Origin of the sequence: Flavobacterium sp. (genome assembly GCF_035299245.1) — a bacterium.
In the GTDB taxonomy this organism is placed as follows: domain Bacteria; phylum Bacteroidota; class Bacteroidia; order Flavobacteriales; family Flavobacteriaceae; genus Flavobacterium.
In genome coordinates, this window is the sequence record NZ_DATGWY010000004.1 from 461,374 (window position 1) to 506,427 (window position 45,054).

Consider the following 45,054-nt stretch of genomic DNA (forward strand, 5'->3'; position numbering starts at 1 on the left):
ATTTTCGGCACCCGTCATTGTTTTGTCTTGCATGCGTAGGATGCTTTCTTCGTCGAGCAATTCTGGACTTTCTTTTTGCAATTGTAAAAAGAATACCAAATTGGCTACAGGTCCGCGTAAATCGTGATTCAAAATACTAAAAAATCGGGTTTTGGCTTTGTTGGCTTCGTCGAGTTCTGAATTTAATAATTGTAATTTTTGATTGGTTTGTTTTCGTTTTCTACTCTGATAAAAAAGCAATCCTCCGATGATTCCCAAGAAAGCCAGACCTGCAATCAGGAACCATTTTTGCTTTTCCTTATTTTCTAATTTGATTTTGTTTAACTGAATTTCTTTGTTTCGTAAATCGATGGTTCTTTTGTCTTCAATGTTTTTGATGGTTTCCCGATTGTCCGAATTAAAAACAGAATCTTTAAACTTCACTGAAGTCTTATAATGATCCAATGCTTGTTTGTGATTTCCGAGTAATTCTTCGGTCTGAGAAAGGAGGTCATAGTCAAAATGCAATTCGCGTAAGCTTTCCATTTCACTGTGAATAGCAATGGCGGTTTTGAAATTCGATGCTGCTTTGTTGAGTAAAACAGCATCATTATTTTTCGATTTTGCAATTTGTAGGTAAATATCACCCGATAAACTTGCATTAAAAGCAATGATTTGTTTATCGCCGCAGTCATTACTCAAAAGAGCAGATTGATTACTATAGTAAATGGCTTTTTCGTAATCTTTTTTCTTGAAATAGGCATTAGAAATTGCTCCAACAAACAAAGCGACACTCGATTTATTTCCTATTTCTTCATTGTATTTTACGGCATTTTTATAATTCTCAATTGCTTTTTCGTAGTTGTTCATCTCATTGTAAACATGACCGATATTGCCCAAATTAACAGCCATATTTCCCTTATTGTTGATTTTTTGGTTGATGGCCAATGCTTTTTTGTAATACTCAATCGCTTTGGAGTTGTTTTTTAAATCGAAATACACTATTCCAATGTTCGATAGAACAGCAGCAACACCTTTATTATCGTCCAACGATTCGTATAGTTTTAATGATTTAAAATCGTAATCTAAGGCTTTAGTATAGTCATTTTGATACGTATACAAAACACCCATTTCTTTATAAATTTTACATAAGAGTTTTTTGTCCGAAGTGCTATTCAATGCCTTGTTGTAAAATTGTAATGCCTTCTCAAAATCAGAATTAGAGCTGTAATTGGCGCCAATGGTATAGTAACCCAAGGTGATTCCTTTTTTCCATTCGACTTTTTTAGAAAGTGTTAATAGATCTTGACCATATTGTAATCCTTTTTTCGGATTGATGATGGTGTAGTTGATGGAAATATCATATAAAAGAGAAGCTTTTACGGTATCTTTTTTAGTTTTTCCCAATTCAGTTAGTAAGGAATCAATCAAAGGTTGTCCGTCTTTTTGGGAAAACGAATGGTGCCCAAAAATCAATCCCAATACTAAAAGTAATTTTCTCATAATAGATCGTTTAATTAGTATGCTAGAAGAGCAACAGTTCCTTTTTTTTAGCAAAAGATAATCATTAATTACAACTTCAAAGTAATCGTCGTTCCTTCATTTAGTTTAGAATCGACTTTTATTTGACAATCAATAGCCTTAGCCAAATCGCGAATCAAGTGTAAACCCAAACCCGATTTGATTCCGCTTACTTCTTTCTCATCGTACAAGGCTTTGAATTCTTCATCTGTAGCACCTTTTCCATTATCGGTAATCGACAAAAAGGTGTTTCCATTCTCATGAAATGCTTTCCAAATAATCATCGGATGTGGAACATCGACCAATGCTTTGATTGCATTTCCAGTCAAATTACGAACGATGGTTTTGAGGTAATTTTCGTCGGTTACTAATGTTAAATTGCTCGGGTTTTCAAACTGAAATTGAATGTTTTCCACACTCGAAAAGTGTTTTTTAGTGTCGTCAAAAAGAGTAGCGATTTGAAATTGTTGTGGTTGTGGTTTGAAGTTTTCCATCTGACTTTTACTCCATTGTAAAATGTCTTCCATCGATGCCAAAAGGTTTTCTGCTCCCGACATGGTTTTGTCTTGCATGCGTTGGATGCTTTCTTCATCGAGCAGTTCTGGACTTTCTTTCTGCAATTGTAAAAAGAATACCAAGTTGGCTACTGGTCCGCGTAAATCGTGATTCAAAATACTAAAAAATCGGGTTTTGGTTTTGTTGGCTTCGTCCAATTCTGAATTTAATAATTGCAATTTTTGGTTGGTCTGTTTGCGTTTTCTACTCTGATAAAAAAGCAATCCTCCAATAATGGTCAACAGAAAAAGGCCACCAACAAAATAGTATTTTTGTTTATTGGCTGCGTCAATTTGAAGGTTTTTGTTTAGAATTTCTTGCTTTTTTGCATTGTTTTGATACTTGGCCTCCATTTCAGCAAGGTTTTTTTTTGCTTTTTCAGCCAATAGTTTTTCTTGTAGTTCGTTGTAAATTTTTAAATGATGATAAGCAAGATTTTTATTACCAAGACCATCATAAGTATCGGCAAGTAGTTTTTGTAATGCACTGTTCGCTTCTGGAGAATCTTCTTTAATAATGGGTTCGGCTAATTGTAAAAAAGGCAACGCTTTGGAGTAGTCTTTTTGTTGCAAGTAAATTTTCCCAAACATCTGGTTTACCTGAGCTTTTGAAAAATTACTCGCATATTTTGGCACTAAAGAATTGGCATAATTAGCGTATTCTAGGGCTTTTGCGTTTTGGTTTTTTTCTAAATAGTAATCAGAAAAAAGAAGGTTACTTTCTATGAAATATTCAAAGCAATCACCCAAGTCAACCGTTTTTAAAAAAGCTTTGAATTTAGCGTACCGTTCTTCCGCTTTTGGAAGATCAGGTTGCTTTAAGTAGATGGAAATAAAGTCTTTGTGAACTGCAGCCACACCTTCTTTGTATTTTGCTAAAAAGGGTTCGCTCTCCGTTAAATACTCTAAACCTTTTTGAGGATTTCCCATGGTTACATAGAGTTCGGAAATGTTTACCAATTGAACTCCATAGTTGATAGTATCGTTATAATTGCCTTCTGACAAGTGTTTTTTTCTTCCTTTTAAACCATCGATTTTTAATTGTAACCCTTTTTCATATTGGCCAATATTAATGTAATAATCGGAAATTTCACCTATGATTTTACTTTTCTCAAACTCGTTTCTTGAAGTATCAATTACTTTTTGCAACTCCCTTAAAACACGTTCTCTTTTAAAAGTTGATCCATAATTTTTATAGCTCACCAACATAATTTTTAAAGCTTCAATAGTCCTCTTAGTGTTTTTGGCTTTTCTACCCAACTGTTCAGATTTTTCCATGTAATAGGAAAGACTATCGGTTTCACTTCCAAAATCAAAGGAAACTCCCACGTAGAAGTTAAAGAGCGATAAATTTTTATAATCGTTTTTTGCCGTTAATTGTATGCCTTTTTTGCCTACAATTCTCAACTGTTTATAGTTTTCTACTGCGAGAAATTCATCGCAATATTCAGCCCAAGCTTGTAGTTTCTCTTTTTGGGTTTTAAAGGCAGAAAGATTGGGTTCTTTTTGACTGAAACAAAAAGAGCTCATAAAAAATAGGAAGACAACAAACCGGTTTCTCATACTATAAAATTCAAGTTTTCTTTGAAACTTCTACCAACGGGCAATGTAATTTGATTGTGTAATTCAACTTCTTGAGTGGCTATTTTTTGAATGAATTGTTTTTGAACAGCATACGTTCGATGTATACGAATGAATGAACCAAACTTTTCATCTTGTAAAATTTCACCCAAATTAGAAAGAACGCAGTGGCGCTTGTTTTCGGTCACCAAAATAGTGTAGTTTTTCAACGCTTCGAGGTACAAAATCTCGTGCAGTTTTACTTTGATTTGATCGTGACCTGTTTTCACATAAACCACATCTCCACCGATGCTTGCCTCAAATAAGTTGGCTTTGGTACGAACTTCCATAAACTCTTCAATACGGTTTACGGTTTGTTCAAATCGAGGAAATTTGAAGGGTTTGACAATAAAATCTAAGGTTTGCAATTCAAATGATTCGACTGCATTTTCAGAATGGGACGTGATGAATACACAAACGGGAATGGATAGCGCTTTTTTTCGTAATTCCAAACCAGACGCATTTTTAAGTTCGATATCCAGAAAGGCTACATCAACCGAATTTTCTTCTAGAAACGCCAAGGCTTTTTCAGCTGAATCAAAAACGCCAACAATGCTTAGAGTAGAAAATCGCTTTGCATACGACACCACGACCAATCGGTCCATCTCATCATCATCCACTATAATACAATCGAAAGGCTTCATAAAAGAGTATTGATGTTCAAATATAGCGATTTTTCTCACCAAAATGCCATTCGTGTATTTAAAATGTCGTTCGTCCTTTTATGGTTTTTTAAAGCCTGATAATGAATCAATTTTGTTGAGCTTAAATGATTGTAACTACTTAAACTTATACAAATGAAAAAGTTAGCACTTATGGTACTGCTTGTATTGATTGCCCAATTTGGGTATTCGCAAGTCGGAATCAACACCACAACTCCCAATGCACAATTGGACATTCGGTCGAGTAATCAGGTTACTCCAAACAATACCGACGGAATCTTAATTCCGAAAATCGATGCCTTTCCATTAACTAATCCCACCGCAGCGCAACAAGGCATGATGGTGTTTTTAACCACAACTTCTGCGGGAAAGTCACCTGGATTTTATTATTGGGATAATGTAACAGTAAGTTGGATTGGAATTGATGGTGATAAAGGTTGGTCAATTACAGGAAACACAACTATTAATCCTGCTATAAATTTTATCGGAACCACCAATAATTATGAAGTTTTTTTCAGGATGGACAATCAACGTTCTGGAGTACTTAGTAATTCAGATACTTCATTTGGTAAAAATTCATTGGGAGTGTATTCATTAGGTAATGAAAATACGGCTTTCGGAACTCTAGCTATGGGAAGCAATCTTCTTTCCGGAAGTCAGAACACATCGGTTGGGAATAAATCGATGACTGGCAATACATCCGGTAGTTTTGGTACAGCAATAGGATATCAGTCGCTTCATTTCAACACAACTGGAAGTATGAATACGGCCAACGGATATCAATCTCTTTATACCAATGTAACTGGTGGCAATAACACAGCAACGGGAGGATATTCACTTCGTGCCAATACAACCGGAAATAATAACACTGCAAATGGATATTCTGCGCTGTATTCGAATACAACGGGTAGTTTTAATGTTGCCACTGGTTTTTCTTCACTGTATAGCAATACAACAGGAACACTCAATACAGCAAATGGTGCAGCGGCACTGTATTCAAACACTACTGGTTATGAGAATACAGCTACTGGTGCAGGTTCACTGTATACCAACACAACGGGTTATCAGAATGTGGCTAATGGCCTCGATGCGATGTATTTTAATACGACTGGTTTTTCAAATACCGCAACAGGATACCGTTCACTGTATAATAATACAACAGGAAATTCCAACACAGCTTTTGGAGCTACAGCACTTCGTTTTAACACTAACGGAGTTAACAATACTGCTACTGGGTTTGCAGCGCTTCATTCCAATACAACTGGGTCAGTGAATACTGCAAATGGATTTAATTCTCTTTATTCCAACACAAATGGATCTCAGAATACAGCAATCGGATCCAATACCCTATACGCCAATACAACTGGGAGTAGAAACATTGCCACCGGATCGGCCTCGCTTTATGATAACACTACAGGGAATGAAAATGTTGGATACGGGTTTTACACGCTTACCAGCAACACAACCGGAAACCAAAATGCAGCAGTTGGTGATTGGGCGCTGAGCAATAATAATACAGGAAGCGACAATGTAGCGCTTGGAACCAATGCACTGCTTGGCAATAGAGCCGGTTCAAAAGCGGTTGCCATCGGAAAAAACGCGATGGCATATTCAAACGTTACAGCAACCTCATTTGATAATCATAATATAGCGGTTGGATATGAAGCTTTACGTGGGCCATCATCATCAGTATCCAGTACTGGGAATTTCAATACGGCTGTAGGGTTTCAATCCATGACGATTATTTCAACAGGAAGTGGAAATTCTGCCGTGGGTGATCGTTCTTTAAACGCCAATACGACCGGAAGCTTCAACAATGCATTTGGTTTTTTTTCATTATTGAATAATACCACAGGTTCACAAAACAACGCACACGGCTCAGAATCATTATTGAATACTACTACAGGAAATAACAACTCAGGTTTTGGTTATCGTGCACTCAACGGAAATACTTTAGGTAATGAGAATACCGCTGTTGGGAATGCTTCAATGCTTCTTGGTAGTGTGGCAAATAAAAACACTGCAATCGGCGCAAGGACACTTGCCTCGCAAGCATTTAATAATGGTGGAACACCATACGACACCAACAATGTGGCAGTAGGTTATGAGGCATTATACAGTAACAATCCAACAAGCAATCAAGACGGTATCAACAATGTGGCTGTAGGAAGTTATGCCCTGCAGCAAAACACCTCAGGATTTGCCAATGTGGCAGTCGGAACCAATGCTTTACAAGGTAATACAACGGGTTTTATCAATACCGCTTTGGGTCATTCAGCCTTAAGCGCAAATTCTACTGGAAGTTACAATACAGGTGTCGGCAAACAGTCGTTGTACAACAACATTTCCGGCGTCCAAAACACAGCTACTGGTGACCAGACGATGTACCTGAATACTACAGGAAATTATAATACCGCTACCGGACGTAGTGCGCTGTATAGCAATGTTTCGGGAAACTTCAATACGGGCAACGGATTTGGCGCTCTTTCAAGCACTTTGGGCAATAACAATACCGCTTTGGGAGCGTTCTCCATGTTCACTAATAGTGTTGGAACGGGCAATGTTGCTTTAGGTTATCAAGCAGGTTATAATGAATTGGGTTCAAACAAACTATACATTGAAAACAGCCTTTCATCATCTCCTTTAATTTACGGCGAATTTGACACCGATTTAGCTCGAATAAACGGGAACTTCAGAGTGAAATCGACAACCATTGCAAGTGCAGAAATGCAGGTAAAAAATAGTAATCTTTACAATCACCCAGCAGACAATAACTTAAATTTTGGAACGGGTGGCGGTTACTTTATGGTCTCAACACAAGATGCAAGCGCAAGTTCTGAAACTGTAGGAATCAGGGGCGATGGTGATAATGTTTCCATTTGGTCTCCAGGTGATGGCGGACGTCAATTGCGGATTTTAGATGAAGATGCATGGACAGACAACAACGGAAACCCATACGACAATGCAGCCGAAGTTGCCTACATAGCACCCAACGGTCAGTATTTTCAAGTATCCGATAAAAACAAAAAAGAAAACATCGCTAAAATTGAAGATGCTTCCACGAAAATTTCAAAAATTTCAGGATACACTTATCAGTATAAATTGAAGCCACAAGAAATAGAAAAAGGGCAAAAACAAGTTGTAGCAAGTGGCGTTTTAGCACAAGAAATAGAGCAAGTTTTACCCGAAGCAATTCAGAAAAACGAAAGCGGTGAATACTTTGTCGATTATTCAGCCATAACACCTTTACTAATCGAAGCGATAAAAGAACAAAACGCCAAAATCAAATCGCTGGAAACCACCAATGCCGAAATCCTAAAACGATTGGAACTATTAGAAAACAAATAAATTGAAATTATGAAATCAATATCACAAAAATTAGTGAAACAACTACTTTCTTGTTCTATTTTCTTTGCACTATTTTCTGCTTCTGCCCAACAAGCATCAGTTGCTACGGGTGGAGATGCAACAGGAAGTAATGGTTCATCAAGTTATTCCATCGGACAAGTAGCGTATATTAACGCAACAGGAACTAACGGTTCCATCAACCAAGGAGTACAACAACCTTTTGAGATTTTTACTTTGGGAGCCGATGAATTTCCTGAAATACAATTGATGATGAGCGTGTATCCCAATCCGACAGCATCATTCGTTATATTAAACATTCAAAACCATTTATTAGAGAAGGTTCATTTTGAATTGTTTGATTTGAACGGTCGACTCATTCAATCGCAATCCATTACTACTTCTGAAACCCAAATTGCTATGGAGCATCTCGCATCAGCAGTGTATTTGCTCAATGTGATGGAACAAAATAAAGTTTTAAAAACCTTTAAAATTATTAAGACTCAATGAGACAGTGTTTTTTATAAAAAAACATGCAGTCGAATTAGTCCCGAAAGCGAAGCGCATCGGGAACAACATACTAGAAATACAATCAAATTTAATTCAATATACCATGAAAAAATCATTACTATTCATAACCCAATCAGTTTTGTTGCTTTCTGCCTTGTTCGTTCTGCAGTCTGCATCCGCGCAAGCACCACAAAAAATGAGCTACCAAGCGGTCATTCGTAATGCAAGCAATGCATTGGTTTCTAATGCTAATGTTGGAATACGAATAAGTATTCTTCAAACTTCTGCAACAGGTACAGCAGTCTACACCGAAACCCATCAACCTTTAACCAACACTAATGGTTTAGCTACTTTTGAAATTGGCGGAGGAACGGTTGTGTCGGGAAATTTTGCAACCATTAACTGGGCAAACGGACCGTATTTTGTCAAAACGGAAACCGATCCAACAGGCGGAACCAATTACACTATTTCGGGAACATCGCAATTGTTAAGTGTGCCTTTTGCGTTGTATGCCGCCAGCGGAAATCCTGGCCCACAAGGTCCACAAGGAGTACAAGGCGCAACGGGTTCGCAAGGTCCAATTGGATTAACTGGAGCAACGGGTCCGCAAGGTCCACAAGGAATCCAAGGTCTAACAGGAGCAACGGGTCCGCAAGGACCAATTGGTTTAACGGGTGCGACAGGTCCACAAGGATTACCTGGAGCAACAGGACCGCAAGGTATTCCTGGAAGCGCAAACATGACGGGAACAGCTAATAGAATTGTAAAATTTACAAACGCTACAACAGGAGGCGATTCACAAATCATTGACAATGGAACGATTGTAAAAATACAACCTTCCAATTATACAGGTTTTAATCCCGAATTAAGTAAAGTAGAAATTTCGGGCAGTGATAATTCGTTGCGTTTAGTTGGTAGCGGTGAATCGTTTGGAGAATTTGGAAAGCTAAATTTTGGAGATGCCGATTTAGTTTACATTAGTGAAGATGAAGATGATAATTTATTGATTAATTCTTCTGGAAGGACTGCTATTATGGGTACTAGTGTTGGAATTGGAACACTAAACCCAAGTGCAAAATTAGAAGTTAATGGAAATACTAAAACTTCAAATATTCAAATCACTAATGGAGCTGGTGTGGGTAAGATATTAACTTCGGATGCTAATGGATATGCAACTTGGGAAACTCCTGCATCAATAGTGCCACCAGCAACCGTAAATCAAAGTTATGTTCAATATGCTGGAGATTTGACGACAACTATTCAAGGTGAAGAAGTAGATTTTCCAACCACAAATATAATTGTGCCCGAAAATGGAACTTATTTAATAACCTATTATTTAGATGCTTACAATACTTTTAGTTTAAATTGTAATTCCCCTTGTACAAGTACTCGATTAGTTCAAACCAGTGCTTATATAGATAATAAAAGCAATAATAACAGATTGCAAACGCAACGAATTGATTTTTTAGATGTAGATTCTTTTCCAAATGGAGCCAATTTTACTCAAGTTTATACTATGCCTGCACATCAAATTTCAGGAAGTATTGTGACTTTTTTAAATGCCAACAACCAAATTGGAATTAAAATGAGAAGTTTTATAGGCGCAAATACTGGCGGACCTGCTGGCGGAGAAATAAAAATTAGAGAATCGAAAATTACATTAATTCGATTGTATTAATCCCAATCTTGAATACAAATAATCTACAAAAAAAAGTTAAGTAAGTAGTTTTAAGCAGAAATTGGCCCGACGAAAGTTGGGCCTTTTTTAGAATTTCAAAGTAATCGTCGTTCCTTCATTTACTTTAGTATCGACTTTGATTTCACAATCGATCGCTTTAGCCAAATCGCGAATCAAATGCAAGCCCAAACCGGTTTTGATTCCCACTACTTCTTTGTCGTCGTACAAGGCTTTGAATTTGTCTAAAGTCGTTCCCGGACCATTATCTGAAATGGATAAAAAAGGGGTTCCGTTTTCTTGAAATGATTTCCAAGTGATGGTTGGTGTCATTCCGAGCGCAGCGTGGGAATCTTTTTCATTGTTAGGGACAAAGTGTTCTAAAGCTTTCACTGCATTTCCGGTTAAATTTCGAATGATGGTTTTGAGGTAATTTTCATCGGTTACTAATGATAAATTACTCGGGTTTTCAAATTGAAATTGAATGTGTTCTTCACTCGAAAAATGCGCTTTTGTATCGTCAAAAATACTTGAAATAGAGATGGTTTTCGGTTGAGGTTTAAAGTTCTCCATCTGACCTTTACTCCACAACAGTATGTCTTCCATCGAAGTCAGTAAATTTTCGGCACCTAAAATTGTTTTGTTTTCTAAACGTTGTTTGCTTTCTTTATCCAACAATTCGGGATTGTCTTTTTGTAGGTGTAAAAAATGAATCAAATTGGTCACCGGACTTCTCAAATCGTGATTCAAAATACTAAAGAAACGCGTTTTGGTTTTGTTGGCTTCGTCCAATTCGGCGTTTAATAGCTGTAGTTTTTCGTTGGTTCGTTTTCGATTTTGATTTTGTCGGTACAATAATCCAGCAATAATTCCGAAAAGAATAAAACCAAGAGCCAAGTATATTTTTTGCTTACGTGAACTTTCAATTTGCAGATTTTTCAGTTTATTTTCAGTTGAAAGAGCATTGATTTTTTCTTGTTTATTTTGATTCTGAAATTTAGCTTCAGCATTGGCGATACTTTGTTTTCCAGATTCCAACAACATCGCCTTGTTGCTGTTGCTGTAATCAATGTGATACTGATACGCTTTTTTCCAATCGCCTAAACCTGCATAACATTCCGCAATTTTTTCATTAATGATGATGTACGATTCTTTGTCAAATTCATACGCATATTGCAAGGCGCTTTGGAGTGTTTTTATCGCTTCGGAATAGTTTTTTTTCTCAAAAAGCACTTTTCCTTTGGATATATTGGCCTCCATTACAATTACCTCGTCATTTGATTTTAACGCATAATTTACCGCTTTTTCTGCGTAATAAGTTGCCTTTGGAATGTCTTTTTTAATGATGAAATATTCCGACATATACCGATTGGCCGAGCTAATATTCAAATGCAACGAATCGTTTTTACTGACTAATTTATAGGTGTTATCATAATATTTTTTGATGCTGTCGTATTTCCGGAGTTCTACAAAACACTTAATGTAATCATTGTATAAGTAAGCCAATGCATTGGGCGATGTTTTCAAATACGGATAGGCATAATTAGAATACTCAATACTCTTTTTGAACTGCTTCATTTTAAGGTAAGCACTGGCGATCTGAGAGTAGGAAACACCTATGTTTACGATGTTCTTTTTGTCGTCTTTCGGAAATTTTTTGCGGTAGTCAATGGCTTTTAATTTGTATCCAATGAACTTCTCATACGCCGATTGATCGAGATGGTATTCGCCCAGGCTACCGTTTAAGATTCCTTGTGTATAGACACTTTTTGTGGTGTCCAAAACCTTTTCTATGTAACGGATTAAACTATCGCGTTTGGCAAATTGCTTGGTCGAAAAATAGAGGTAATTCAACCGCATCAAAGCCAGCGTTTCTTCTTTTAAATTCTTTCCTTTTTGCGAATGATACAATGATTTTTCGTAGTACGGAACTGCTTTTTCGTAGAGATTATTATTGTACTCGTAACCGTAGGCTTTAAAATAATTGAATCGTGCTTGGAAATACGTATTGTTTTTGGATTTGTTTATGCCTACTGTGGCAAGGTCGATTAATTTTTGGAATTCCCGACGTTGTAAAAGAGTGTCGCATTGAATAGTTAATTTCATCAATTCTGAGGCCGATGGTTTCTTATTTTGTTGTCCGAATAACAAAATAGGAAGGCACAACAACATCAGTAATTGTCTTCTCATGCAATCAAATTTAAGTTGTCTTTGTAACTTCTTCCAATCGGAATGACAATATTGTTTTCCAATTCAATTTCGTACGAATTTATTTTTTTAACAAATTGTTTTTGTACAGCAAAACTTCGGTGAATTCGTACAAAAGACTGAAAATGAGCTTCTTTCAACAATGTCCCGATGCTCGAAAGTACACAATGTCTTTTTTGAGAAGTAACCACCAAAGTGTAATCTTTTAAGGCTTCCAAATACAAAATATCATGCAATTTTACTTTGGTTTGTTCGTGACCTTCTTTGATGTAAATTGCATCGCCACCTAAGCTCGAATCGAATAATTGCGCCTTGAACTTGATTTCCATAAATGCCTCAATACGCTGAATAGTTTGCTCAAAACGATCCATTTTTAGCGGTTTTACTATAAAATCTAAAGCTTCTAACTCGAAACTTTCAACAGCATGTTCCGGATGCGCAGTAATGTAGATGCAAACTGGAACCGTCATCGCTTTTTTCCGGAACTCAAATCCACTTAAAGTAGGCATGTCGATGTCTAAAAAAAGCACATCAATATCTTGGTTTTCCAACAAAGGTAAAGCATCTTCTCCATCCTCAAAAACACCCAAAATGTTCAGTTGTGGAAACCGCTTTGCATACGAAAGCACCGTTAATCGGTCTATTTCATCATCATCTATTATTATGCAATTGAGTACTTTCATCTTTTTTCTGTGTAACCAAATTTATAAAAAAAAATAATGTTTCATTCAGTTGTCTGTCTATTTAAATTGTCGTTCGTCTATTAGCACTTTCAATAATAGGAATTAAATACCAATTTTGATAGTCTTAAAAGAAAAGAAAATGAAAAAGATTACTTTGATTGTTAGTTGTTTGGCTTTTTTTGAATTGGGTTTTTCGCAAGTCGGAATCAACACTACTTTACCCGATGCACAATTGGATGTTCGTTCGAGCAACCAAGCAACACCCAACAACACCGACGGATTACTCATTCCGAAAATGGATGCCTTTCCCGCCACCAATCCAACGGTTGCTCAACAAGGAATAATGGTGTATTTGACCACAGACACCACATTTTCAGGCAACCCGAAAACCATCGGATTTTACTATTGGGACAATGTCAGCTCCGATTGGATTTCGGTAGGAAATAATCAAACTTCGGGTTGGTCAATCAATGGAAATTCAGGAATTAATGCGGCGACTCATTTTATGGGAACCATCAATAATGCCAATGTAGTTTTTAAACGAAACAATGTCTTTTCAGGATTATTAAGTGTAAGTAATTCTTCGTTTGGTGTGAATGCTTTTAATGCTTCCTCATCGGGAATTCAAATAGCTGCTTTTGGAAGCGGATCACTTACAGCCAATACTACTGGAAGTTTTAACTCAGCGTACGGATATAATTCGTTAGCCTTTAATACAACAGGAAGTAATAATGTTGCTTTTGGGAATTCAGCACTTTTGTTCAATACAACTGGAGCTGGGAATTCTGCTTTTGGGTCACAGTCAATGTCTTCCAATTCAACAGGCTTCTTCAATTCTGCTTTTGGGCGAAATGCTCTACTTTCAAATACCACAGGCGGTAATAATTCGGCATTTGGAGTTTTTGCGTTAGAATTGAATACAACAGGAGGTTTAAACAGTGCATTTGGGAATATCGCTTTAGGAAATAATTCAACAGGTTTAGCAAATGCCGCTTTTGGTAATGCCGCTTTGTATTCTAACACAACGGGTCAGTATAATTCTGCTTTTGGAATTTTCTCGTTGAATGCTACAACAACAAATAGTGGTTTGTCTGCTTTTGGCTACAGTGCATTAGAAGACAACACAAGTGGAGGTCAAAATGCAGCGTTCGGTTATTCAGCATTACAGAGTAATACAACAGGGAGTAACAACTCGTCTTTTGGATATAATTCACTAAACGACAATACCGTTGGTGGATTCAATTCGGCTTTCGGAACCAACGCTTTGGCCTCTAATATTTCGGCAAACAGTAACTCGGCTTTTGGTTATTTGGCGCTTTTTTCAAATACGACAGGAGCTCAAAATACGGCTTCAGGTGCTTTCTCCATGCAGAATAATTCTACAGGAAGTTTTAACAGTTCGTATGGCGCAGCTTCTTTGAATTCAAATACAGGAGGAAGTAATAATTCTGCTTTTGGTTACGCTTCATTGAGTGCCAATACAACGGGTACTTTTAATTCGGCCTTCGGATTGTCGTCATTATTCTCTAATACGACAGGAATTAATAATTCTGCCTTTGGTGCGAATTCAATGCGATTGAATACTACAGGAAATAATAATACGGCTTTCGGACATGAATCAATGTATACCAACAGCACCGGAATCAGTAATTCGGCGTTTGGAAAATCAGCTTTGTATTTGAACACCACGGGAAATAATAATACCGCTTTCGGTTTAAATACTTTATTTACCAACTCAACTGGGTTCAATAATACCGCTATTGGTTCATTAGCTTTAGAGAATAATACAATAGGAAATCAGAACATTGCCATAGGTGTTTCTAGTATGCGTTCTAATACTACTGGCGTAAATAATTCATCTTTAGGAATAGGATCGCTGTACACAAACAGTACAGGTTCTAGTAATATAGCGATTGGAAGTTTCGCTTTATATAGCAACACAGCAAGTAGTAATATAGCTATTGGATCTAACGCAATGTATAACACTACCACGGGCACTGTTAATGTTGCTGTTGGAAATTCGAGTATGTTTTCTAACACAACAGGAACAGGCAATTCGGCTTTTGGATCTTCTGCTTTGTCCTCAAGTTCTATTGGCAATCAAAACGCTGCTTTTGGGAGTAATTCGTTACAATTCAGTACCGCTGATGGTAATTCAGCTTTTGGGTATGATTCATTGAGGGCGAATACAACCGGAATAAATAATGCTGCATTTGGTCATACAGCTCTGGGTTCCAACACAACAGGAAATAGTAATTCAGCATTTGGAAATTTAGCATTATCATCTTCAACTACTGCCAATGGTTCGTCTGCCTTTGGCTATTCGGCACTTTTAAATAATACAACAGGAGTTGGCAACTCGGCAATGGGTTTTCATTCGTTAGAAACCAATACAACCGGAACGTTGAATAGTGCTTTTGGAATTTACTCACTGTATTTTAATACGACAGGTGACAATAATTCATCTTTCGGAGTGTATTCCATGCAAAATAATGTTACCGGAAACAACAACTCATCCTATGGAACCAATTCGTTATTTTCCAACACAACAGGAAATAACAATTCAGCATTTGGAGTCTTAGCATTGTCTTCTGCAACTACTGTTAGCGGATTATCGGCTTTTGGTTATAGTGCATTAGCCAACAACACTACCGGAATATTTAACTCTGCTTTTGGTAATAATGTATTGGCTGTAAATACTACTGGAAATGACAACTCTGCTTTTGGTAACAATGCATTAACTTCCAATACAACTGGATCTGACAATTCGGCATTTGGACTTGATTCTCTGAATTCAAATACTACTGGAATATGGAATAGTGCCTTTGGAACATTTACTTTAAGCTTTAATACAACAGGTTTTGGTAATTCAGGTTTTGGTTATCTTTCTTTAAATGCTAATACAATAGGCACAAGTAATTCTGCTTTCGGAGGATTTGCATTGTCAGGAAACACTACTGGTTCTTCAAATACAGGTTTTGGAAATAGTACGTTGGTGAGTAACACTACAGGAACGTTTAATTCTGCATTGGGTCAAGCTGCAAATGTGGCATCAGGAAATTTAACCAACGCCACAGCAATTGGTGCTCGAGCTCAAGTAGCCACAAGCAACTCCATGGTGTTAGGCAGTATCAACGGAATAAACGGCGCAACAGCAAGTGTCAATGTAGGCATCGGAACCTCTTCTCCGCAAACACGTTTGGATATTATGGACGAAAATGCGGTCACTTCTTTTGCTACCGATGGGAATTTATTAGTACGAACCAACAATCCGCAAGCAATTGATTTGGGTGGTTCAATTACGTTGGGCGGAATGATTGATGATGGAGCACTTTTACCACGAAATTTCGCTTCCATTGAAGGTAGAAAAACCTCTAGTGTCAACAACAGTAACTCGGGCTATTTGATGTTTAAAACCAATAACGCGGGTACTTTTGGAGAACGCATGCGCATCACTAATGTTGGCGACGTCGGTATCGGAACCGCAACGCCGGGCGGACAATTCGAATTGTCGTTAAACGAAGGCAGAAAACCAGGTTCTAATACTTGGACAATTGTTTCCGATAGCCGCTTAAAAACAGTGGATGGTACTTATACTAAAGGCTTAAACGAAATCATTCAACTGCAACCCATTCGCTATCATTATAAAAATAACGGCGACCGAAAATTTGAGCAAGAAGTGTTGGATACTGAATTTGCTGGCTTCATCGCACAAGAAGTGCAACCGCTTTTTCCCGATGCCGTTCAAGTCGATGAAGACGGTTTTCTGAATTTCAACATGCATTCTATTTTGGTGGCATCCATTAATGCCATTAAAGAGTTGAACGCCAAAATGGAAACGCTGGAAAACAACCAAAACGAAGTCGAACAATTGAAAAAACAAGTCGAATTACAGCAACAAATCAACACCGATTTGCAAGCAAGACTAAAAAAAATAGAAGAAAATTTGAGTAAGTAGTTTTTAGAGTAGTGAAGAAGACCTGATTCCGAAGTTTCGGAATTGGGTCTTTTTTTTTTGAGAAGCACACAATTAGTAATTCTTTGAACCCTTGTCCCGCTTTCCGCTCTATTTTTAACCTTTCAGGTTAAAAGATGCCGCTCCAATCGGGGCTAAAATAGAAATATAGTGCTTTTTTAGACTCTTTTAACTTTTTAATCCATCATTCTTTTACTACATTTGACTCGAGCCAGTAGCGCCGTAATTATGAAGATAGAAGAACAAAAAGAACTCATTTCCGGATTCAAGCATTTAGAATTGTTGGCCAATCAAGTGGTAGAAGGCTTTATTTCGGGTATGCACAAATCGCCTTTTCATGGGTTTTCTGCCGAATTTGCCGAGCATAAAGTGTACAATTCGGGCGAAAGCACCAAACACATCGATTGGAAATTATTCGCCAAAACCGATCGTTTGTACACCAAGCGCTTTGAAGAAGAAACCAATCTGCGTTGCCACTTAATCATCGATAATTCGTCGTCCATGTACTATCCAAAATTGGAGAGTAATCAACCGTTTTACGAAAGTAAAATTGGGTTTTCTATTTTGGCTTCAGCAGTTTTGATGAACTTATTAAAAAAACAACGTGATGCGGTTGGGCTTAGTGTTTTCTCTGACAAATACGAATATTATGCGCCTGAAAAAGGTTCTGATCGTCACCATAGAATGTTGTTGAATATATTAGAAGGCTTGTTGGAAAATCCGAAAGTAGCCAAGCAAACCGACACCATTACGTATTTGCATCAAATTGCCGAAAAAATGCACCGTCGCACGATGATCATCTTGTTTACCGATATGTTTCAAAACGAAGACAACGAAAAATTATTCAACGCTTTACAACATCTAAAACACAACAAACACCGTGTTGTTTTATTCCACGTCATCGATGAAAAACGAGAGCTTTCCTTCGATTTTGATAGCGCACCACGCAAGTTTATTGATGTAGAATCGGGTGAAATTATCAATTTATTTGCCGAAAATGTAAAAGAAGAATATGAAAAGAACATCAAAAAATACTTCAAAAACTTATCGATGACTTGCGCTCAGAACAAAATAAAATACGTTCCTGTCAATGTGGGCGCCGATTTCGAAAAGATTTTAACTACATATCTGGTTGAAAAACAAATGTTTGGTTAGTTGAATTTAATTGCATCAGAAAAAAATCAAAAAAACGTTTGCAAGTATCAAAAATGGATGTATATTTGCAACCGCAATAAAGCAAAGGTTTGGTAGTTCAGTTGGTTAGAATACATGCCTGTCACGCATGGGGTCGCGGGTTCGAGTCCCGTCCAGACCGCTAAATTGGGAAAATAAAAAAAAGCGCTCCACACTAGGAGCGCTTTTTTGCCCAAAAAAGCATTTAAAATTAGTTGTGTTGTTTCGTCCGCCTAGGCGGACAAAGGTTTAGTAGTTAGACCAATGAAAAGCTTTCCACTTTATTGTGGATGGCTTTTTTGCTTTTATGAAAATACCAAAGCGGTGTTGTTTCGTTCTTGAATCAGATCAAATATCTTTTCTTTACACACCTCCAAAAAAATAATTTTGGTAATCTTATAAGGTGTTTTTTGACTTCAATTAATAAATTTAGAGTTTCTAATTTCTTCTTGTATTCTGCTCTTTTTTGGATGAAGTGTTTGTAATTTATTGAAAATTTGTATATTGCATAGCATTTTTGACAAGTGACTTTTTTTCGAATAAAAATTCTGACCCATTTTAATCAGTATACAATCATTGAAAATTAATTCAATTGCCAATGTTTTTTGTAGTTTATGCGAGACATTAGTTAACTGTCAAAAAAATCAAACAAAAACAAAACCAAAAAAAAACGCTATGAAAAAATTATTACTCTTACTATTTTATCTGTCTACTATTCTGACAGCTTCAGCTCAGCTGAATCAACCTTCTCAATTTAATTATATTTGTGATGATAACAATGATGGTATCGCCACGTTTTACATGCAAGAAATTTCATTTGAAATTATCGGCAATGCTCAGGGTTTATCGGTTACTCACCATTTGACTCAAGCAGACGCAGTAAATGGAACAAACGCTTTACCAGTTGCTTTCACCAACACTTCAAATCCACAATTGATTTTTGCTCGAGTAACCAATACTACCACCAATGAGTTTCAAATCATTACCTACAATTTAAACGTAGTTGCTCGTCCTATAGCGATAACACAAACGTTAACAGCTTGTTCCAATAATTTCCAATGTTGGGATTTGACTACAGTTGTACCAAATATTGCTGCTGGATCCAACGCGATTGTACAATTTTACACTACACAATCGGATGCCAATTTCCAGATGAATCCGATAGGAAATCCAAATTGTTACTTTTCTGCTGTGGTACCTCCTACACAACCACCTGTTTTTTATACGGTTGCAAATCCAGATTTCCCAGGTTGTTACTCGGTGGGAGTTGTTGAATTACTATTAGTTGATTGTACAGCAAGTGGTCAACCACAAAGTTTAACAGCTTGTGCAGAAGGAACCGATAATGTTTGTTACGATTTAAGTCAAAACGATGACGACGTAATCGGAACATTAGATCCATCGAATCATACTGTAACTTACCATATATCCGAAGCAGATGCATTAGCTGGAACCAACCCAATAACGGCCAATCCGTATTGTATTGCTCAAGGTTATCAAATGTTGTATTCGAGAATTCAAAGCAACGATGGACAATTTTCAGAAATCAGTTCGTTTGCCTTAAACGGATTTAACTTTGAACACGACTTAACACCATTACAAACTTTGACAGTATGTGATGACAACTTAGACCAAATGGTGATTTTTGATTTGACAACCGCCCAAGCTCAAATCAACACAACCAATGCATTAACGTATTATGCTACATCTACTGATGCTCAAGCGGAACAAAACCCAATTACTAACCCAGCGGCTTATCAATTGAGTGCTTTCCAACCAATGGTTGCTATTTTTATCAGAGAAACGATTGTTGGAGCTTGTGATGTGATTTATTCATTGCCATTACAACCAGTGAGCAATTGTAACTTAGCATCAATTTGTTCTCAAGCCAACTCACTTTGTAATGCTTTGGGTGTTCCTTTTTCCAATACGGTAGGAACTCCTAGCTCAGGACCGACAGGTTGTTTAGGAACTACTCCCAACCCAACTTGGTTTTATTTACCAGTAAGTTCACCTGGTTTAATTAGTTTACAAATAGTGCAAACCACTGCTAGCGGAAGCGGCTTAGATGTAGATTATATTGTTTACGGACCATTTACTGATCCCGTAACTCCATGTAACAGTCCAACGCAACTTTCTTCAAATATTGCTTCATGCAGCTATTCTGCTGCTTTTATAGAAAATCCAGTTATTCAGAATGCACAACCGGGTCAGTATTATCTTTTGATGGTGACTAATTTTAGTAATCAACCCGGACTAATAACCATTTCTGAGTTAAGTAATACGCAAGGAACTATTGCGTGCTCCGGAATTAAATTGAATGCCTTTTTGGATGCAAATAATAACGGTTCTCAAGAAGTTGGTGAACAAAATTTCCCTCTGGGTCAGTTTCAATATGAAATGAACGACAATGGAGTTGTTCACAACATTACTTCTCCCACTGGAGTTTATAATATTTATGATATTGTAGCATCAAATACATATGATGTTAGTTTCTCGGTAAATAGCACTTATGCATCAATGTACAATGTGAGTCCTTCATCATATAGTAATATTAGTGTGGTGATTGGAGCTGGAATGATTACCTATAATTTTCCTGTTACTGTAGTTCAGCCTTATAATGATTTAGGAGTTTCAATTGTAGGATTGAGTGCTCCACGACCAGGATTTGTTTACATGAATAGAATTGTATACACTAACTTAGGTAACCAAAACATAGCCTCTGGAACATTAACCTATACTAAAGACAATAATGTTACAATTACTTCCATTTCACAAGCTGGAACAACTCCAGCAACAGATGGTTTTACCTATAATTTTACCAACTTAAATGCTTTTGAAACCAGAACAATTGATGTTAGTATGTTAGTTCCGCCTGTTCCAACTGTAAACGCTGGAGATTATTTAACAAGTACTGCTTCAATCGAACCTTTAACAGATGATGTAAACACAGGTAATAATTTCAATAGCAATTCACAATTGGTTATCAATGCTTACGATCCAAATGATAAAATGGAAGCTCATGGTGATCGAATTGTTCATTCTTCATTTACACCAAGTGATTATTTGTTTTATACTATTCGTTTTGAGAATACGGGTAACGCAAGTGCTATAAACATTAGAGTGAATGATGTATTAGATGCTAAATTAGATGAAAATAGCCTTCAAATGATAAGTACAAGTCATCCTTATGTTTTAGATCGAGTGGACAACAATGTAACTTGGAAATTTGACAATATTCAATTACCAGTATCCATTGCTAATACGAATGTTGGAAAAGGTTACATCGCATTTAAAATTAAACCAAAAGCAGGTTATGCTATAGGTGATATTATTCCTAACGCAGCTTCAATTTATTTTGATTTTAACCCGCCAATCATTACTAACACCTTTACAACTGAATTCTACGAACCATTAGCCAATCCTGGTTTTGATGCTACTTCATTTACAGTGCATCCAAATCCTTCCAGTGAAATTGTTTTTGTGAGTTTGAATACTTCCTCCGAAGCAATTTCAAAAATTCAGATAATCGATGTATTGGGTAAAATTGTAATGACAACATCTGAAATAAACTCCAATCAAGCTTCAATAGATGTTGATAGCGTTTCTCCTGGAATCTATTTCGTAGAAGTAACTACCGAAAATGGATTAAAAGCAGTGAAAAAATTAATTGTAAAATAAACAAGAAAATTATAGAAAGGCTGAGTAACTAACTCGGCCTTTTTTTCTAAAAAACTCATTAACTATGACTAGAAAATTACTCTTCACCATTTTAGGTGTGTTTTTGACGTCGCTTTTCTCTGGCTATTCTCAAGCTGTAAATTGCGGAGATACATTCACTGATCCAGCTGGACCTAACGCAAATTATGCTGATAATACCGATTATACAGTAACCATTTGCCCAACCAATCCGGGTGAACTTGTAACGGTTACTTTTAGTGAATTTAACACTGAAGCGAATTGGGATGGATTATATGTTTTTAATGGTGATTCAATTGATGATCCTCAAATTGCTAGTACTTATCCTGCAGGGAATGTTCCCGGTGGTTTAGCGGGTTCGTTTTGGGGTACAGTCATTCCTGGCCCATTTACTTCTTCAAGTCCTGATGGATGTCTGACTTTTCGATTCAGAAGTGATAACTCTGTAACACGACCAGGTTGGGTTGCCAGTGTAACTTGTGCTCCGCCACCCACTTGTTCACAACCATTGAGTTTACAAACGTCAAATGTAACCACAACATCAACTACTTTATCTTGGACAAATACAAGTTCGGCGACTCAATGGGAAGTATTGGCGCTTCCTTGTGGTTCGCCAGCACCAACTGCAACCACTACTGGAGTGATTTCAACTACAAATCCGCATGTTTTTACGAATTTGAATTCGTTAACTTGTTATACGTTTTATGTTCGTCACGTTTGTTCGTCAGCTGATTCAAGTCTATGGTCGCAATCATTAAATAGTACAACATTATATGCTCCGCCCAGCTGTGGTGAAACTTTTACAGATATGGGAGGTTTAAATGCCAATTACCCCAATAACAGCGATTCAACCACTACTATTTGTCCTGATAATCCGGGCGATTTAGTCACAGTAACCTTCACCCAATTCAATACAGAAACCAACTGGGATGGTTTGTATGTGTATGATGGGAATTCAATAACTTCACCGCAAATTTCCAGTGGTAATTTACCGGAAAGTGTACCAGGCGGTTTACCTGGTGCCTTTTGGGGAACAACATTACCTGGGCCATTTACTTCTTCTAGTCCTGATGGATGTTTAACCTTCAGATTCAGAAGCGATTCTTCTGTTGTGTTTTCGGGTTGGGAAGCAAATGTAACTTGTGCTCCACCACCAACATGTCCTAGACCGAATGCTTTAGTTTCAACTGCAACAACTACTAATTCAACTACTTTATCGTGGAACAGTAATAGTACCGCTACAACTTGGAATATTTTGGCTTTGCCTTGTGGTTCGCTAGCTCCAACGGCTAGTGCAATGGGTTGGCAAGTGGCCACTACTAATCCTTTTGTTTATAATGGGCTAAATCCGGATACTTGTTATACTTTTTATGTGAGAGGAATCTGCTCTGAAACAGACAGTAGTGCTTGGTCATTTGGGATGAATGTAATTACACTTCAAGTTCCGCCTGCATGTGGAGGACTATTTACAGACAATGGTGGAGCCAATGCCAATTACACCAATAATGCTGATTCAACTGTAACTATTTGTCCTGAAAACTCTAACGGTATAGTTACTGTATCGTTTACTCAATTTGATGTTAATCAGGGTAGTGATGGATTGTATGTTTTTGATGGAAATTCTACTTCTGCACCTCAAATCGCCAGCTCAAATAGTTCAGGAACTGTTCCTGGTGGTTTGTCAGGTCCATTTTGGGGAACGACTATTCCTGGGCCATTTACTTCAACCAGTGTAGACGGCTGTCTAACTTTTCGATTCAGAAGTAACACCAATAATACTGCAACGGGTTGGACGGCTAATGTAACTTGCGGAATCGCACCTGATCGTCTTTTGCTAATTGCTTATTTGGATTCAAATAACAATGGTATTAAAGAAAATACCGAAAGCTATTTCCCTCACGGCAGTTATATCACTCAAATGAACAACTCAGGAATTGATAACTTTATCAATGCATCTACAGGTTATCATTCGCTATTAGACGCAAATCCATCCAACACTTACGATCTTAGTTTTCAGATTAGTTCAGCATACAGCGACTTTTTTTCGACACCAGCGGTAATCAATGAAGACATGAGTATACCATTGGGTAGCGGAACACAGGTTTTTTATTTTCCAGTAACCAGTATTCAACTGTATACGGATGTGTCGGTTTCTATTTTTTCACAAAATCCACCGCGGCCTGCAAATAGTTATGTGAATACTGTTGTTTATACTAATACAGGAATTAGTCATGCATCGGGAACTGTAACATTCACAAAAGATTCTAATGTTACTATTACCGGAATTTCCCAGCCTGGTGCTGTTCCAACTGCCACAGGTTTTACTTATGATTATTCCAATTTGGCTCCTTTTGAAACCCGAAGTATTAATGTAACGATGAGTGTTCCGAGTTTGCCAACGGTTTCTATTGGCGATATTTTGACTAATAGTGCTTCTATTTCTTCTACAGTAGCCGATTTTAATTCGTTCAACAACTTGTTTTCAAATTCTCGAGCTATAGTAGCTGCTTACGATCCGAATGATAAAATGGAGTCACACGGCGGAACTATTTTACATTCAACTTTCACATCAAACGATTATTTGTATTATACCATTCGCTTTGAAAATATTGGAACTGCTGAAGCCAGAACGATTTACATCAACGACATCCTCGATGATCAATTAGATGAAACTACTTTTACTATGCTCAGCTCAAGTCATCCGTATGTGGTCAGTAGAGTTGGAAATCAGTTGAATTGGACGTTTGAAAACATCAATCTTCCCGTTTCCATTCCGAATACAACGGTCGGTAAGGGACAAGTGTTTTTCAAAATCAAACCCGTTGCTGGTTATGAAGTGGGCGATATTATCCCGAATTTTGCAACCATCTTTTTTGAGTCCAATCCAGCAATTGTAACCAATACATTTACTACTGAATTTGTAGAAACCTTGGGTAATCCGGAGTTTGAAACCGACAATTTCATCGTCCATCCAAATCCAGCCAATGATCAATTGAATATTGTTTTAAGTCAAAATTTAGGGAGTATTTCTTCTATCAAGATCATCGATGCATTGGGTAAAACAATACTTACTCAAAAAGGGAATTATTCGAATACACAAACCGTTGATGTCAATTCCATTCAATCGGGAATTTATTTTGTTGAAGTTACAACGGATGCTAATTCAAAAGTCATTAAGAAACTCATCATTAAATAAAGACAAGTTTACTATAAAAGTTTTTTTGCCACGAATTATCGAATTCGATATATTTAAACATTAGATTCAATTCGAATATTCATCGTAGATGAACAAATTTTAGTTTCTTATTTGATATTAATTAGTGAATTCGTGGCGAAAAATATTTAAAAAGGCGTTCTCAATCGGAACACCTTTTTTTATTTTATAAAGCCATCAAAAGCCAAATAGACAAACAAAATCAGAAACGACAAACACACTATAAACTTCATAAATGTCGAAACTAAAAAACCTATAAACGACCCAAACGCGGCTTTCAATGCTCCGTTTTTATCTTGCGAGTTATTAATCAATTCTCCTATAAAAGCGCCCACAAACGGACCTATTATAAATCCAAATGGCGGAATAAACAATCCGACTATTAATCCAATATTCGTTCCCCAAATTCCGTACTTTGTGCCTCCAAAACGCTTGGTTCCTTTAGCCGGAATCACATAATCCAAAATGCTAATCACAATTGTAATTACCAATGTAAAACCCAAAACCCAATAGTTGTTTTCTACTTTGCTCGTGAGGTAAATCAATAGTAATCCAACCCAACTCAAAGCCGGACCAGGAAGCACAGGCAAAAAACTGCCCAAAAGTCCAACCAAACAACAAATCAATCCTATAATTGCCAATACAATATCCATATCTAAAAAAATTACTACTTTTGAAACGAATATGAGAAAAATACTTCACATAACCGTAATTACTCTTTTACTTCTGTGCTCAACATTAGCGATGAGTCAGGAAAAAACAGTTGATCCTGATGCCGAAATCAAGGAAATGCTCTACAATAAGTATAAAAAAGAGGTGAGAAGTTACGATAAAAAAGATTTTGACGACTTATTCATGTCATTTTTCGAAAGTCAAAACGGCGAAAAAGTGCTGACCAAAGAAGAATTTTACTCTTATACCATCAAAATTGCCATCTATTCGGAAAAACTCGGACTCTTGTACAAAAGCCAAAAAGCCGAATCCGATCAGGCCAAAAAAGAATGGTACGATAAAAGCTATCAAGACTATCTCAACTCCAAAAAAAACTAAAGTGAAAAAAGTACTAACCTTGTTTTTAGTGGTGTTTTTTGGGTCGTGTCAGTATTTCGAAAAACAAGTTCCCAACGAAAAAGAATTGCTCGAACAAGAGCTCAAAAAAGTCGATTGGAACAAAGTCGACGAATATCCATCGATAAGCACGTGCGACAGCTTAACCGATCCTGAAATGCGCAAACAGTGCTTTTTCGAATACCTAACGGCTACTATCCAGCAAAAACTCAACGTCGATACGCCGTTCAATAAGTTGTATCCCGAAATTGACACCATCGAAGTAAAAGTGACCGTTTTACCCGATGCTACAATGCAATTCGAACCTCAATTTCCACAGGATTCAGTGACGTACGACAAGGTAAAAATCGACAGTATTCTCCACGCTCGATTAGTCGATTTGCCCAAAGTAAATCCAGCCAGCAAACGCGGAATACCAGTAAAAACGCAGTTTATCTTGCCTGTTATTTTAAAAGTAGAGTAAGTCATTGCGAGTAAGCGATGCAATCTGAAGCTATTTCCAGCTGTACATTCCAAGTTTTTGCGCGAAAATTGTGTTTTTCTAAGGCCAAAAAAGAGCTTCTTTGGTCGCTTTTTTTAGCCAAGAAAAAACTACAATTTTTGGACAAAAAGCTTTCCATTTCCATCTGGGCTAGAGCAACCCATTTCAATAGAAGATCAGATTTTTTATTCAATTTAAAAACTACTTAATTATCCAATTTGTATAGAAGTTGTATTCGAATAATTCGAACTTTCATCGCAGATGAAAATTTTAGATTTATAATTTATTTCATTCGCGAATTCGTGGCAAAGAAAAAGATAATTTAATGAAATTATTTGCTAAAAGTTCGCCCTTTCCAAGTAAAAGAACCAAAAAGCGAATACACACCAACCACACTCGAAAACACAGGATACACAATGCTACTCGCCAACGGAAGTAAAAATTTCCCTTTTCGCAAATAACCATTCGCCTGCGATAATAAAGTATAATCCACCAAATATTTTACCAAAAATACACCTAGAAAACAGTTCCAATTCAATCTGTCAACAATCATCAACCCACAACCTATAACTAAAGAAAGATTCATTAATAACACGCCAACCGCTAAAATTTTAGCATAACTACTGCTGTAACTGGTTGCCTTACTTGCCCAGCGAACGCGTTGCATGAACAATTTAAACAAATCGTTTTCGGGTTTGGTCTTTACAATACTGTCATCGTGCTTCAAATAGTGAATGGCTTCCGGTTTTTTTAAAACCGCTTTTTGCAACAACATCACATCATCTCCGCTTGCTTGTTGGTTGATTCCGCCAAAACCGCCCAATTCATGGAAGAATTTCTTGGTGTACGCAAAATTGGCTCCGTTGCACATAAACGGTTTCCCAATACCAAAACTACCAATAGTTGTACCTTGTAAACTCAACAAATCCAATTGCTGAAAATGATGAAACCAGTTGTTTTTTGTTTTATATACTACAGCACCAACTACCATTTCGGCTTTGGTTTGCTGTATGAATTGATCCAAAGTCAATAACCAATTTTCATTCACCACACAATCGGCATCAGTTGTAATTACCCAATCCTTTTTAATAATCGGAATCGCACGTGATAACGCATCTTTTTTGGGTGAATTGGATAAGCGCAAATTTTCCAAAAGTGTCGTTTCAATTTTACCATTTTCCATGCGCCAATTGATGTACACACGTTCCGATTGATCTTTCGAGAAATCGTCCACCATAATGAGTTCAAACAACTCTTTTGGGTAATTCAAATCCGAAATCGAACGCAATAACTTCCGTAAATTTTTTTCCTCATTCCGAAACGGAACAATAATCGAAAAAGAAGTTTTGGGAGAACTATTGGTTTTCTCAAACGTTTTGACTTTCCCAAAACCCAAAATCAGTTGCGCAATCAACACAACGTAGATTATCAAAATAATGCTCAATACTACTATCATAAACTATATTTTAATTCTTTGCGAACCTTATGTAAAGCCTTTGCGTCCTTTGCTGTTAAGAAATTTCAGGATTGGTGTTCAACTTAAATCGCAGTACAAAATAACTCCCAATTACCACAGGCAATACCACATTCAAAAACCACATCAGTGTGCTGATAAAAACCACAATCCATTCATTAACACCCAATTTTCCGAAGAAGAACATGGCTACACTTCCTTTTACGGCAAAATCTAAAAACTGAAAACTGGGCAACGACGACGCTAAAAAATACACTACAGCAATAGTTGCCATCAAGGTTCCATAGGGTAAATCTACGCCAAAAGCCAGAAATAAAAAATAATATTGGTGGGAAAAAACCAAATAGCGACAAATGGCTAAAAGGATGTTTTTTCGGTGAATTCTCATCGGAATCTCATTCAATTTCTCCAAGAGTTTCTGAATGGAATACTCTTTTACTTTGATTTTTTTGGAGAGAAAAGAGATAAGAAGTAAGACGCAAGATAGTACAACAATTGTCAATGCCCATTTCCAATAACCAATAATTAATAGTCCAATGGTGCCGAAAATAACCGTTAAAATCATCTGAATTCCATTGCAAATCAAATTCAGAAAAATAATTGTCTTGGTTTTGGATTTATCAAAATACAAGGCTTTTCCAGCGTATTCACCCAAACCATTCGGAGTAAAAATTCCAGCTGTCAACGCACCTAAAACTTGTTTTGTGCTTTCACCTACTGATATCGGGCGCAAAAAAGAAACCAAATTCTGCCATTTCAAAATCTCCAAATACCGATTGGCAACACTAAACGAAAGCAAAAAAACAATTCCCAAAAAAGTTGCTTTTCGATTCACCAATTCGCGAAATTTTTCCCAATCGAGTTGGTCATTGGTTGCCAATTGATGGTAAATAAAATAAAAGGCTGCAATAACAATCAAAAGTTTGATTATAAAAACGCCGAATTGTTTAGCTTTGTCAGAAATTGTAATCATTGGTGCAAAGTAAAGGAAAACCCTTTTCGTATCCTAACAGGTTTTCAAAACCTGTTAGGTATAAATTTCTGAAATGAATTTACTTTGTGACTTACTGTCTTTGTGGTAAAACTATGGCAAACGAACGCATCATATTAGGCATCGATCCCGGAACTACCATCATGGGTTTTGGTTTGATTAAAGTGGTCAACAAAAAAATGGAATTCATTCAACTTAACGAATTGATTCTAAGTAAATACGATGACCATTATACCAAACTAAAAGTCATTTTTGAGCGTACCATCGAGCTCATCGAAACGCATCATCCCGACGAAATTGCCATTGAAGCACCTTTTTTTGGTAAAAACGTACAATCAATGCTTAAACTCGGAAGAGCGCAAGGCGTTGCAATGGCAGCAGGTTTGTCGCGTCAAATTCCGATTACCGAATACGAGCCTAAAAAAATTAAAATGGCTATCACCGGAAACGGAAACGCCAGTAAAGAGCAAGTGGCCAAAATGCTACAACAACTTTTAGGGTTAAAAGAATTACCCAAAAACCTCGATTCTACCGATGGTTTAGCCGCGGCCGTGTGTCATTTTTTCAACTCAGGAAAAGTAGTTGGAGCAAAAAGCTATTCAGGTTGGGATGCTTTTGTCAAACAAAATGAAGGCAGAATTAGATGATTTGAAAATGTGCCAATTTGAAAATTATTTTCTTTGCGGCTAATCATTTTCAAATTATCAAATCAATTAATTTTCAAATATACATGTCAGGAATTTACATTCACATACCATTCTGCAAACAAGCGTGCCACTATTGCGACTTTCATTTTTCAACTTCATTAAAGAAGAAAGACGAAATGGTCATGGCATTAGACAAAGAAATTCAAATGCGAAAAAGTGAATTCCAAGATGAGATTGTAGAAACCATTTATTTTGGCGGTGGAACTCCCAGCAGATTACAGATTGCAGATTTAAGATTGCAGATTGATTCGATTTATAATAATTACAAAGTAGTTCATAACCCAGAAATTACTCTTGAAGCTAATCCAGATGACTTATCTGAAGACTATTTAATTGAGCTCATCAAAATTGGTGTCAATCGTCTTTCCATCGGAATTCAATCTTTTTTTGAAGATGATTTGAAGATGATGAATCGAGCGCATAATTCAGCTGAAGCCAAAAAATGTCTAGAAGAAGCTACTCAATATTTCGATAATATCTCCATTGATTTGATCTACGGAATTCCGAATATGAGTAATGAAAAATGGAAACAAAACATTGAAACGGCATTATCGTTTGGTGTTCCACATATTTCGAGTTATGCTTTGACGGTTGAACCAAAAACCGCTTTGCATTCGTTCGTTCAAAAAGGAATTGTTCCGCAACCCGACGATGAAGTGGCTCAAGAACACTTCCAAATTTTAGTTGATACGTTGACAGAAAATGATTTCATTCACTACGAATTGTCCAATTTTGGTAAAGAGAATTACTTTTCTAAAAACAATTCGGCGTATTGGTTGGGTAAAAAATACCTCGGAATTGGTCCTTCTGCGCACAGTTATGATGGTGAAAAACGCGGTTGGAATGTGTCAAACAACACGTTGTACATTAAATCCATTCAAGAAAATAAATTGCCTATTGAAACCGAAGTTCTATCCAAAACGGATCGTTACAACGAATACGTCATGACGGGTTTGCGTACTATTTGGGGAATTTCGTTAGACCGAATTGAAATCGAGTTTGGAGCGACTTATTTGAATTATTTAAACCAACAATCTCAAAAATACATCGAAGATCATTTGCTTTTTGTGGATGAAAACATACTGCGAACGACCAAAAAGGGAAAGTTTTTGAGTGACGGAATTGCTTCCGACTTATTTTTATTAAATTTGGAATGAATTAACCACAAAGGACACAAAGAAGGCACAAAGAACACAAAACTTTGTGTGCATCGTGTAAATCTTCGTGGTCTTCGTGGTTAAAATATGAAAGCTATAATCCAAAATTTCCAAATCGACTTATCAAAACCCATTGATATTTCCATTCCTTTATCCAATTCTGATCAAAACCCGATTGCGTGGTACATCGAAAAACCTCAAATTGAACCTGTAGTTTTTGGTGAATGGATCGGAAAAGTATCAGAAGGAAGTTCGACCAATTTCAACAACATTTTCTTCAATCCGCATGGTCACGGAACGCATACAGAATGCCTCGGACATATAACGCGAGAATTCTACTCAATCAATCAATGTTTGAAACAATTCTTTTTTACGGCTCAATTGATTTCGATTGAACCCGAGAAAATCAATGGAGATGAAGTGATTACCAAAAGTCAGATTCAAAAAGTAATGGATAGCCGCGCTTCGCTCGCAATGACAGAAGCCATAATTATCCGAACGTTACCTAATCAAGAATCCAAAAAATCAACCAATTACTCACATACCAATCCGCCGTACTTGTCTGAAGATGCCGCTGTGTTCCTTCGCGAAAGCGGAATTCAACATTTGCTAATTGATTTACCAAGCGTAGATCGAGAAGAAGACGAAGGAAAATTACTGGCTCACAAGGCGTTTTGGAATGTGAAAGACGTCAATAATCTGAATGATGATGCACGATTAAATTGCACCATCACTGAAATGATTTATGTGGAAGATGAAATTCAAGATGGAAATTATATACTCAACCTACAAATCGCTTCGTTTGAAAATGATGCATCGCCATCCAAACCAATTTTGTATAAGATAATTGATAATTGATAATTGATAATTGATATGATTACAGTATCAACTGATAAATCCCAACTCGACGTTCCGTTCATACAAAATTTCCTCAAAGATATTTATTGGGCGGCTGGACGAACTATTGAGGAAGTGCAAACGACTATTGACGCCTCGTTGTGTTTCGGAATTTATCTTGACGGAAAACAAATTGGCTTTGCACGAGTAGTAACTGATTATGTAGTTTTTGCTTATTTGATGGATGTTTTTATTGACGAAAACCACCGCGGAAAAGGCTATTCGTCCATTTTGATTGATGCCATGATGAACGAACCACAGTTGCAAGAAGTCAAAATTTGGCGTTTGGCAACCACTGATGCCCATTTTTTATATGAAAAATTCGGTTTCAAAGCGTTAGCGCATCCTGAAAAAATGATGGAAAAAATAATACTAAGTAAATAGTGATTAGTGAATAGCACAAAGCTAATCACTAATTACTAGTCACTAATCACTTAAAAAATGAACATACAACAACTTTACGAATTCTGCTTATCCAAAAAAGGTGTCACCGAACACTTTCCGTTTGACGAAGATACTTTGGTGTTTAAAGTAGGCGGAAAAATGTTTTGCTTAACATCGTTAAAAGAATGGGAAAAAGGAACGCCTTCGCTCAATTTGAAATGCGATCCCGAACAAGCCGAAGAACTTCGGGCGCAATATGACGCGATTAAACCTGGTTATCATATGAGTAAAATTCATTGGAATACGATTGATTTTAATAGCGATGTTTCGGATAAAATGATGTGCGATTTCATCAATCACTCCTACGATTTGGTTTTTAAGAGTTTAACGAAAAAAATCCAAAACGAAATAAATAAATTAGAAAATTAGGCATTACTTTTGTGAAGCTTTCCTAACAGGTTTTTATCCTGTTAGGTATCAATTGAATGTTGAATAGTCAATTTTGAACAACGAATTTAGAACTAAATTATGATAGACAATCTAAAGAAAATACTCAACGAAGACCAAGATCCAAAAGCGATTGAAAAAATCACTTCTAAATTGAGCAATTTGTTAATGAACAACGAAGAAGTAGGTTACATCGCTGTTCAGAAAAAACCAGCAGTAACCATACTTCCCGACAGTATTGTGGTGACCAATAAACGAATCATTTTGTGCAAACCTAAAAACTTAGGCTTGTCGATGGAATTCATCGATTACGATTGGGACGACATTGCGGCGAGTTTTGTAAAAGAGGGAATTTTAGGTGCCGATTTTACGTTTTCGACCAAATCGGATTTAACGCATACAGTGGATTATTTGCCGAAAAACCAAGCGCGAAAATTATATACTTATGCTAAAGAACAATTGGATTTATTGAAAAATCCTGTGGCTTTTTCGGCTCCAGTTGTAGAAGAAGTAAAACCAATTGATGTTGCAGAAACACAACCTGAAATTGTAGAAGAAGTGGTTGAAGAAATTGAGACAGAAGAAGTAACTAATTTTGCCGAAATCATTCCGGTTGCCCAATCGGGTTACCGTGATGAAAAACAACATCCCGACGAACAACCAGAATCAACCGAAAGAAAATTGAGTGATTTGTCGCAAGACGAACTTTTTGAAAAGTTACAGAATTACAAAAAGTTATTGGACAACGGTTTAATCATGCAAGGAGAATACGATGCTTTGAAGAAGGAAATTCTGAGCCACATGTAGATTTAACCACAAAGGCACAAAGATTTTTTCACTAAGTGCACAAAGTTTAATTAATAAAAAATCCCAACAGCGATACTGTTGGGATTTTTCTTTGTGTTCTTTGCGCCTTCTTTGTGTCTTCGTGGTTAAGCCTTCATCGAACGTTTTTGCTTATCCACAAATCCATCCGATTGAAGTTTTAGTAATTCTAAAGCGCCTTTTTTCTTGTAGTTGTACAACTCTTTGTCTTCTTTGATGTCGGCGTACACTTTATCGTAAATTTCAGCGTCGGTTTTGCGTTGCAATTCGCTTTGGTAGCGGTTTTGTGCTAGTACATTTTTAATTCCCATTTCGGCATCTTCTTGTTTGAAATCGTATTCGCCTTTAGGAGAAAGCAATTTGGCAATAATCGGTGATGTTTCAATAGCCAAAAACAACAGCATGATAAAAATAGAAGGCAAAGAAGGCAATTTATTCAACGCATTGATGCGTGCCATCAAACCATCGAAACCATCAATGATGGGTTGGGTTTCGGTGACTTTTTTGTCTAAGTCGGCTTGTAAGGTTTTGGCTTTTTCTTCTTTTTCTTTGATTTTAACGGCGTTGACCGCTTTTAATGAATCGAGTTGTTTCAAAGCAGCGTCGTGTTTTTCCCGCTTTTCTTTGTACACCGGACCTTTACCTAATTTTTTGGTTCCAGCGGTTCCTTCGGCTTCGGTGATGTAAGTAGCATACAAATCGTTGACTTCTTTTTCTTTTTTAGTGATGTCACTTTTTAGACTGTCGATTTCGGCTTTGTTTTTATCGACATCACTTTGGAAATAATTGGCCACTTGTTTTTTGTTGTCCAACGCCATGGCATTTTTTTCTTTTAGTAACACTGTTTCAATTTCTTTTTGAAAGATTTTGATTTCTAGTGGTTTTGAGATTACAATAGCGATGATGATGGCCAAAGCAATTCGTGGAGTCGCTTGAATGAATTCGTCTAAAAAGTTATCGCGTTTTTTGATGGTAGAAACGATGAATCGGTCGAGGTTGAAGATCAGAAAACCCCAAACTAGTCCGAAGAATATAGCGGTATACACATTGTCAAAAACAGTGAAAAGAGCATAACTACTGGCAATGAAAGCCATAATTGCCGTAAAGAAAACCGTAGCTCCGATTCCGGCGTACTTGTTTTGTTCGCCATTGGAACAACCGTTCACAATGTCAGTATCGACACCTGAACACAGAATAAAAAAACGTTTTAACATGATTGATTGATTTAGGTTTCCAAACTCGTTGGAAATGATTGATGATTTTTGTTATACAAATTTAACGCCAAAGTTTTTAGATTGTTGTAACTGGATGGAAATTATGTTGTTACTACTTGTTCGCGTTAGGGATTGAAGCGGAAATCCTTTTACTTTTTCTTTAAAAAGGAAAAGATTGTAGCGAAAAGCCCGACGCTATTGCAACTCAATCGTTTGTGATGAAACATGATTTTCTGCAATAGCGGAACGCCCAAAAAAAATTAAAACACAGTAAATAAATGAGTTGAGGAATCGTTTGGAATACCTTTTTTATTACTTTTACTAAAAATCCTACGTCTATGAAACACATTTACCTACTTTTTACTGTTTTTTTGGGTGGTTTTCTCCACGCTCAGATTATTACAATTCCGGATGCCAATTTTAAAGCGAAGTTGTTGGAAGCGAATGCTACTAATGGAATTGCTTATGATAGTAATTACAATTCGATTGTAGTTGATGTGAATTCTGATGGTGAAATACAATTAAGTGAAGCGCTAAATATACACAGCTTGGAAGTGATGAATAGCTCTATTTCTGATGTAACAGGAATTGCAAGTTTTGTGAATCTTAAATGGTTGAATTGCCCCAATAATTCAATTACGGCACTCGATTTAGGTAGTTCAATTGTTTTAAGAGGTTTGAATGCCAGTCATAATTCGTTAAGTTCTATTTCGGTTAGATTTGAAGACAATGTGGAAGGATTTGATTTGAGTTACAATAATTTGACTTCGTTTGTTTTAGAAGAAGGAAGTAATTTTTTTGACTCGTTTAACTTGAGTCATAACCAGCTTTCTACTTTAGTTTTGACTAATAGTTACATTGAATATTTTAATATTAGTTATAATAATTTAACGCAGATTCAGTTTGTTGGTGATGTATGGCTTTCAAGAACAGCTAATTTTACTCATAATCAGTTTACTTTGATGGATTTGTCGGGAGCTAAGTTTGATTATGATGCGCATGTTATTTTGGGATATAATACAGAAGATAACGTTGTTTTTAACTCAGTTGCCAAACCTGGAAATCTAAGTTACAGTTCGGACAATACCTCTTTTGATTTGGGGAATTTTCATTCCTCAACTAGTTGTGATCCTGAATTTACAGGTAATGTCGTTATAGCTGATTGCCCCAATTTACAGAATTTAATTTTTAAAAATGGGCTAGTTCATGGTTATTATACTTGTAATGAAGGCGGTACTATTTTTCAAAATACATCATTAAGTTTGGGGATATCCAATTGTCCGAATTTGAAATACATTTGCGTTGACGAAGGTACAGAACAAGCTATTGTTCAAGCGAAAATTAATCAAATGGGATTGCAGAATCAAGTTCAGGTAAATTCGTATTGTACGTTTACGCCGGGTGGTGAATTTTATTCCATCAACGGAAGCACTCGTTATGATTTGAACGCGAATGGTTGTGATGGTTCCGATTTGGCGGTTTCGAATCAAAAATTTACAATTACTAATGGAACGCAAACCAGTACAATCATAGCCAATGATTCGGGAGATTTCGCTATTAATGTGGGTTCAGGAACGCATACGATTACTCCTATTGTTGAAAATCCAGCTGGTTTTACTATTTCTCCAACGAATGTAGCGGTAAGTTTCCCTGCGCAAAGTAGTCCGTTTTTACAGGATTTTTGTCTGACAGCGACTGCGCCATTACACGACTTTGATATTACTTTGATTCCGTTGAACGCAGCCCGACCTGGTTTTGATGCTCATTATAGATTGGTTTATAAAAATACAGGAAATGTGATTGATAGCGGAACGATAGTGTTGGATTATGATGACGCTGTTTTGGATTGGATCAATTCGACAGTTGCACCTTTGACTACTAACGACGCTTTGAGTTGGAATTTTACCGATTTACAACCTTTTGAAACACGAAGTATTGATGTGACCTTTAATTTAAATTCGCCAACAGAAACGCCTCCGTTGAATGGAAACAATATTTTAGGATTTGATTCTTCGATTGGTGAAAACGGCGCTTCACAACCTTTTTCTAGTCAGCATGTATTGTATCAAACCGTAGTGAATTCATTTGACCCTAATGATAAAGTATGTTTGGAAGGACAAGTGTTGGATGAAAGTTATTTGGGTGGTTTTGTTACGTACCAAATCCGATTTGAAAATACTGGGAATTTTGCGGCTCAAAATATTGTTGTAAAGGATGTAATTGATACTTCAAAATTTGAAATTAGCTCGTTGATGCCAATAGCGGGCAGTCATGATTTTTATACCCGAATTGTAGACAATAAAGTAGAATTTGTTTTTGAAAATATCAACCTTCCGTTTGATGATGCCAATAACGATGGATTTGTTGTATTTAAAATACAATTAGCGCCAACCGTTACTGCAGGATCTACTATTAGCAATAGTGCGAGCATTTATTTTGATTATAATTTTCCAATTGAGACACTGCCTGCAGTTTCTTATTTAGGAATATTAAGTGCGGATCCATTTGTTTTTGATGAGCAATTTGTCATTTCACCTGTTCCAACTAAAAATAGTTTACAAATCAATTCAAAAAGTTCTCTAATTATTGAACGAGTTGAAATTTATAACCATTCAGGTCAGATTGTTCAAAGCGAAGTTGGGATAAATTCCACAATAGACGTTTCTCGACTATCAAAAGGAAGTTATTTCTTAAAGATAAGAACCAAAGAAGGAGTATTTGTAAAGCAGTTTTTGAAGGAATAGCTTAAAAATATTCAATAAAAAATCCGTTTATTCAAATTGAGTAAACGGATTTTTTTTAATTATTAACCCTTCGAGGGTTTCAAACCCTCGAAGGGTTGTTTTATTTAGAAAGTTCTACAAAATACTTATAAAACAACGGAATCGTTTCAATTCCTTTTAAGTAATTGAAGATTCCAAAGTGTTCATTAGGCGAGTGAATCGCATCCGAATCCAAACCAAACCCCATCAAAATAGTTTTTGATTTGAGTTCTTTTTCGAATAAAGCCACAATCGGAATACTTCCGCCAGAACGAACAGGAATTGCTGGAACGCCAAAGGTTTCGGTATACGCTTTGTTGGCCGCTTGGTAACCAATACTGTCAATTGGTGTTACATAACCTTGTCCGCCGTGGTGTGGTTTTACTTTTACTTTTACTGATTTTGGAGCGATACTTTCGAAATGTTTGGTAAACAATTCGGTGATTTCTTCCCAATCCTGATTCGGAACCAAACGCATGGATATTTTGGCAAATGCTTTGCTTGCGATAACCGTTTTGGCGCCTTCACCTGTATATCCGCCCCAAATTCCGTTGACGTCTAACGTCGGACGAATCGAGTTGCGTTCGTTGGTTACATAACCCGTTTCACCGTAAACATCATCAATATCTAACGCTTTTTTATAATTATCTAAATTGAAGGGTGCTTTGGCCATTTCGGCTCTTTCGGCAGCAGTCAGTTCTTCTACTTTATCGTAAAAACCAGGAATCGTAATGTGGTTGTTTTCGTCGTGCAACGAAGCAATCATTTTGGTCAAGACATTTATAGGATTGGCTACAGCGCCACCATACAAACCTGAGTGTAAATCACGATTCGGACCTGTAACTTCTACTTCTACATAACTCAATCCGCGTAAACCTGTCGTAATAGAGGGTTGTTGGTTGGAAATCATTCCCGTATCGGAAATCAAAATCACATCGCAACTTAATTTCTCCTGATTGCGTTCTACAAACCAGCCTAAACTTTTTGAACCTACTTCTTCTTCGCCTTCGATCATGAATTTTACGTTGCAAGGCAAACAATTGTTGGCAATCATGTATTCGAATGCTTTTACGTGCATGTACATTTGACCTTTGTCGTCACACGAACCGCGAGCAAAAATCGCTCCTTCAGGGTGAATTTCAGTGGTTTTAATCACGGGTTCAAAAGGTGGTGATGTCCACAGTTCCATTGGATCGGGCGGTTGAACATCGTAATGACCGTACACTAAAACAGTGGGCAAATTTGGGTTGATGATGTGTTCGCCAAAAACGATGGGATAACCTGGAGTTTCACAGATTTCAACGGTTTTACAACCTGCTTTTTCAAGACTTGCTTTTACGGCTTCGGCCGTGTCAATTACATCTTGTGAGTACGCGCTATCGGCACTGACCGACGGAATTTTAAGTAATTCAATTAATTCAGAAATAAAACGTTCTTTGTTTTGTTGAACGTAGTGTTTTATGTTGTCCATTGATTTAAAGTAAATGATAATGTCAAATATACGAATTGAAATTTCAAATAGCAAAAAACAAATTTCAAATGATGCAGTAGCAAAACAGCATTACTTTTTTGTTATTTGTCATTTGTGTTTTGGAATTTAAAAAAAACAACTATATTTGCACACACAAATTTCAGCGGGTATGGTGAAATTGGTAGACATGCCAGACTTAGGATCTGGTGCCGCAAGGCGTGTAGGTTCGAGTCCTATTACCCGCACAAAAAGTCCGAAATGAAAGTTTGGGCTTTTTTTGTGGCCATAGGTCGAGAAGTTTATCCCGATGGAATATAATGGAATCGGGAAGTCCTATTACCCGCACAAAAAGCTCAAAGGAAAGTTTCGGATTTTTTTTGTGGTTGGAAGCGAAAGGCTTGGGCTTTCTTGGTTTCGTCTTTCCCGCTATCCGCACCGCGCGGCGGTTTGCTACTATCGGGGCTATTTAATGATGGTCTTTTGTGAAAGTGGTAGTTTTTTAGAAATTCTAAATAAAGATTGCGCTATTTCCTTCTCAAAAACGGTTCATTTCTCTGTTAAGAACTATTTTTTTTACTTCTTTTTTTGCTTTTGGAATGGAGTATTTTTGTAGTTAAAGCTGTTTAGACGTTTTTGTTAATTTTTCGTATGAAAAAGAATTCCGCTATGATGACACTTATTCTTGCCCTAATAGGTTGCGCCTTGATAATTGGTTCGGTTTTTTCGTTGTATAAGTCAACCAATAGTAGCGACGACTCGCTCGATTTTACTAGAACTGAAATCGACATTGCCAATAAAAAAATTGATGTTCTAAGTAACGAAATCAAAGAAGCCAAAGAGCGTTACGCTGAAGCCGACAACAAACCATTGGAAAATAATCCAGAGCTTTTCAATACTGTAACAGGAGAAAATATTCCGATTGTCGAAATCACTCACACTGATTTGGGTGAAGGAAGTGAAGTGATCGAAAATCGTAAAAAAGGACAACGCGTGATGTACAACCATCAACTGAAATTTTCGTTGATGAATGTGGGGAAATATTCATTAAAAGAAGTGATTTTTTCAGTAAAAGACATTTACAACGACAATGTGGATCGCAAGGTCAAAAAGATGCCAAGTCAGTACAATTATATGGGACGCACTTTTGATAATGAAGACGTTGGAGCGTACAACAACATCGAAGTAAATACGCTCAATCTCAAAAGCAAAAAACTAGTTTATGTGAGTAATTTACCAACTAGTTTTGGAGTTGGTGATTACTATTACGACATTATTATTGAATGGAATAATGGTTTCTACCAAATGCACATCGATATTGAAGAACTCAACGGAAAACTCAAATACCGTTATCAATTTTATGATGTAGAAGGCAATCCCATAGACTTTAGAAAAATGGAAGATAAAGTGAGTGCATAATCTACAGTACTTAAAGTTTTTTAAATCACCACAGATTCGCAGATTTTTTTCTCCACAAATTCAAGATTATTTCACTGGTTTTAACGGAAGGTTTTGAATAATATAAATAAAAAAAGCCGCAAAAACGTTGACAAAATCAGCGAATCTGCGGCTTTTCTCTTCAAGAAACTGTTATTTACTTGCTTTAATCCAATTGGTTACTTTTTTCTCTAGTAAAGCCAATGGCATCACACCAGATTCGAGAACAATTTGATGGTATTTTTTGATGTCGAATTTTGAACCCAATTCGGTTTCGGCTTTCTTGCGTAATTCTAAGATTTTTAATTGCCCAATTTTATACGATAACGCCTGACCCGGAATTGCCATATAGCGTTCTACTTCTTGCACAATTACCGATTCGTTTTCGGCTAAATTATTCATTCCGTATTCGATGGCTTGCTCGCGTGTCCAGCCTTTATTGTGCATTCCGGTATCAACAACCAAACGCACGGCACGCAACATTTCATTGCCCAACATTCCGAAATATTGATATGGATCTTTGTACAAGCCCAATTCTTTCCCTAAACTTTCGGTGTACAATGCCCAACCTTCACCATAAGCTCCAAACCAATTGAATTTTCTAAAATCGGGTAATAAGGCATTTTCTTGTTGTAGTGAAATTTGGAAATGATGACCCGGAATGGCTTCGTGTAAAAACAAATCTTCGTCACCATAATAATTATAGTTGTTCACATCGGGAATCGGAACGTAAAAAATTCCAGGACGTGAGCCATCGGCTGCGCCTTGAACGTATTCGGCACTTGCTGTTTTTTCACGAAACGCTTCGGTACGACGAATTTCGAATTTAGTTTTGGGTTGCAACGAGAAGAATTGGTCTACATTAGGCTTGATGATTTCATACACGCGTTCAAAATTGGCAATAACATCCTCTGGTTTTTTGAATGGTTTGAGTTCTTTGCTGTTGCGGATGTGGTCGAAAAACTCAACTATCGTTCCTTTGAAACCAACTTGAGCTTTTACTTTTTCCATTTCGGCTTTTAGGCGTGCGACTTCTTTTAAACCTAATTCGTGAATTTCTTCTGGAGTCATTTCAGTCGTTGTCCATTGTTTTACATAGGTTTTGTATAAGTCATTTCCACCAGGTAAAGCTCCGATTCCACTTGTTTTTCTTGATGCTGGCAAATATTCTGTTTTTAGGAAAGCCGACATTTTTTGAAACTGTGGAACCAATTTGGTGTTGATGATTGAAGTGTATTCTTTGGTGAATTGCTCTTTTTGTTGAGCAGAAAACGATTCGGGAAATTTTTTGATCGACGAGTAGAATAAATTGTCTTCCACTTTTGGTGTCACCATATCGTCAAATTGCGGAATGACTTTTTGAGTTAATACTTCGGGTAAAACAACTCCTTTTTCAATTCCTTTTTTCATATACACGATGGCAGAATCAATCCAAACCGAGTACAATTCCATACGCTTTTGGAAATTTTTATAGTCTTTCTCCGTTTTGAAAGGTTGAGCACTTTCGGCACTACCAAATTGCGCCATAGTCAAGTGCGTTCCCCAAAATTGTTGAATTGGAGTTAAGTTGGCATTTTGTTTGAGTAAATCTTTACCTACTTCAACTTCCCATTTAATGATGTCATAGCTGTTTTTTTCTTCGTCGGATAAGGATTCAAAGTCTACTTTTTCGAGTTGAACGGCATAATTATCAAAGAATTCAGCTTGTTTTTTTCGGTACGAATCGGTCATTTCAAACTGCAATTGGTCGTTGTAGTCGTTTTGACCATTTTGGGTCGCATCCAATGGATTGAGTGCGTTTTTCTCTTTGAAATACGTTTCAGTTAGTTGTTTAAAATCGACTGTTGCATCGTTTGATTTACAGTTAATCATCACTGCTGAAATCAAAAAGATTAAAGAGATTACTTTGATGTTTTTCATGTTGGTTTTGGTTAGAAATTTTGCATGTATTCAATTCGTTTATTTTTTAGCCCCGATGCAAGGGAAAAACCTTTTTGTGAAAAAAGTTTTGGAAAGGCAGCGGGAAAATGGACGGCAAGAAAGCCCAAGCCATTCGCTCCTAAGCATTCAACGCTTCGACTACAATTTCGTTGTCATGAAGCATGTTTTTGAGCATGTTTTCGATGCCGTTTTTGAGCGTGAATGTAGACGATGGACAACCGTTGCACGAACCTTGTAAAATTACTTTCACATTTTTGGTTTTTTCATCGTAAGAATCAAATAAGATATTTCCGCCATCGGCAGCAACAGCAGGTTTTACGTATTCTTCAAGTATATTGATGATTTGTTGTGAAGTAGTGTCGAGGTTATCAAAATTGGCAATTTGCTGTTTTTCTTGATTCGGATTTTCGGCTATCAGACTTTCGTCGACCACAGTTCCACCGTTTTCGATGAATTGTTTAATGAACGTTCGAAGCTCGAGAGTGATTTCGTCCCAAGTAGCAACTTCGTATCGAGTGATGGTGATGTAGTTTTCATCAATAAAAATTTCTTTCACAAATGGAAATTTAAAAAGCTCCTTAGCCAGCGGTGATGCTGCGGTTTCATCGATGTTTTTGCACTCGATTGCCTTCTTGGTGACCATTCTACTTACAACAAATTTTAGGGTAAAAGGGTTTGGAGTTGTCTCACTATAGACCGTGATCGGTATTTTTTTTACAAAGGATTGCTCTTCAATGATTATTTTTCCGCCATCGGCGATGAAATCTGAGATTTGTTGAGCGACTTCGTCTTTAACATCCGACCACTCCACGATGCTGAATCGTTCTATTGCGATAAAATTTCCCGAAATGTAAACGGTTTTTACAAAAGGTAAGTAGAACAGTTTTTGGGCTAATGGCGAGTTTTTGGTTTCGTCAATATTTTTGAATTCATAATTCTGATTTTTGGTTATAAAATCTTGAAATTCAAATTTAATAATAGCCGGATTTTGGGTTTCTTTTATGGTAATTTGCATGGTTTGAGTCGTAATTTTTTACAAATTTAACAAAGTTATTTTCGAGTAATGATTATATTTGGGCTTTTTAAACAATTAATTAACATTTAGTTGTCTTAAAATAGGTCTAAATATCCAAACAAGATCAACCAAAACAACCAGAATACGCTATGAAAAAAATTACCCTTTCCCTATTATTAACTTTGTGTTCTTTCTATGGCTTCAGTCAAGCTATTACCACAAGCACAACCAATTACACCGTTCCTCAATTAGTTACTGACGTTTTATTTGGTTCTGGTGTTGGAGGCGGAGCATGTGCAGGAACCATTTCGAATATTACTTGGACATCATGTGGAAACAATGGTATCGGATCATTTACCAATACCAATCCGAATTTTCCCTTACAATCAGGAGTTGTTCTTGTTTCTGGGAATGTTTCGGCGACTCCAGGACCAAATAACACAACTCAGAGTAACGGAAATTGTGGAGGTGATCAAGAGTTGTTTGATTACATTCAAGCTTTAGGAATTGACCCTAATCTTAATAGTTATAATGATGCTTCAATATTGGAATTTGATTTTGTTCCATTGACCAATACAATGAGTTTTGATTTCCTTTTTGCATCCGAGGAGTACGGTACATTTCAGTGTGATTTTTCCGATGCATTTGCATTCTTCTTAACCAATACCACAGCAGGTACTCCAACTACAAACTTAGCATTAATTCCAAATACAACTATTCCTGTTTCGGTTATAACCATAAGAAACACGCTACACAATACGGCATGTCTTTCTGCTAATCCGTTGTTTTTTGATAAGTTTTATCAATTACCAACAGGTTTAAATCCTAACATAGCCCCAATCAATTTTAACGGTCATACTGTGAAAATGACAGCATCTTCAAATGTTGTCCCAAACGATACTTACCACATTAAATTAGTAGTTGCAGATAGAAATGACAGTGCTTTAGATTCGGCTGTTTTTTTAGGAGGAGGAAGTTTTAATATTGGTCAGGCAAATATTTCAGGAGCTGCAGGTACAGGATTTGAAGCCTTAACTGATTTTACTATAGCCAATGGTGCAGCATTGTGTTTTCAATCGTGTAGAGAAGTAAGAGCGGGAACAGCTCCTATTCCAGGAGTTACTTATCAATGGACTTTAGAAGGTGTGCCGATTCCGGCTGCTACTAATTTTAACTACAACATTTGTGCACCGGGAACATATGGTATTATAATCACTTTCCCATCAGGATGTATTCAAGAAGATTCAATGGAAGTTGAGTTTTTACCAGCAATGCCTGTTGCCAATCCTGTTGATTTGTATAGTGGTAGTACACTTTTTGATTTAACATTGAATTCTCCAACAATTTTGAACGGGCAAAGTGCTTCGGATTATATCTTAAACTACCACCTAACTCTACAAGATGCTATTGATGTAGCTAATATTATTCCTAATCCAGCATCATTTATTGGATTCGATGGGCAAGAGATTTTTGTTTCCATCCAAGACGATGCTTCTGGAACAGATTGTAGAGAAACTAGATCTTTTATTTTGCATATAGTTGAGCCCGGAGCTGTAACGCCACCAGACTTAGTTTTGTGTGATGATGTTTCCAATGATGGAACAGAAATTTTTAACTTAGTACAGCAAACGCCAATCATTTTGGGGTCTAATATTGCTTCTGACTACATAATAACTTATCATACTTCACAGTTTGATGCTGATAATGATTTAAATCCAATTGCTAATCCAGTAGCTTATCCAAATAATCCTAATCCTCAAATTATTTATGTAAGAATGGAGGAAGTGGGAAATCCTACAGCTTTCGATTCTGTTTTCTTTCAGTTAATAGTCAATCAGTATCCAATTGCAGGTTTAGACGGAGCGATAACTGTTTGTGAAACGAGTACCACTGCGATAGATCTATTCAGTTTAATAACAGGAGAGCAGTCGGGCGGAGTTTGGACACAGAATTCTGGTTCAGGAGGA

The 45,054-nt window shown here is 36.8% G+C and carries 30 protein-coding genes and 2 tRNA genes (1 of these 32 only partly in view); 20 read left to right on the plus strand and 12 right to left on the minus strand.

What is annotated here, in order from left to right; translation table 11 throughout:
• The 3 genes from VK161_RS03620 to VK161_RS03630 all read right to left on the minus strand — a co-directional run.
• Positions 1 to 1,482: the 5' portion of a tetratricopeptide repeat protein gene (locus VK161_RS03620; protein ID WP_324213394.1), read on the minus strand. The gene continues 489 nt to the left of window position 1, outside the view; the window shows 1,482 of its 1,971 coding nt (coding positions 1-1,482); the start codon lies at positions 1,480 to 1,482; its stop codon lies beyond the left edge, outside the window.
• Between the two features lie 68 nt (positions 1,483 to 1,550).
• Positions 1,551 to 3,617, minus strand: a complete 2,067-nt coding sequence (locus tag VK161_RS03625; RefSeq protein ID WP_324213395.1) for a tetratricopeptide repeat-containing sensor histidine kinase — start codon at positions 3,615 to 3,617, stop codon at positions 1,551 to 1,553.
• Positions 3,614 to 4,318: a LytTR family DNA-binding domain-containing protein gene (locus VK161_RS03630; protein WP_324213396.1), complete on the minus strand. Its 705-nt coding sequence runs from the start codon at positions 4,316 to 4,318 to the stop codon at positions 3,614 to 3,616. The genes VK161_RS03625 and VK161_RS03630 overlap by 4 nt, the downstream gene beginning before the upstream one ends.
• A 153-nt stretch (positions 4,319 to 4,471) precedes the next feature.
• Between VK161_RS03630 and VK161_RS03635 the strand changes: the two genes are divergently transcribed.
• The 3 genes from VK161_RS03635 to VK161_RS03645 all read left to right on the plus strand — a co-directional run bounded on the left by VK161_RS03635 (position 4,472) and on the right by VK161_RS03645 (position 9,869).
• Positions 4,472 to 7,684 (plus strand): tail fiber domain-containing protein, encoded by a 3,213-nt coding sequence (locus tag VK161_RS03635; RefSeq protein ID WP_324213397.1) that lies wholly within the window; start codon positions 4,472 to 4,474, stop codon positions 7,682 to 7,684.
• A gap of 9 nt (positions 7,685 to 7,693) precedes the next feature.
• On the plus strand, positions 7,694 to 8,191 hold the full coding sequence (locus VK161_RS03640) for a T9SS type A sorting domain-containing protein (protein WP_324213398.1): 498 nt from the start codon (positions 7,694 to 7,696) through the stop codon (positions 8,189 to 8,191).
• 103 nt (positions 8,192 to 8,294) lie between these two features.
• A complete protein-coding gene (locus tag VK161_RS03645; protein ID WP_324213399.1) occupies positions 8,295 to 9,869 on the plus strand; it encodes a hypothetical protein in 1,575 nt (524 codons plus the stop codon).
• An 87-nt stretch (positions 9,870 to 9,956) separates the two neighbouring features.
• On the opposite strand, the gene VK161_RS03650 is transcribed toward VK161_RS03645, so the two are convergent.
• Positions 9,957 to 12,056 carry a tetratricopeptide repeat-containing sensor histidine kinase gene (locus VK161_RS03650; RefSeq protein WP_324213400.1) on the minus strand — a complete coding sequence of 700 codons (2,100 nt, stop codon included), beginning with the start codon at positions 12,054 to 12,056 and terminating at the stop codon, positions 9,957 to 9,959.
• Positions 12,053 to 12,757: a LytTR family DNA-binding domain-containing protein gene (locus VK161_RS03655; protein WP_324213401.1), complete on the minus strand. Its 705-nt coding sequence runs from the start codon at positions 12,755 to 12,757 to the stop codon at positions 12,053 to 12,055. The genes VK161_RS03650 and VK161_RS03655 overlap by 4 nt, the downstream gene beginning before the upstream one ends.
• Positions 12,758 to 12,896: 139 nt before the next feature.
• Here VK161_RS03655 and VK161_RS03660 point away from each other — a divergent pair, with 139 nt between their 5' ends.
• From VK161_RS03660 to VK161_RS03680, 5 genes are all read left to right on the plus strand, one after another.
• Positions 12,897 to 16,715 (plus strand): tail fiber domain-containing protein, encoded by a 3,819-nt coding sequence (locus tag VK161_RS03660; RefSeq protein ID WP_324213402.1) that lies wholly within the window; start codon positions 12,897 to 12,899, stop codon positions 16,713 to 16,715.
• Positions 16,716 to 16,961: 246 nt separating this feature from the next.
• The gene (locus tag VK161_RS03665; RefSeq protein ID WP_324213403.1) at positions 16,962 to 17,888 is read left to right on the plus strand and encodes a DUF58 domain-containing protein; all 927 of its coding nucleotides are present in this window, start codon (positions 16,962 to 16,964) and stop codon (positions 17,886 to 17,888) included.
• 86 nt (positions 17,889 to 17,974) lie between these two features.
• Positions 17,975 to 18,048: transfer RNA gene (locus VK161_RS03670), tRNA-Asp, on the plus strand.
• A 533-nt stretch (positions 18,049 to 18,581) separates the two neighbouring features.
• Positions 18,582 to 21,587 (plus strand): T9SS type A sorting domain-containing protein, encoded by a 3,006-nt coding sequence (locus tag VK161_RS03675; RefSeq protein WP_324213404.1) that lies wholly within the window; start codon positions 18,582 to 18,584, stop codon positions 21,585 to 21,587.
• A gap of 64 nt (positions 21,588 to 21,651) precedes the next feature.
• Complete coding sequence (locus VK161_RS03680) at positions 21,652 to 24,801, plus strand: DUF7619 domain-containing protein (protein ID WP_324213405.1); 3,150 nt, start codon at positions 21,652 to 21,654, stop codon at positions 24,799 to 24,801.
• Positions 24,802 to 24,980: 179 nt separating this feature from the next.
• Here the strand turns inward: VK161_RS03680 and VK161_RS03685 are convergent, their stop codons facing one another.
• Complete coding sequence (locus tag VK161_RS03685) at positions 24,981 to 25,472, minus strand: DUF456 domain-containing protein (RefSeq protein ID WP_324213406.1); 492 nt, start codon at positions 25,470 to 25,472, stop codon at positions 24,981 to 24,983.
• Positions 25,473 to 25,503: 31 nt separating this feature from the next.
• Between VK161_RS03685 and VK161_RS03690 the strand changes: the two genes are divergently transcribed.
• Together VK161_RS03690 and VK161_RS03695 are read left to right on the plus strand one after the other, a co-directional pair.
• Positions 25,504 to 25,869 carry a hypothetical protein gene (locus VK161_RS03690; RefSeq protein ID WP_324213407.1) on the plus strand — a complete coding sequence of 122 codons (366 nt, stop codon included), beginning with the start codon at positions 25,504 to 25,506 and terminating at the stop codon, positions 25,867 to 25,869.
• Between the two features lies 1 nt (position 25,870).
• Positions 25,871 to 26,350, plus strand: a complete 480-nt coding sequence (locus tag VK161_RS03695; RefSeq protein ID WP_324213408.1) for a hypothetical protein — start codon at positions 25,871 to 25,873, stop codon at positions 26,348 to 26,350.
• Positions 26,351 to 26,699: 349 nt separating this feature from the next.
• Here the strand turns inward: VK161_RS03695 and VK161_RS03700 are convergent, their stop codons facing one another.
• Positions 26,700 to 27,824, minus strand: coding sequence for a glycosyltransferase family 2 protein (locus tag VK161_RS03700; protein WP_324213409.1), 1,125 nt, complete (start codon positions 27,822 to 27,824; stop codon positions 26,700 to 26,702).
• 55 nt (positions 27,825 to 27,879) lie between these two features.
• Positions 27,880 to 28,815: a hypothetical protein gene (locus VK161_RS03705; protein ID WP_324213410.1), complete on the minus strand. Its 936-nt coding sequence runs from the start codon at positions 28,813 to 28,815 to the stop codon at positions 27,880 to 27,882.
• Positions 28,816 to 28,928: 113 nt separating this feature from the next.
• Between VK161_RS03705 and ruvC the strand changes: the two genes are divergently transcribed.
• From ruvC to VK161_RS03735, 6 genes are all read left to right on the plus strand, one after another.
• A complete protein-coding gene (gene ruvC, locus VK161_RS03710; protein WP_324213411.1) occupies positions 28,929 to 29,480 on the plus strand; it encodes a crossover junction endodeoxyribonuclease RuvC in 552 nt (183 codons plus the stop codon).
• Between the two features lie 83 nt (positions 29,481 to 29,563).
• Positions 29,564 to 30,697 carry a radical SAM family heme chaperone HemW gene (gene hemW / locus VK161_RS03715; RefSeq protein WP_324213412.1) on the plus strand — a complete coding sequence of 378 codons (1,134 nt, stop codon included), beginning with the start codon at positions 29,564 to 29,566 and terminating at the stop codon, positions 30,695 to 30,697.
• A gap of 87 nt (positions 30,698 to 30,784) precedes the next feature.
• Complete coding sequence (locus VK161_RS03720) at positions 30,785 to 31,555, plus strand: cyclase family protein (protein WP_324213413.1); 771 nt, start codon at positions 30,785 to 30,787, stop codon at positions 31,553 to 31,555.
• A 15-nt stretch (positions 31,556 to 31,570) separates the two neighbouring features.
• Positions 31,571 to 31,978 carry a GNAT family N-acetyltransferase gene (locus VK161_RS03725; protein ID WP_324213414.1) on the plus strand — a complete coding sequence of 136 codons (408 nt, stop codon included), beginning with the start codon at positions 31,571 to 31,573 and terminating at the stop codon, positions 31,976 to 31,978.
• A 57-nt stretch (positions 31,979 to 32,035) separates the two neighbouring features.
• Entirely contained in the window at positions 32,036 to 32,407 is a 372-nt protein-coding gene (locus VK161_RS03730) for an MmcQ/YjbR family DNA-binding protein (RefSeq protein ID WP_324213415.1), read from the plus strand.
• Positions 32,408 to 32,506: 99 nt separating this feature from the next.
• Positions 32,507 to 33,232 (plus strand): PH domain-containing protein, encoded by a 726-nt coding sequence (locus VK161_RS03735; RefSeq protein ID WP_324213416.1) that lies wholly within the window; start codon positions 32,507 to 32,509, stop codon positions 33,230 to 33,232.
• A 125-nt stretch (positions 33,233 to 33,357) separates the two neighbouring features.
• Here VK161_RS03735 and VK161_RS03740 read toward each other — a convergent pair whose 3' ends face one another.
• Positions 33,358 to 34,464 (minus strand): DUF4407 domain-containing protein, encoded by a 1,107-nt coding sequence (locus VK161_RS03740; RefSeq protein ID WP_324213417.1) that lies wholly within the window; start codon positions 34,462 to 34,464, stop codon positions 33,358 to 33,360.
• Positions 34,465 to 34,802: 338 nt separating this feature from the next.
• On the opposite strand from VK161_RS03740, the gene VK161_RS03745 reads away from it, so the two are divergent.
• Complete coding sequence (locus tag VK161_RS03745) at positions 34,803 to 37,208, plus strand: DUF7619 domain-containing protein (protein WP_324213418.1); 2,406 nt, start codon at positions 34,803 to 34,805, stop codon at positions 37,206 to 37,208.
• A gap of 100 nt (positions 37,209 to 37,308) precedes the next feature.
• Here VK161_RS03745 and VK161_RS03750 read toward each other — a convergent pair whose 3' ends face one another.
• Entirely contained in the window at positions 37,309 to 38,697 is a 1,389-nt protein-coding gene (locus tag VK161_RS03750) for a dipeptidase (RefSeq protein WP_324213419.1), read from the minus strand.
• Positions 38,698 to 38,860: 163 nt separating this feature from the next.
• Here VK161_RS03750 and VK161_RS03755 point away from each other — a divergent pair.
• Together VK161_RS03755 and VK161_RS03760 are read left to right on the plus strand one after the other, a co-directional pair.
• Positions 38,861 to 38,942, plus strand: a tRNA-Leu gene (locus VK161_RS03755).
• Positions 38,943 to 39,345: 403 nt separating this feature from the next.
• Positions 39,346 to 40,113 carry a hypothetical protein gene (locus tag VK161_RS03760; protein WP_324213420.1) on the plus strand — a complete coding sequence of 256 codons (768 nt, stop codon included), beginning with the start codon at positions 39,346 to 39,348 and terminating at the stop codon, positions 40,111 to 40,113.
• Positions 40,114 to 40,284: 171 nt separating this feature from the next.
• On the opposite strand, the gene VK161_RS03765 is transcribed toward VK161_RS03760, so the two are convergent.
• Both VK161_RS03765 and VK161_RS03770 read right to left on the minus strand, forming a co-directional pair.
• On the minus strand, positions 40,285 to 42,051 hold the full coding sequence (locus VK161_RS03765) for a DUF885 domain-containing protein (protein ID WP_324213421.1): 1,767 nt from the start codon (positions 42,049 to 42,051) through the stop codon (positions 40,285 to 40,287).
• Between the two features lie 139 nt (positions 42,052 to 42,190).
• Positions 42,191 to 43,087, minus strand: a complete 897-nt coding sequence (locus tag VK161_RS03770) for a NifU family protein (RefSeq protein WP_324213422.1) — start codon at positions 43,085 to 43,087, stop codon at positions 42,191 to 42,193.
• 149 nt (positions 43,088 to 43,236) lie between these two features.
• On the opposite strand from VK161_RS03770, the gene VK161_RS03775 reads away from it, so the two are divergent.
• Positions 43,237 to 45,054, plus strand: a 1,818-nt coding sequence (locus VK161_RS03775) for a choice-of-anchor L domain-containing protein (RefSeq protein ID WP_324213423.1), incomplete at its 3' end; no start/stop codon positions are given.

Excerpts from the sequence above, each read along its gene's own strand:
- VK161_RS03625 (WP_324213395.1), bottom strand. The coding sequence starts at position 3,617 with ATGAGAAACCGGTTTGTTGTCTTCCTATTTTTTATGAGCTCTTTTTGT.
- VK161_RS03630 (WP_324213396.1), bottom strand. The coding sequence starts at position 4,318 with ATGAAGCCTTTCGATTGTATTATAGTGGATGATGATGAGATGGACCGA.
- VK161_RS03635 (WP_324213397.1), top strand. The coding sequence starts at position 4,472 with ATGAAAAAGTTAGCACTTATGGTACTGCTTGTATTGATTGCCCAATTT.
- VK161_RS03640 (WP_324213398.1), top strand. The coding sequence starts at position 7,694 with ATGAAATCAATATCACAAAAATTAGTGAAACAACTACTTTCTTGTTCT.
- VK161_RS03645 (WP_324213399.1), top strand. The coding sequence starts at position 8,295 with ATGAAAAAATCATTACTATTCATAACCCAATCAGTTTTGTTGCTTTCT.
- VK161_RS03650 (WP_324213400.1), bottom strand. The coding sequence starts at position 12,056 with ATGAGAAGACAATTACTGATGTTGTTGTGCCTTCCTATTTTGTTATTC.
- VK161_RS03655 (WP_324213401.1), bottom strand. The coding sequence starts at position 12,757 with ATGAAAGTACTCAATTGCATAATAATAGATGATGATGAAATAGACCGA.
- VK161_RS03660 (WP_324213402.1), top strand. The coding sequence starts at position 12,897 with ATGAAAAAGATTACTTTGATTGTTAGTTGTTTGGCTTTTTTTGAATTG.
- VK161_RS03665 (WP_324213403.1), top strand. The coding sequence starts at position 16,962 with ATGAAGATAGAAGAACAAAAAGAACTCATTTCCGGATTCAAGCATTTA.
- VK161_RS03675 (WP_324213404.1), top strand. The coding sequence starts at position 18,582 with ATGAAAAAATTATTACTCTTACTATTTTATCTGTCTACTATTCTGACA.
- VK161_RS03680 (WP_324213405.1), top strand. The coding sequence starts at position 21,652 with ATGACTAGAAAATTACTCTTCACCATTTTAGGTGTGTTTTTGACGTCG.
- VK161_RS03685 (WP_324213406.1), bottom strand. The coding sequence starts at position 25,472 with ATGGATATTGTATTGGCAATTATAGGATTGATTTGTTGTTTGGTTGGA.
- VK161_RS03690 (WP_324213407.1), top strand. The coding sequence starts at position 25,504 with ATGAGAAAAATACTTCACATAACCGTAATTACTCTTTTACTTCTGTGC.
- VK161_RS03700 (WP_324213409.1), bottom strand. The coding sequence starts at position 27,824 with ATGATAGTAGTATTGAGCATTATTTTGATAATCTACGTTGTGTTGATT.
- VK161_RS03705 (WP_324213410.1), bottom strand. The coding sequence starts at position 28,815 with ATGATTACAATTTCTGACAAAGCTAAACAATTCGGCGTTTTTATAATC.
- ruvC (WP_324213411.1), top strand. The coding sequence starts at position 28,929 with ATGGCAAACGAACGCATCATATTAGGCATCGATCCCGGAACTACCATC.
- hemW (WP_324213412.1), top strand. The coding sequence starts at position 29,564 with ATGTCAGGAATTTACATTCACATACCATTCTGCAAACAAGCGTGCCAC.
- VK161_RS03720 (WP_324213413.1), top strand. The coding sequence starts at position 30,785 with ATGAAAGCTATAATCCAAAATTTCCAAATCGACTTATCAAAACCCATT.
- VK161_RS03725 (WP_324213414.1), top strand. The coding sequence starts at position 31,571 with ATGATTACAGTATCAACTGATAAATCCCAACTCGACGTTCCGTTCATA.
- VK161_RS03730 (WP_324213415.1), top strand. The coding sequence starts at position 32,036 with ATGAACATACAACAACTTTACGAATTCTGCTTATCCAAAAAAGGTGTC.
- VK161_RS03735 (WP_324213416.1), top strand. The coding sequence starts at position 32,507 with ATGATAGACAATCTAAAGAAAATACTCAACGAAGACCAAGATCCAAAA.
- VK161_RS03740 (WP_324213417.1), bottom strand. The coding sequence starts at position 34,464 with ATGTTAAAACGTTTTTTTATTCTGTGTTCAGGTGTCGATACTGACATT.
- VK161_RS03745 (WP_324213418.1), top strand. The coding sequence starts at position 34,803 with ATGAAACACATTTACCTACTTTTTACTGTTTTTTTGGGTGGTTTTCTC.
- VK161_RS03750 (WP_324213419.1), bottom strand. The coding sequence starts at position 38,697 with ATGGACAACATAAAACACTACGTTCAACAAAACAAAGAACGTTTTATT.
- VK161_RS03760 (WP_324213420.1), top strand. The coding sequence starts at position 39,346 with ATGAAAAAGAATTCCGCTATGATGACACTTATTCTTGCCCTAATAGGT.
- VK161_RS03765 (WP_324213421.1), bottom strand. The coding sequence starts at position 42,051 with ATGAAAAACATCAAAGTAATCTCTTTAATCTTTTTGATTTCAGCAGTG.
- VK161_RS03770 (WP_324213422.1), bottom strand. The coding sequence starts at position 43,087 with ATGCAAATTACCATAAAAGAAACCCAAAATCCGGCTATTATTAAATTT.